Origin of the sequence: Phormidesmis priestleyi ULC007 (genome assembly GCF_003003695.1) — a bacterium.
Classification (GTDB): domain Bacteria; phylum Cyanobacteriota; class Cyanobacteriia; order Leptolyngbyales; family Leptolyngbyaceae; genus Phormidesmis_A; species Phormidesmis_A priestleyi_A.
Genome location: NZ_PVWG01000009.1, coordinates 57429 through 112416, shown reverse-complemented (window position 1 = coordinate 112416; position 54988 = coordinate 57429). Strand labels below are relative to the sequence as shown.

General features: G+C 49.8%; 59 protein-coding genes (2 of these 59 only partly in view). 30 read left to right on the top strand and 29 right to left on the bottom strand.

Annotation, left to right across the window (positions count from 1 at the left end; all coding sequences use genetic code 11):
• The 4 genes in view from C7B65_RS10600 to C7B65_RS10585 are tightly spaced (at most 37 nt apart) and all read left to right on the top strand, a layout consistent with a single transcriptional unit that may run on beyond the window.
• Positions 1-122: the final stretch of a hypothetical protein gene (locus tag C7B65_RS10600; protein ID WP_073071626.1), read on the top strand. Its footprint begins 445 nt before the window's first position; only the last 122 of its 567 coding nucleotides appear in the window; the start codon falls outside the window, past its left edge; its stop codon occupies positions 120-122.
• Between the two features lie 37 nt (positions 123-159).
• Positions 160-375 carry a DUF6888 family protein gene (locus tag C7B65_RS29590; RefSeq protein WP_073071628.1) on the top strand — a complete coding sequence of 72 codons (216 nt, stop codon included), beginning with the start codon at positions 160-162 and terminating at the stop codon, positions 373-375.
• Entirely contained in the window at positions 372-596 is a 225-nt protein-coding gene (locus tag C7B65_RS10590) for a DUF6887 family protein (RefSeq protein WP_073071630.1), read from the top strand. Before C7B65_RS29590 ends, C7B65_RS10590 begins: the two co-directional genes overlap by 4 nt.
• 14 nt (positions 597-610) lie before the next feature.
• The gene (locus C7B65_RS10585; protein WP_073071632.1) at positions 611-820 is read left to right on the top strand and encodes a DUF6887 family protein; all 210 of its coding nucleotides are present in this window, start codon (positions 611-613) and stop codon (positions 818-820) included.
• Here the strand turns inward: C7B65_RS10585 and thiL are convergent.
• Positions 817-1812 carry a thiamine-phosphate kinase gene (gene thiL, locus C7B65_RS10580; RefSeq protein WP_073071634.1) on the bottom strand — a complete coding sequence of 332 codons (996 nt, stop codon included), beginning with the start codon at positions 1810-1812 and terminating at the stop codon, positions 817-819. The genes C7B65_RS10585 and thiL overlap by 4 nt on opposite strands.
• Entirely contained in the window at positions 1813-2937 is a 1125-nt protein-coding gene (locus C7B65_RS10575) for a peptidylprolyl isomerase (protein WP_073071804.1), read from the bottom strand. It lies immediately after the preceding gene.
• A gap of 163 nt (positions 2938-3100) precedes the next feature.
• On the opposite strand from C7B65_RS10575, the gene efp reads away from it, so the two are divergent.
• From efp to C7B65_RS10560, 3 genes are all read left to right on the top strand, one after another.
• Positions 3101-3661, top strand: a complete 561-nt coding sequence (gene efp, locus C7B65_RS10570) for an elongation factor P (protein WP_073071636.1) — start codon at positions 3101-3103, stop codon at positions 3659-3661.
• Between the two features lie 100 nt (positions 3662-3761).
• A complete protein-coding gene (gene accB, locus C7B65_RS10565) occupies positions 3762-4277 on the top strand; it encodes an acetyl-CoA carboxylase biotin carboxyl carrier protein (RefSeq protein WP_073071638.1) in 516 nt (171 codons plus the stop codon).
• 72 nt (positions 4278-4349) lie between these two features.
• Positions 4350-5345 (top strand): Ycf66 family protein, encoded by a 996-nt coding sequence (locus C7B65_RS10560; protein ID WP_073071639.1) that lies wholly within the window; start codon positions 4350-4352, stop codon positions 5343-5345.
• Positions 5346-5419: 74 nt separating this feature from the next.
• On the opposite strand, the gene C7B65_RS10555 is transcribed toward C7B65_RS10560, so the two are convergent.
• The gene (locus tag C7B65_RS10555; protein ID WP_073071641.1) at positions 5420-6196 is read right to left on the bottom strand and encodes a PEP-CTERM sorting domain-containing protein; all 777 of its coding nucleotides are present in this window, start codon (positions 6194-6196) and stop codon (positions 5420-5422) included.
• Positions 6197-6724: 528 nt separating this feature from the next.
• Between C7B65_RS10555 and ileS the strand changes: the two genes are divergently transcribed.
• On the top strand, positions 6725-9610 hold the full coding sequence (gene ileS, locus C7B65_RS10550) for an isoleucine--tRNA ligase (RefSeq protein ID WP_073071643.1): 2886 nt from the start codon (positions 6725-6727) through the stop codon (positions 9608-9610).
• 140 nt (positions 9611-9750) lie between these two features.
• Here ileS and C7B65_RS10545 read toward each other — a convergent pair whose 3' ends face one another.
• The 8 genes from C7B65_RS10545 to fabI form a co-directional block, all read right to left on the bottom strand.
• The gene (locus C7B65_RS10545; protein ID WP_073071645.1) at positions 9751-10779 is read right to left on the bottom strand and encodes an SH3 domain-containing protein; all 1029 of its coding nucleotides are present in this window, start codon (positions 10777-10779) and stop codon (positions 9751-9753) included.
• 255 nt (positions 10780-11034) lie between these two features.
• Complete coding sequence (locus C7B65_RS10540) at positions 11035-11385, bottom strand: Spx/MgsR family RNA polymerase-binding regulatory protein (protein ID WP_073071647.1); 351 nt, start codon at positions 11383-11385, stop codon at positions 11035-11037.
• An 84-nt stretch (positions 11386-11469) separates the two neighbouring features.
• Complete coding sequence (locus tag C7B65_RS10535; RefSeq protein ID WP_073071648.1) at positions 11470-12315, bottom strand: hypothetical protein; 846 nt, start codon at positions 12313-12315, stop codon at positions 11470-11472.
• Positions 12316-12342: 27 nt separating this feature from the next.
• Positions 12343-12774 carry a hypothetical protein gene (locus C7B65_RS10530; RefSeq protein ID WP_143162050.1) on the bottom strand — a complete coding sequence of 144 codons (432 nt, stop codon included), beginning with the start codon at positions 12772-12774 and terminating at the stop codon, positions 12343-12345.
• A gap of 166 nt (positions 12775-12940) precedes the next feature.
• Positions 12941-13660: an aquaporin Z gene (gene aqpZ / locus C7B65_RS10525; protein WP_073071652.1), complete on the bottom strand. Its 720-nt coding sequence runs from the start codon at positions 13658-13660 to the stop codon at positions 12941-12943.
• Between the two features lie 468 nt (positions 13661-14128).
• The gene (locus C7B65_RS10520) at positions 14129-15454 is read right to left on the bottom strand and encodes a hybrid sensor histidine kinase/response regulator (protein ID WP_073071654.1); all 1326 of its coding nucleotides are present in this window, start codon (positions 15452-15454) and stop codon (positions 14129-14131) included.
• Between the two features lie 134 nt (positions 15455-15588).
• The gene (gene hisB, locus C7B65_RS10515) at positions 15589-16236 is read right to left on the bottom strand and encodes an imidazoleglycerol-phosphate dehydratase HisB (RefSeq protein WP_317615816.1); all 648 of its coding nucleotides are present in this window, start codon (positions 16234-16236) and stop codon (positions 15589-15591) included.
• 98 nt (positions 16237-16334) lie between these two features.
• Positions 16335-17135: an enoyl-ACP reductase FabI gene (gene fabI / locus C7B65_RS10510; RefSeq protein ID WP_073071658.1), complete on the bottom strand. Its 801-nt coding sequence runs from the start codon at positions 17133-17135 to the stop codon at positions 16335-16337.
• A 314-nt stretch (positions 17136-17449) separates the two neighbouring features.
• Here fabI and ntcA point away from each other — a divergent pair, with 314 nt between their 5' ends.
• Together ntcA and C7B65_RS10500 are read left to right on the top strand one after the other, a co-directional pair.
• The gene (ntcA, locus tag C7B65_RS10505; protein WP_073071660.1) at positions 17450-18121 is read left to right on the top strand and encodes a global nitrogen regulator NtcA; all 672 of its coding nucleotides are present in this window, start codon (positions 17450-17452) and stop codon (positions 18119-18121) included.
• An 84-nt stretch (positions 18122-18205) separates the two neighbouring features.
• Positions 18206-18643: a hypothetical protein gene (locus C7B65_RS10500; protein ID WP_083582897.1), complete on the top strand. Its 438-nt coding sequence runs from the start codon at positions 18206-18208 to the stop codon at positions 18641-18643.
• A gap of 10 nt (positions 18644-18653) precedes the next feature.
• Here the strand turns inward: C7B65_RS10500 and pgeF are convergent, their stop codons facing one another.
• Positions 18654-19430, bottom strand: a complete 777-nt coding sequence (gene pgeF, locus C7B65_RS10495; protein WP_073071662.1) for a peptidoglycan editing factor PgeF — start codon at positions 19428-19430, stop codon at positions 18654-18656.
• Positions 19431-19746: 316 nt separating this feature from the next.
• On the opposite strand from pgeF, the gene C7B65_RS10490 reads away from it, so the two are divergent.
• Together C7B65_RS10490 and C7B65_RS10485 are read left to right on the top strand one after the other, a co-directional pair.
• Positions 19747-20871 (top strand): M23 family metallopeptidase, encoded by a 1125-nt coding sequence (locus C7B65_RS10490; protein ID WP_083582898.1) that lies wholly within the window; start codon positions 19747-19749, stop codon positions 20869-20871.
• Between the two features lie 47 nt (positions 20872-20918).
• Entirely contained in the window at positions 20919-21203 is a 285-nt protein-coding gene (locus tag C7B65_RS10485; protein WP_073071664.1) for a hypothetical protein, read from the top strand.
• Positions 21204-21208: 5 nt separating this feature from the next.
• On the opposite strand, the gene ribE is transcribed toward C7B65_RS10485, so the two are convergent.
• Positions 21209-21889, bottom strand: a complete 681-nt coding sequence (ribE, locus tag C7B65_RS10480) for a riboflavin synthase (protein WP_073071666.1) — start codon at positions 21887-21889, stop codon at positions 21209-21211.
• A gap of 318 nt (positions 21890-22207) precedes the next feature.
• Here ribE and C7B65_RS10475 point away from each other — a divergent pair, with 318 nt between their 5' ends.
• Positions 22208-22714, top strand: coding sequence for a bifunctional nuclease family protein (locus C7B65_RS10475; protein WP_073071668.1), 507 nt, complete (start codon positions 22208-22210; stop codon positions 22712-22714).
• An 83-nt stretch (positions 22715-22797) separates the two neighbouring features.
• Complete coding sequence (locus tag C7B65_RS10470; RefSeq protein WP_073071670.1) at positions 22798-23919, top strand: aldo/keto reductase; 1122 nt, start codon at positions 22798-22800, stop codon at positions 23917-23919.
• A gap of 1 nt (position 23920) precedes the next feature.
• On the opposite strand, the gene C7B65_RS10465 is transcribed toward C7B65_RS10470, so the two are convergent.
• Complete coding sequence (locus C7B65_RS10465) at positions 23921-24337, bottom strand: peptide chain release factor 1 (RefSeq protein WP_073071671.1); 417 nt, start codon at positions 24335-24337, stop codon at positions 23921-23923.
• Between the two features lie 187 nt (positions 24338-24524).
• On the opposite strand from C7B65_RS10465, the gene C7B65_RS10460 reads away from it, so the two are divergent.
• Complete coding sequence (locus C7B65_RS10460) at positions 24525-25280, top strand: hypothetical protein (protein ID WP_073071673.1); 756 nt, start codon at positions 24525-24527, stop codon at positions 25278-25280.
• Here the strand turns inward: C7B65_RS10460 and C7B65_RS10455 are convergent.
• Positions 25228-26409, bottom strand: a complete 1182-nt coding sequence (locus C7B65_RS10455; protein WP_073071675.1) for a substrate-binding domain-containing protein — start codon at positions 26407-26409, stop codon at positions 25228-25230. The two genes, C7B65_RS10460 and C7B65_RS10455, sit on opposite strands and share 53 nt — an antisense overlap.
• Before the next feature lie 15 nt (positions 26410-26424).
• Positions 26425-27054 (bottom strand): phycobiliprotein lyase, encoded by a 630-nt coding sequence (locus C7B65_RS10450; RefSeq protein ID WP_073071677.1) that lies wholly within the window; start codon positions 27052-27054, stop codon positions 26425-26427.
• Positions 27055-27509: 455 nt separating this feature from the next.
• On the opposite strand from C7B65_RS10450, the gene C7B65_RS10445 reads away from it, so the two are divergent.
• Positions 27510-27881 carry a hypothetical protein gene (locus tag C7B65_RS10445; RefSeq protein WP_073071678.1) on the top strand — a complete coding sequence of 124 codons (372 nt, stop codon included), beginning with the start codon at positions 27510-27512 and terminating at the stop codon, positions 27879-27881.
• A gap of 37 nt (positions 27882-27918) precedes the next feature.
• Here C7B65_RS10445 and cobT read toward each other — a convergent pair whose 3' ends face one another.
• The 5 genes from cobT to C7B65_RS28335 all read right to left on the bottom strand — a co-directional run bounded on the left by cobT (position 27919) and on the right by C7B65_RS28335 (position 32263).
• The gene (gene cobT / locus C7B65_RS10440; protein WP_073071680.1) at positions 27919-29031 is read right to left on the bottom strand and encodes a nicotinate mononucleotide-dependent phosphoribosyltransferase CobT; all 1113 of its coding nucleotides are present in this window, start codon (positions 29029-29031) and stop codon (positions 27919-27921) included.
• The gene (locus C7B65_RS10435; protein ID WP_073071682.1) at positions 29028-29798 is read right to left on the bottom strand and encodes a DUF2232 domain-containing protein; all 771 of its coding nucleotides are present in this window, start codon (positions 29796-29798) and stop codon (positions 29028-29030) included. The genes cobT and C7B65_RS10435 overlap by 4 nt, the downstream gene beginning before the upstream one ends.
• The gene (locus C7B65_RS10430; protein ID WP_073071683.1) at positions 29791-30168 is read right to left on the bottom strand and encodes a hypothetical protein; all 378 of its coding nucleotides are present in this window, start codon (positions 30166-30168) and stop codon (positions 29791-29793) included. The genes C7B65_RS10435 and C7B65_RS10430 overlap by 8 nt, the downstream gene beginning before the upstream one ends.
• 177 nt (positions 30169-30345) lie before the next feature.
• Positions 30346-31785, bottom strand: a complete 1440-nt coding sequence (locus C7B65_RS10425) for a glycosyl hydrolase family 57 (protein ID WP_073071685.1) — start codon at positions 31783-31785, stop codon at positions 30346-30348.
• 97 nt (positions 31786-31882) lie between these two features.
• The gene (locus C7B65_RS28335) at positions 31883-32263 is read right to left on the bottom strand and encodes a hypothetical protein (protein WP_219898473.1); all 381 of its coding nucleotides are present in this window, start codon (positions 32261-32263) and stop codon (positions 31883-31885) included.
• 230 nt (positions 32264-32493) lie between these two features.
• Between C7B65_RS28335 and C7B65_RS10415 the strand changes: the two genes are divergently transcribed.
• The 3 genes from C7B65_RS10415 (at position 32494) to C7B65_RS10405 (ending at position 33836) form a co-directional block, all read left to right on the top strand.
• A complete protein-coding gene (locus C7B65_RS10415; RefSeq protein ID WP_073071687.1) occupies positions 32494-32691 on the top strand; it encodes an RNA-binding S4 domain-containing protein in 198 nt (65 codons plus the stop codon).
• Positions 32692-32767: 76 nt separating this feature from the next.
• On the top strand, positions 32768-33544 hold the full coding sequence (locus C7B65_RS10410; protein WP_073071688.1) for an MBL fold metallo-hydrolase: 777 nt from the start codon (positions 32768-32770) through the stop codon (positions 33542-33544).
• 7 nt (positions 33545-33551) lie between these two features.
• Positions 33552-33836 (top strand): 4a-hydroxytetrahydrobiopterin dehydratase, encoded by a 285-nt coding sequence (locus tag C7B65_RS10405; protein ID WP_073071690.1) that lies wholly within the window; start codon positions 33552-33554, stop codon positions 33834-33836.
• Here the strand turns inward: C7B65_RS10405 and C7B65_RS10400 are convergent, their stop codons facing one another.
• Positions 33837-34655 carry an Rpn family recombination-promoting nuclease/putative transposase gene (locus C7B65_RS10400; protein WP_073071692.1) on the bottom strand — a complete coding sequence of 273 codons (819 nt, stop codon included), beginning with the start codon at positions 34653-34655 and terminating at the stop codon, positions 33837-33839.
• The gene (locus C7B65_RS10395; protein ID WP_073071694.1) at positions 34652-35965 is read right to left on the bottom strand and encodes a glycosyltransferase family 4 protein; all 1314 of its coding nucleotides are present in this window, start codon (positions 35963-35965) and stop codon (positions 34652-34654) included. The genes C7B65_RS10400 and C7B65_RS10395 overlap by 4 nt, the downstream gene beginning before the upstream one ends.
• A gap of 513 nt (positions 35966-36478) precedes the next feature.
• On the opposite strand from C7B65_RS10395, the gene C7B65_RS10390 reads away from it, so the two are divergent.
• A complete protein-coding gene (locus tag C7B65_RS10390) occupies positions 36479-37519 on the top strand; it encodes a helix-turn-helix domain-containing protein (RefSeq protein ID WP_073071696.1) in 1041 nt (346 codons plus the stop codon).
• Between the two features lie 137 nt (positions 37520-37656).
• On the opposite strand, the gene C7B65_RS10380 is transcribed toward C7B65_RS10390, so the two are convergent.
• Entirely contained in the window at positions 37657-39009 is a 1353-nt protein-coding gene (locus C7B65_RS10380; protein ID WP_223257371.1) for a PQQ-dependent sugar dehydrogenase, read from the bottom strand.
• 77 nt (positions 39010-39086) lie between these two features.
• Here C7B65_RS10380 and cobU point away from each other — a divergent pair, with 77 nt between their 5' ends.
• Entirely contained in the window at positions 39087-39641 is a 555-nt protein-coding gene (gene cobU / locus C7B65_RS10375) for a bifunctional adenosylcobinamide kinase/adenosylcobinamide-phosphate guanylyltransferase (protein ID WP_073071698.1), read from the top strand.
• Positions 39642-39649: 8 nt separating this feature from the next.
• Here cobU and C7B65_RS10370 read toward each other — a convergent pair whose 3' ends face one another.
• Positions 39650-40606, bottom strand: a complete 957-nt coding sequence (locus tag C7B65_RS10370) for a ribonuclease Z (protein WP_073071700.1) — start codon at positions 40604-40606, stop codon at positions 39650-39652.
• A 412-nt stretch (positions 40607-41018) separates the two neighbouring features.
• On the opposite strand from C7B65_RS10370, the gene C7B65_RS10365 reads away from it, so the two are divergent.
• Positions 41019-42206, top strand: a complete 1188-nt coding sequence (locus tag C7B65_RS10365) for a SpoIID/LytB domain-containing protein (protein ID WP_073071702.1) — start codon at positions 41019-41021, stop codon at positions 42204-42206.
• Between the two features lie 213 nt (positions 42207-42419).
• On the opposite strand, the gene C7B65_RS10360 is transcribed toward C7B65_RS10365, so the two are convergent.
• Both C7B65_RS10360 and C7B65_RS10355 read right to left on the bottom strand, forming a co-directional pair.
• Positions 42420-42743, bottom strand: coding sequence for an MGMT family protein (locus C7B65_RS10360; RefSeq protein ID WP_073071703.1), 324 nt, complete (start codon positions 42741-42743; stop codon positions 42420-42422).
• Between the two features lie 6 nt (positions 42744-42749).
• A complete protein-coding gene (locus C7B65_RS10355) occupies positions 42750-43514 on the bottom strand; it encodes an HAD family hydrolase (protein WP_073071705.1) in 765 nt (254 codons plus the stop codon).
• Positions 43515-43604: 90 nt separating this feature from the next.
• Between C7B65_RS10355 and C7B65_RS10350 the strand changes: the two genes are divergently transcribed.
• From C7B65_RS10350 to C7B65_RS10335, 4 genes are all read left to right on the top strand, one after another.
• Positions 43605-46082 (top strand): tetratricopeptide repeat protein, encoded by a 2478-nt coding sequence (locus C7B65_RS10350; RefSeq protein WP_083582900.1) that lies wholly within the window; start codon positions 43605-43607, stop codon positions 46080-46082.
• A 243-nt stretch (positions 46083-46325) separates the two neighbouring features.
• Positions 46326-47936, top strand: coding sequence for a D-alanyl-D-alanine carboxypeptidase/D-alanyl-D-alanine endopeptidase (dacB, locus tag C7B65_RS10345; RefSeq protein WP_106253986.1), 1611 nt, complete (start codon positions 46326-46328; stop codon positions 47934-47936).
• 26 nt (positions 47937-47962) lie between these two features.
• Positions 47963-48808 carry a Uma2 family endonuclease gene (locus C7B65_RS10340; RefSeq protein ID WP_073071709.1) on the top strand — a complete coding sequence of 282 codons (846 nt, stop codon included), beginning with the start codon at positions 47963-47965 and terminating at the stop codon, positions 48806-48808.
• A gap of 121 nt (positions 48809-48929) precedes the next feature.
• Positions 48930-49706, top strand: coding sequence for a Uma2 family endonuclease (locus C7B65_RS10335; RefSeq protein ID WP_073071711.1), 777 nt, complete (start codon positions 48930-48932; stop codon positions 49704-49706).
• Between the two features lie 21 nt (positions 49707-49727).
• Here the strand turns inward: C7B65_RS10335 and trmB are convergent, their stop codons facing one another.
• Entirely contained in the window at positions 49728-50360 is a 633-nt protein-coding gene (gene trmB / locus C7B65_RS10330; RefSeq protein ID WP_073071713.1) for a tRNA (guanosine(46)-N7)-methyltransferase TrmB, read from the bottom strand.
• A gap of 20 nt (positions 50361-50380) precedes the next feature.
• Complete coding sequence (locus C7B65_RS10325) at positions 50381-51661, bottom strand: FIST signal transduction protein (protein WP_073071714.1); 1281 nt, start codon at positions 51659-51661, stop codon at positions 50381-50383.
• Positions 51662-52133: 472 nt separating this feature from the next.
• Here C7B65_RS10325 and C7B65_RS10320 point away from each other — a divergent pair, with 472 nt between their 5' ends.
• The 4 genes from C7B65_RS10320 to glmM form a co-directional block, all read left to right on the top strand.
• Entirely contained in the window at positions 52134-52352 is a 219-nt protein-coding gene (locus C7B65_RS10320; RefSeq protein ID WP_073071716.1) for a Calvin cycle protein CP12, read from the top strand.
• A gap of 334 nt (positions 52353-52686) precedes the next feature.
• Positions 52687-53292, top strand: coding sequence for a DUF3177 family protein (locus C7B65_RS10315; RefSeq protein ID WP_073071718.1), 606 nt, complete (start codon positions 52687-52689; stop codon positions 53290-53292).
• Positions 53293-53305: 13 nt separating this feature from the next.
• Entirely contained in the window at positions 53306-53614 is a 309-nt protein-coding gene (locus C7B65_RS10310) for a DUF7734 family protein (protein WP_073071720.1), read from the top strand.
• 63 nt (positions 53615-53677) lie between these two features.
• A protein-coding gene (glmM, locus tag C7B65_RS10305) for a phosphoglucosamine mutase (protein ID WP_073071722.1) crosses the window boundary here: on the top strand, positions 53678-54988 show its 5' portion. 132 nt of this gene lie beyond the right edge of the window; the window shows 1311 of its 1443 coding nt (coding positions 1-1311); the start codon lies at positions 53678-53680; its stop codon lies beyond the right edge, outside the window.

The following is a 54988-nucleotide window of genomic DNA, read 5'->3' as shown; positions in this document are numbered from 1 at the left end:
AGATCGGTCATCTAGCTCCTAAAGCGGGTTACCCGGCACTTGTGCCGTCGAACTGGCAAGAGGCTTCAGATTTAACCGTTGCTAATCTCTACTGGTATTTCAAAAATCTTAAAAGTGCCTAACTCGATCGGAGTTGAGGGCTTTTTTGTAGGTTGAATTATGTTAGCTTCGAGAAGCAAGGTTGAGGGGTTGATTAGTATTCCTACATCAGAGCAGAAAACGCAGTGCTACTTGTTGTGCTGCCGATTCACCAAATTCTACCTGCCTGTGAATATAGTCCGATTTGATGAACGTACAGGGAACATATTCTTTCTAGCCGGTGAAGAGAACGATATCGAAATCTACCCCAACGGCAAATGGAGGTACATCAGATGAGCCAGCCAAACTTTCAAGCGATGAGTCAGAAAGATTTACGTGATTATGTTCTCGCTCATCGAGACGATCAAGATGCATTCTACGCTTATGTAGACAGGCTTCATGCTGAGGGTAATTGGGTTGAGATGCCTGCCCTTCAGTCAGAGCAAGATCTAGAGAATTATCCTGAGTTCACAGAGCATATTCGTAAGAGTTCTGAAAGACGAAACAATCCAGCTTAAAAGCTTCTTTAAAGATGAAATTTGACTTCACCAAGATGACGAAAGTTGAGCTACGGGCTTACGTTGTTGCACATCCTAATGATCAGGCAGCCTTTTATGCGTTTGTTGATCGCTTCACATCCGATGCATCTCCGGCAATGTCCACCCCGATCGCATCTCAGGCAGATGTTGAGGCGATCGCAAAGCTAGTTGAACAAAAAGTAGAACAAACGAAGATGAGCTAGTCGCTACTAAAGTGCTGGAAGCCTTGCTCTAGGGTCAAAATCTCATCGGGTGTTTCTTGAGTGAAATCGATGACGCGAATATCGGAATCAGACGTAATGGTGCCGACGATCGCCGCTGCTCCTCCCAATCGCTCCACTAACTTTTGAGCCGCTGACCTCTGCAAACACAGAACTAACTCAAAATCTTCTCCACCGTAAAGCGCCCACTTCATCGCCTTTTCTGAAGAAGCCCATCGTTTCAAAGCGGGATGAATCGGGATTTTTTGACGATCGAGCCGCGCCCCAACTCCACTCGCTCGACAAATTTGCACGATCGCGTCTGCCAGTCCATCGCTGCTATCCATTCCAGAAATCCGTGTTTCAGGAAGACTCGGAAGGATATCTAATCGAGGGTTAGGATATTGATGCGCCTGGATTAATGAGATGCGATCGTCCTGACTCAATTCCTGACCCAATTCAGGATGCAGCAAGAGTTCTAATCCTGCGCGGGAAGAACCGTGAAAACCCGTGACTAAGATTGCGTCTCCGGGTTGGGCGGTGGCACGGCGAATCACTCTCGTAGGATCGACTTGTCCAAAGGCGGTGATGGCAACGGTGATTACGGGCGATCGACAAAGATCACCTCCCACAATTACGGTTCCATACTTCTGCAAACAGCCCGTAATGCCGCGATACAAATCTTCCACCCAACTCACTAAAACTTCACCTGGCAGTCCCAACCCAACAGTGATTCCTAACGGTGAAGCCCCCATTGCGGCGAGATCGGAGAGATTTGCCGCCGCCGATCGCCACCCAACTGATTCAGGTGGGGTAGTCTGATTGCTGAAGTGAACGCGATCGACCAACACATCGGAGGTGACAACGAGCAGCATTCCGGATTCGGTAGGCAACACAGCCGCATCGTCACCTACTACAGTTGACGGACAAAAGGACTGCACTCGCTTTAGCAGTCCCTGTTCTCCAAGGTTTTGAACCGTCAGAGAATCGCTCATCTAAGCGGCTTTGGGTTCAACTAGGTTGTCTAAGCCATCTACAACTTTCATGGACTCGATCGTGTCTCCGGCTTTCAATTTTTCCAGCACTTCTCGCCCTTCTGTCACAAATCCAAAGATCGCATAGCGACCGTCGAGTAAGTTTAAGCCTGCGGGGGTAAGTTCTGGCTCAAATAAGAAGAAGAAAAACTGAGAAGAACCGCCGTTGGGGTCTTCACCCGGACGAGCCATCGCCAAAGCGCCATACGCTGAGAAGGGTAGAACAGGCTGATCTAAATAGCGTCCTGCATCTTCTAAGGTGATGCCATAAAGTGGCTCCTTGTCGCCTTTCACCAAAATCTCTAGGGGAACAGAACGATATTTTTTAGTTGCGGGATCGATAAAGCCAACCTCAGATCCTGGCGGGTCGCCGATTTGCAGCACATAAGAATCTTCGGCTCTCGTAAATTTCAAGCCATCGTAAAAGCCACGCTGCACGAGATCCACAAAATTTCCAGCCGTGACTGGGGCGCTATAGCCATCGAGAACGATCGTCAAATCACCGTGATCTGTTTTGGCGACAACGGTAGCACGTCCCTTAAGTTGAGGCAGATTGCTATATGCTTCGGGCACCTCATAAGGAAACTTTTGCACCATCAATTCTTCGAGACGTGAAACTAGAGTTAGCAAATCCGAACGCTGCGATCGTGTCTGCTCTTTATCTTTCGCTTCTGCACTGGTTTGAAGTTGCTCAACGCCCGTCTTTAATTTTTCAATAATTGCCTCTGCTTGAGGTTTTTTGTCATCAGGAATGGATGCCAATAGTTGAGCGGGACGATCGTTCAAAATGCTATACGCCTGTTTGATATCGCTAACCACAGATCCCCAACGACGATTGGCCCGCAGTTGGGTGGTGATATCTTCTAGGCTAGATTGCAGCTTGCGAACCTCAGAATTATCGATCGGCAATGAGTAGCGAAGCAGCGCTTCTGGGTTGACGATCGGATTTCCAGGCGGCAATGCCTGAGCCGGGAGACTCCATCCCCACAGGCTTAGACAAACCATCGCGATCGCCATCCCTTTGAGCAAGCCACCTTTCAGCCAACCCAGACCTTGAGTGAGTGTCAAACGATTCCAAAAAGACATAATCTCTTTCCCCGCGTGCTTTAAAACCCCTTTTCGATTGTGCCATGTTAGGGGTCGGTGCTTTGTGGTGAATCGTGACGAACAACCCCAATCAAAAGCGATTAAAAACGATCGCTGGGCGGTAAAATAAAGTGCCGAACATTCTCCCCCACTGTCATCACTCATGATTTCTAGTAATGATTTTCGACCTGGCGTAAGTATTGAGTTAGACGGAGCCGTCTGGCGAGTGATCAGCTTTTTGCACGTAAAGCCAGGCAAAGGATCGGCATTCGTCAGAACTGAGCTAAAGAATGTCCGCACCGGGAAAACATTAGAACGAACCTTTCGTGCAGGGGAGTCGGTGCCGCAAGCCAATCTTGAAAAAAGCACGATGCAGCATACCTATAAAGACGGCGATCAATATGTCTTTATGGATATGGAAACCTTTGAAGAAGGGCAACTCAGCGTGTCTCAAATCGGTGAGCGCGTCAAATATCTCAAAGAAGGCATGGAAGTCAACGTGATCAAATGGGGCGAACAAGTCTTAGAGGTTGAACTGCCTAACACGGTCGTGCTCGAAGTTACGCAAGCCGATCCGGGCGTTAAAGGCGATACGGCAACAGGCAGCACTAAACCCGCGATCGTCGAAACGGGCGCTCAAGTCATGGTGCCTCTCTTCATCACGGTCGGAGAAAAGATTAAAGTCGATACCCGCGATGATTCTTACCTGGGTCGAGAAAATTAACAGGTGGCTTGTGGCGCTTGGTTAGTCGCGGAGACTGAAGACTACTAACTGCCGACTACTCACTCATCACCCATGCCTACATAAATGGAGCAATCACACTGTGCCACTGGACTTAAGCGAACTTCGCGAACTGCTCACGGCTCTCAATCAAACTGATATTGCGGAGTTGATCTTAAAAAGTGAAGATTTTGAGTTGACCGTTCGTCGAGGGTCGCGATCGGGTTCAGGACAAGCCGATCTGATCGGGTCGAGAGAGACGCTGACCGTCACCCCGATCGTCACGCCTCTCCCCACACCAGATCTGTCGAGAGGCACGGCTGACACTCCCAATGGCGCTCCTTCTAGCCAATCGGCTCCACCCCCTAGTAACGATCGCTTAGTCGAAATTCTTTCCCCGATGGTGGGCACATTCTACCGCTCTCCAGCACCCGACGAGGCACCGTTCGTCAATGTCGGCGATCGCATTCGCTCTGGGCAAACGGTGTGCATTATCGAAGCAATGAAGCTGTTGAATGAGATAGATGCTGAAGTCTCTGGAGAAATCGTTGAGATTCTGGTGCAAAACTTGCAGCCTGTAGAATATGGGCAACCTCTAATGCGGGTTAACCCTGTGTAATTTCCTATCTTTGATCGCTCCCCATGAGCGGTAAAGTTAATATAAATCGCTGATAGTTTGGGAGCAGCAAATATGCTGACATTTATTCTTGCTTTAGGGGTCGGCTTAGGCAGTTTTGCCCTTTACCTAGCTGCGTTCTTTTATCCAGAACTTCATCGTAAAGGAGATCTGGTGTGGAGTGGAGTGGGCTTATTTTACGCCCTTGTGCTGTGGGTTTGTGCAGAACGAATTACGGGTGGCGTTTTGCTGGGGCAAATGGCGAGTGTCTCGCTGATTGGCTGGCTCGGTTGGCAAACTCTGGTGGCTCGATCGGCGCAAACTCCCGCAGAGCAGCGATCGACGACTGGAGATCTATCCACCGATCTGCAAGCCGGGCTAAACCGAGTGCTTTCGCCTGAAAACACCGCTAAGGTTAAGCAGCAATTTACAAATTTGCGCGATCGGGCACAGTCGCTGATCAACAAAACCCCTCAACCGCAGAATTCTGCCGAGACTCAAACCCCTCAAGTCTATGAGCCTCTGAAGCCAGAAGATTTTGGCACTCCCCCGACAACCGTAGACGCGACGACATCCTCTGCAACACCCGCTCCACAGGTTCCGTCTTCCACACCTGTGGCACCTCAACCTGCATCCTCGCCCCAACAAAACCCATTAGCTGCTCTCACTGAGGCTGCTAAATCGGTGCTTGCCAGCTTTAACAAGCCCAAGAAAAATACGGCGACCTACGTGAGAAAGGATTTTCGTGACGCAACGCCTTCTGTGCAAGAAGATGCCGATGATTTTGAGGAAGACGACCAGACCGCTACATCTGAAGCGCCTCCCCAGCCTCCTGTTTTGAGTGATGAAAATGCCACTTCTGATTCGACCATTCCTTCTGATGAGATCATGTTAGAAGAGATGGAGTTTGAAGCGAAGCGAGCAGCAGAAACCGCGCAGTCAGAAGCAGAAGGGCTTCAGCCGATTCCTCCTAAACCGCCCACGCCTGATTTAGTCGAAGCGGCGATCGCCGATGCCGAAGAAAAGCACCTCCCTGCCGACCCGCCTGAAACCGCTCAATCTGACGAGTAGACTTAAAAAGAAGGCAATAAAAAAGGCTTGGAAAATTCCAAGCCTCATCCTCTCTCATTGATTGTTAAGCGAGTTTAACTGACCTTATTGAGCCGACTTTTGCGCTTGCGAAGCGACGCTGCTCCTAGCGTGCCGACTGCCAGCAGACCCAACATTGATGCAGGCTCTGGTACAGACTTGATGCCAATGGTGTCTGCAACTGACCCTTTGGTTCGGAAAATGGTATACAAACTGTTATCTGCCTTTCTGCCAGTGCCATTGGTCGTAGTGTTTAGAAACTCAGCAGTCTTTGTCACTTCTGAAATTTGTCCCCACGGCGCTGTGGTGCCGTCATTGAGACCTCGGCTCTTAGAAGATAGCCAATTTGCGTTTTGAATTTCCCAGTTCAGTTCAGAGTTGGAGGGAGTATTTCCAAAGTCCCCTGGATTGGCTGCTTTTTGAGTGATCACATACTCCCAAGCGTCAGGTTTTGACAGCAGCTCATAGCCTTTGTCTCCACCCCCAAGATTGAATTGACCAACCCAAGATTCATCTACACTCTGATCGTCCCATACGACCACATAGAGATACTCTTGCTTGCTCATCTTAAAGTCCCAAGATTCTGCATGAGACCAGTTGTATCCACCTGTGCTACCGTTTGGGCCTTTTTCGTTTCTACCCACAAAGTTCAAAACGCTACCATTTTTGTCTCCGTGAAACAAACCGTAGTGATTATCGGCAGTGAGGGTGGCTTTGACCGAAAGATCAGCAGCAGACGAAAGGGCAGCCGCAGAGGCTTGACTAACCGAAAGAGTGGCGATGCCGACTGACGCGATGGCTCCGGCAAGTAAACATTTCATTGAGGTCAACATAGACTAGCTTCTCTAAGCTTGTGTTTCACTGCCATGTTGCCATTGAGAGAGCAAGCTGTATAAATTCTTACCAAGAATTTACCCGTAACCTCATGCGATCGACCTCTGGCTAAACTTGGCGAAAAGACCTGCGTATAAAAAACTCTAAAAGAGTCTTTTCATCAGGGCAGGTCAAGTATATACACGACTTAATCACTGACCTCATCGCTGGAAAATGTTCCAAAATTGGCTGCCTATTGATGAAGGTACTGGGCAATCGTTCTGGAACAGTGCTCAAAAATAATCCCCTTGTGTAAAAGCGCTGACTCATTCAAGGCATACCCATCCGTATAGTCATAAAATTGCAGCGCTTTTTGAACTAGCTTGAGAAAGACCTGGGATTTTGAAAAGGGGTGATCGAGCGATCGGTCAGCAATTTATTCTCCACGCTAGACTTGAAGCTAGTGAAGTTCTCACTGATAATGACTCAATGCAGAGTGGGCGATGTTGCCTCTTTGCTAATTTTCTATATTCTGACACTTGTGTATCATGGCGCTAACAGATCCCGGAGCTTATAAAGACACCGTTCATTTGCCTAAAACCGATTTTGATATGCGGGCAAACGCAGTCAAGCGGGAACCCGAATTGCAGAAATTTTGGGCAGAACAGCAAATTTACGAGCAACTGTCACAGAACAACCCTGGTGATCTGTTCATTTTGCATGACGGGCCTCCTTATGCAAACGGCGCATTGCACATTGGTCATGCGCTCAACAAAATTCTCAAAGACACGATCAATAAATATCAACTGTTGCAAGGGCGAAAGGTGCGCTTTGTGGCAGGTTGGGATTGTCATGGGTTGCCGATCGAGCTTAAAGTCTTGCAAACCCTCAAACCCGAAGAACGCAGGCAGTTGACACCCTTATCGCTGCGGCACAAAGCCAAAGACTATGCTCTCAAAGCCGTAGAAGAGCAACTTCAAAGCTTTAAGCGCTACGGGGTTTGGGGCGATTGGAAGCATCCTTATCTGACGTTAACGCCAGACTATGAAGCGGCTCAAATCGGTGTGTTTGGGCAAATGGTGTTAAAAGGCTATATCTATCGGGGTTTAAAGCCTGTTCACTGGAGTCCGAGTTCTAAAACGGCACTCGCAGAAGCCGAGTTGGAATATCCCGAAGGTCACACCTCGCGGAGTGTTTATGCTGCTTTTGAAGTCAGGAATTTGTCAAAAGAGTTGCAGATGCCCCTCGACCCATTTTTAGGCGAGTTGGGCGTTGCCATCTGGACAACAACTCCTTGGACGATCCCGGCAAATTTGGCGGTGAGCGTCAATCCAGACTTGGTTTACTCTGTGGTAGAAGTCGGGGCAGATTTTCCTTCTAAGTTTAAGTATCTGATTGTCGCGAAAGACTTGATCGATCGCCTCTCCGAGACTTTGGGAACAACTCTGACCGAGAAAGCCACGATGATGGGTCGGTTGCTGGAACACTGCACTTATCGGCATCCGTTGTGCGATCGTCAAAGCGAAATTGTGATCGGCGGTGATTACGTCACTACTGATTCAGGTACGGGGTTAGTCCACACGGCTCCGGGTCACGGTCAAGAAGACTATCAGGTCGGACTGCGCTATGGGCTACCGCTGCTTTCACCCGTGGATGATAACGGCAACTTTACCGAAGAAGCCGGACAGTTTGCGGGGCTAAACGTGTTAGGAGATGGCAACGGTGCTGTAATTCAAGCATTAGCCGACGCTGGATCATTGCTCAAAGAAGAACCTTATGTTCACAAATATCCTTACGATTGGCGAACCAAAAAGCCGACGATCTTTAGAGCGACTGAGCAGTGGTTTGCGTCGGTTGAAGGGTTTCGAGACGAGGCACTAGCGGCGATCGCCCAAGTCACCTGGATTCCTGCACAGGGCGAAAACCGGATCACGTCGATGGTAACAGAGCGATCGGACTGGTGCATTTCTCGTCAGCGCAGTTGGGGCGTACCGATCCCGGTGTTTTATGACGAAGAAACGGGCGAACCGTTGCTAAATGAAGAGACGATCGCTTATGTGCAAGCGATCGTGGCAGAAAAAGGCTCTGATGCCTGGTGGGAAATGTCTGTAGAAGAACTTCTGCCAGAACACTATCATGGGCGCACCTATCGCAAGGGCACCGACACGATGGATGTTTGGTTTGACTCTGGTTCTTCGTGGGCAGCCGTTCTCAAGCAGCGAGAGGATCTCCGATATCCTGCCGATCTGTATCTAGAAGGATCGGATCAACATCGTGGCTGGTTCCAGTCCAGTTTGTTGACGAGTGTGGCGGTGAATGGTCATGCGCCTTACAAAACTGTTTTGACGCATGGTTTTACGCTGGATGAGCAGGGACGTAAGCAAAGTAAATCGCTTGGAAATGTCGTCGATCCGATGGTCGTGATCGAAGGTGGCAAAAACCAGAAAGAAGAGCCGCCTTACGGAGCCGATATTCTGCGGCTGTGGGTTTCGTCGGTGGATTACACAAACGATGTGCCGATCGGAAAAACCATCCTCAAGCAAATGTCCGATGTGTATCGCAAGATTCGCAACACCGCCCGGTTTTTGTTAGGTAACCTGCACGACTTTGATCCGGCTAAAAATGCGGTTGCTTATGAGCAATTGCCAGAACTCGATCGCTATATGCTGCATCGAATGACTGAAGTCTTCAACGACGTTCAAGATGCGTTTGAGAGTTTTCAGTTTTTCCGCTTCTTCCAAACCGTGCAAAACTTCTGTGCGGTTGATTTGTCTAACTTCTATCTGGATGTTGCGAAAGATCGGCTGTATATCAGTGGCACCGATGATCTGCGTCGTCGGAGTTGTCAAACCGTGTTGGCGATCGCCGTTGAAAATTTGGCACGGGCGATCGCACCTGTTTTATGTCACATGGCAGAAGACATCTGGCAAGCCATCCCTTACCCAACGCCTTATAAATCAGTGTTTCAAGCGGGTTGGGTGAAGCTAGAACCTGAGTGGAACGCACCCGAACTGGCAGAGAAATGGGAGATTTTGCGCCAGGTGAGAGCAGAGGTGAATAAAGTTCTAGAAAAAGCCCGTGCCGAAAAGGAAATCGGCTCTTCGCTAGAAGCCAAAGTTTTGCTGTATGTGCCGGATGCTCAATTGCGACAAACTCTGATGGCTCTCAATCCTGCTGACGGTTTGAGTGGCGATGGGGTGGATGAGTTGCGCTATCTATTTTTAACGTCGCAAGTTGAGTTGTTAGACTCACTCGATCGCCTATCAGGACTCAACTACACCAGTTCATCAGAAATGCTGAGTGTCGGAGTCACCCATGCTGACGGCAAGAAGTGCGATCGCTGTTGGAATTACTCAATTCACGTTGGCGAATTTAAGGAGCATCCGCTACTCTGTGAGCGCTGCACTTCGATCGTCAGTCACTTAGGATCGTGAATTGAATCGTGTCTGTTACTTATAGAGCTAATGGGCACGGCAGTGCCATGCCCGTACGTGGATTTGTAGATTTTATGCAAAAAGGGACGTATTTGAAGTACGTCCCTTTTTTGGTTTTGTCAGTCTAAGCGATCGGCGATTTAACGAATAAAACTAGACGAAACCCAACCACCGTTTGTTCGATACCAGCCGTTTGAGGAGCTATAGATAGGAACGCTTGCGCCATAGCCAACGCTGCCCACAACGCCATAGCCAGTGCCCGGGCCACTGCGAATAAACAAGCCACTACCCGCAGTGACTGTGCCATAACCACTTCCACTGTTGCCGCCACCACTGCCACCACTGCCACCTGCGCTCGTGAAGGATGACGCGATCCAACCGCCGTTGACGCGATACCAGCCCCCCGAAGAGCCATAGGTGTTGACGCGTGTGCCATAGCCTAAACCCCCAACAATGCCATAGCCCGTGCTCGGACCACTGCGGATATTGACTCCACTTGAAGCCGTAATCGTCACAGCTCCAGTAGAGGAACCGCCACCAGGATTACTGCCACCACTGCCGCCACTACCACCCGCGCTCGTGAGAGACGACGCGATCCAACCGCCGTTGACGCGATACCAGCCACCCGAAGAGCCATAGGTGTTGACGCGTGTGCCATAGCCTAAACCCCCAACAATGCTATAGCCCGTGCTCGGACCACTGCGGATATTGACTCCACTTGCAGCCGTAATCGTCACAGCTCCAGTAGAGGAACCGCCACCATTGTTGCCGCCGCCACCACCGCCGCTATAAGCAGAACCCGATAGCCCTAACACAGAAGCGGTCTGCGGCCCAACCACGCCGTCTACAGAAATTTTTTCATAGCCTTGGAGCAGAGAGACAATATAGGCGGTTCTTTGCCCATAAACTCCATCGACTGCGATGTCATAACCACGATTGCGAAGGGCGCTCTGAACGGCAGTCACCGCCGAACCTGTGCTGCCAGTTCCGACTGCTGCCATCGCATTGTGAGCACCTGCCAAGATTGAAACCGCGATCGCCAGACTAGCAACGCCGATCCAAGCAGAATTAGGAATGCTCAAGCCGAGTTCTTTGAGCGATCGAAGTTTTAGTTCTGGATTAGGGTTTTCAAAGTCAACCGCTAAATGAAGATAAGCTAAATTTTCCATTAGGTTCTCCCTGTAAGTAGTGTAGATTTGCTAAGGAGTGCGGAGTATCGATAAGAATTTTGAACTGTAAAACTCTTGATGTAAATCAAGGTGAGCCAGCAGTGAGAGAGGGACGCACTGAGGGTTTCAGTAATTTCTCATATGCTTACACTTAGTATATTCGCGCTTTTCCTTCTGACAGTAAAGTAAAATCAGCAATTTCACGCAGTCAGAGAAAGGACTCAGTGAGTGAGCCTGTTATATCCGCCATTTAGCTTAGGCTAAAGCTGTGAGCAGGTCTTCTGATGGAGTGAACCCGACCGCGATCGCCACATCATCGCAGACAAAAAGAGGGCGCTTAAGCAGCATGGCATCCTGAGTAAACGCCTCAACCCACTGAGCATCTGTCCAGGTTTTCTTCTCATCTCCCAAAGAGCGGTAAGAGTGCCCAGAGGTGTTTCGCATCGGCTTACTTCCGAGTGTGCTTACCCAGGCATCAATCATTGATTGAGTCGGTGGATGGTCTTTGGTGTTGATGAATTCGTAGTCAATGCCGTTAGCTTTAAGCCATTGAAACGCTTTTTTGCAGGTGCCACAGGTCGGGATTCCATACACTTGAATTGCCATAACATTTCAATAAATAGTAGAGACGAGTGTCTCATAGTTCAGACGCTCGATAAACTACAACCGATGTTGAACTCGATCGCATCGCTAACCCAATTGCCGACAGGTGCCCCGACCCCATTGTCCATCAATGCTGAACGACATTTCACTGAAAGGCTTTTGATAGTGAGGCGCAAATCCGACAACGACCACATCGGCATTTTTTGCTGCCCCTCGATAAATCGTTTGTCCCTGGTTGTTCCTGCCACTAAACGCAACCCTGCCTTGAGAGATTAAACGATCGCTGCCCTTTTGCCGCAGCTCAAAAGTTGTGAAGCCGCTCTCTTGGGTGTAAATGACGGTGAAATACAGATTGCGATCGTTGATGTCGCCCCTACAGGTTAGCCGAAAGCCAGCTCCTGGACGGTTTTCTTTAGACGGTTCAGGTTTGCTGGCAGTGATCACGGTTCCGATCGCGGGTTCTTGAAATAATTTCTGCCCGTTTTGCAGCACGATCAGTTTTCCGCCTGACTGAGTTTCTACCACATAAGTAGTGTTGCCGTCGATCGCACGATAGCCCCGCTGGGTCGAAGTAGCCGTTACCTGCACCCTGCTATTTGGCTTGCCTTTTTGCCGCCCTAGATAGAAGATTCGTCCCTGAGTGCCCTTTTGACAGACGTTGACTAAGTAGTTTGCGGTCTCGAAGGCGACCAGGCGGCGGTTTTCTGGACTCAGCGTAGTGCAGACTCTTAAATCTGCTTCGGTTGCAGTGGGTGAAGTTGTAACCGCAGGGCGAACAGGTTTTTGAGGCGTGACGATCGGCGATTTCTGCACCGTTGGAGCAGGTCGACTAGACGAACCGGGAAATGCGATCGGGGTTTGATAGCGTCCACTACAGGCTTGCAGCGCCAGGGTTGTCAAAAAGATAGCGCCAGAGAGATGCAAGGTACGCATGATCTATTGTGGGTGTAACTTTGAGTGTCAGTAAGCGAAGATTGCGCCTTTCTTATCAATTTCAAAAGCCCGATCGCCCTGAGTGGTTGCTGGTTGAATCCGAATTTTCACCCGGTTTTCTTTTGCGTCAACCGCAATGTCATATCGCACATAGACGCGATCGCGCACCGGATTGATTGCTAGATAGACGGGAAGCGGCACATTGCTGACTTCATCGGTCTTGCCAGCCGCAATTTTTCTGCCCTTTGTGTGTCCGACTAGCGTATATTCAACGACTTGGCTCGATTCATTAACAAACTGCACCCGCACTGGCTTTTTAGGATTTACATGACCCAGAGGCTGCCAATCGGCGCGAAACGGGCTAGCGGTTTGGGCTGTCGTCCAGACTGGAGCCGCAACACTCGCGCTGACCAATAGTCCGATCGTCAACAGCGCGTTGCTGCAAATGTTCCGTATCATAGATTTTTCTTTAGTTAAGTTAGTAAATTTATCGAGATTCCACAGGACAGGAGCTTGATCGCTGCAAAACACTCACAAAAATTACATCACATTTCCGTGATCTTAGGGAATCTCTTTAGAATTTGGGAATTTGCCCCCGTGAGAAGGGGGCACGATCGTAGAAAATCTAAATAATTTCTCTCGCCCGCTCTTCTGCCACCGTTGTTTCGCTAAACAGAGCAGAATAAACAACTCCTGCAATCACAGCACCCAAAATCGGTGCAACCCAGAATAGCCAAACCTGTCCGAGCAGTTCGCCGCCCACAATCAGCGCAGGGCCGAGACTCCGAGCCGGGTTGACTGAGGTGTTGGTGACCGGAATGCTGATCAGGTGAATCAGCGTTAAAGCGAAACCAATGCCGATCGGAGCAATGCCTTGAGGGGCACGAACATCAGTCGCACCCAAAATAATCATCAAGAAGAAGAACGTCAGCACGACTTCAATCACCAGACAAGCCAGTAAGGAGTAACCACCGGGAGAGTGCGCCCCAAACCCGTTGGTCGCTAGTGGGTTTGAGCCAGATAGCGTGAAGCCTGGTTTACCGCTGGCGATCAGATAAAGCAGACCCGCGGCAGCAATTCCTCCTAGCACTTGCGCCACGATATAGCCCAGCAAGTCTGCGCCACCTCGAAATCGCTTGGCGACAAACAGACCAAATGAGACAGCAGGGTTAAGGTGAGCGCCAGAAATGTGCCCAAGCCCAATTCCTAGCGGAAAGAGTGTTGTTTCACCAATCTTTGCGGCATCAGCAGTGTAAGCAGCCGCTAAAACAGCGCTACCACATCCGCCAAAAACGAGCCAGAATGTGCCGAAAAACTCTGCAATGCAGCGTGTCATCAGTGACATTTTTTTATCCACTCCGTGATTTCAAGTGTGCGATTTGCCTTGTTAAAAGAAACATCAAACGATCGCTTTATAAATCGCGTTATAAATTGTTTGAAGCGATCGTCAAAATCTGCCAACGGGCAAAAATTGCAGAAGCAAATGTCTTTAAACTAGGCGGATGTTTCTATATGCAGAACAGGAATCTAGATACCCTCTTTTAATTCAGGCCAACAGAAGAAAATTAGAGTTTTCCTACGGTTGGATGTAAAAAGGGATAGTGTCGTGATTACGTACTAGATTTTAAGTAGAGGAAGTTAATTCTACATCAGCCATCATCCTGAGCTTAGGCAAGGCTTACGCCCCTGAGTCTAGATTTGCCCTGAGCCAAATTGCTGAAAAAATAGAGTTAATAGGATGTAGTGTGAGGTGCTGTCAGACTTAAGTCAGCTAAATGACTGAAAAAAAGAGGTTTTGTGGTGAGATGCCCGTCTACTCATCGATCGCCAAGGCAGTCGTTTTGTTAGCGATCGGCAAAGAAACCGTGATCAGGGTGCCCTGACCTGCCGCGTTGGCAATTTTTACCGCTCCGCCGTGTAATTCTGCAATCCATTTCACAACCGCTAACCCCAACCCCGCACCAGGGTTACCCGGAATCGAACTCGCATTGCTGGCACGATAAAATCGCTCAAACACTCTCTCACGATCCGCCACAGGAATGCCAATTCCTTGATCTTGAACGCAAAACACAATTCCATTTTGCTGATCGCACAACTCTATCTGCACCGTTCCCCCATCGGGCGAATATCGCAAGGCATTGGCGATCAGTTGCGTCACCATCTGTTTGAGCAACGCCGTATCGGCATAAATGACGATCGATTGCTCCTTGTGCTTTGTAAACACCAGACGATGAAGGCTATCGGGCGAAAGATGCCATTCCGCTACTAGTGTTTGACAAAACTCGGTCAGCTTCAGAGGTTGAGGATTAAATGGCAAAGAGCGAGCTTCTGCTTGCGCCAAGAAAAGCGTATTCTCTAGCATTTGCTGAAGGCGGCTGACACTCTCAGTAATGCGCTGAAAGTGACGATTGTTCAGCAAATTTTCTGGAGAGCCACCTTCTTTATGGGGCGATCGTGCCAACAATTCTGCTGAGAGGGTAATCACAGACAAAGGCGCGTAGAATTCACGAGAAATCCGACTCATTAGCTCTGATTGGAGATCATTTGGGTGTTGCGCTTGAGCCAGAGCAGTTTGTAGGTGAGTTTGCAGATTGAGAAGTTGTTCGTTGCGATCGATGAGTTCTGATGTGCGTGTCTGCACTTTGATTTCTAGCTCTCGGTTCAACCTTTTTAGAACCGTTTCGGCAGCGCGACGATCGGTGAGTTCTTGCTGAAGCTGCACGTTTTGCGCTTGAAGCTGCTGTTGCAACTGACTGAGTTTCAACTGAGTCTCGATTCGTACTAACACTTCGGCAGGTTCAAAAGGCTTGGTGATGTAGTCAGATCCCCCAAAGCGAAACGCCATCACTTTATCGAGCGCTTCATCATTGGCGCTGAGAAAAATAATCGGGATATCGCGAGTGCGATCGCTAGATTTAAGAAAGCTGCACGCCTGATAGCCACTCAACGATGGCATCACAATGTCAAGCAAAATCAGATCGGGAGGATTCAAAATTGCCGCTTGCAGTGCCAACATTCCATCAGTCACTTTGCGAACTTTGTGCCCCTGTTGCGTCAACAACCCTGACAGCGATCGCAAATTGTCTATGTCATCTACGAGTAGGATATCGCCAACAGGTTTTTCAGGTTCGCTAGTCATGAGCTTGGAAAACTAGTAAAAAAAGTCACCTGCTGAGGGTCAGGCTTAAAGCAGAGTATAGCCACTAAACCCTTTTCTGAGAGGTTTACAGAGTGACTAGTCTTTTTCATCACCTTTGAGATAGATTGTCAAGCTTATAGTACGCCTTTAGAGCTAGGAATCGTATGGGCACGACGCGGATCGATCTCGGCTGCCATGCGGAGCGATCGCGCAAACGCTTTAAACGTCGCCTCGATAATGTGATGGGAGTTAATGCCGTCTAGCTGACGAATGTGCAGCGTCATCTGAGAGTGATTGACGATCGCCACAAAAAATTCTCGCACCAGTTGCGTATCATACGTTCCCACTCGCTGAGTCGGAATCTCTAACCCATAACTCAAGTGGGGGCGACCCGAAAAATCAAGCGCAATTTGAACGAGGGCTTCATCGAGCGGCGCAACAAAATGACCAAACCGCACGATGCCTTTGCGATCGCCCAGTGCTTTGGCAAACGCCATTCCCAGCGTAATTCCGACATCTTCGTTGGTGTGGTGATCATCAATCTCGATATCGCCTATTGCTTGCACCTCTAAATCAATCAGCCCGTGTGATGAAATCTGGTGCAGCATATGATCGAGAAAAGGAATTCCCGTTTTGGCAACGCACTGACCTGTGCCATCTAAGTTGAGGCTGATATGCACATCGGTTTCACCTGTTTTGCGGCTGACCGAGGCAGTCCGATTCCCTTCAGGAATGTAGGAAGGCGCAACTTGAAGACGATCGCTGGTCTGCATAGGAGTCATTTTGAAGATTATTTTCCATTATCTCTGCAATCCAAAAAATCCAGCAGCATTTTATTTTAGTCAACACTGCTGGATTTGCTGGTGGGGCGATCGCGTCCCTACTCTGCCGCGCTTTTTGATCCCGTCATCCCCATGATTTCGTATCCAGCATCAACGTAGATCGTTTGTCCCGTAATGCCGCTAGACAAATCACTACACAAAAACGCTGCCGTATTGCCGACTTCTGTTTGAGTCACCGTCCGACCCAGAGGAGCCACCGCTTCAACGTGGTGAATCATATCTAAAATTCCGCCCACCGCCGACGAAGCCAACGTCCGAATCGGGCCGGCTGAGATCGCGTTAACTCGAATATTTTGTGCCCCCATCTCAGAGGCGAGATATCGCACATTCATTTCTAATGCCGCTTTTGCAATCCCCATGACATTGTAATTGGGGATCACTTTCACACCGCCAAAATAGGTCATCGTGACAATGCTGCCGCCGTTGGTCATCAAAGGTTTTGCAACGCCAGCCAGCTTGATTAACGAATAAGCACTGATGTCAAGAGCCGTGGTGAACCCAGCGCGACTCGTTTTGCTAAAGTCGCCAGACAGATCGTCTTTACTGGCAAAGGCTAGACAGTGAATGAGAATATCTAGCTGATTCCATTGGTCGCGCACCGTGTCAAACGTCGCCTGAATCTGGTCATCGTCCTGAACATTTAACGGCAAAAATAAGCTGGGCTGCAATGGCTCTACGAGTTCGGCAACCTTTTTCTCCATCCTTCCCCGTTCATCGGGCAGGTAGGTGATGCCAAGATTTGCGCCCGCTTTGTGGAGTTGTTGAGCAATGCCCCACGCGATCGACTTGTTATTGGCAATTCCAGTCACCAGAGCGTTTTTTCCAGTCAGGTTCAACATAGACATTCATTTCAATAGCATCTACAAGACTACAGTGCGACGGGTAACGGTTGAAGTGCAAATCGCTTTACTTAGCGCTAGGATGTGGGCAAATCTTAATTGAGTTATTGAAAAACTTGAAGTAATAACAGAGTCCCTACCCGGTTTTCAGAAAACTTCCGGCTGCTAGAAGAAATAAGGTAGTATTAGGCACAAAAAGTACCGCGAGAGTGAGTTTAAGTGTTCTAAAGTCATCAATCTCTCACAGAAAAGTCTTAGATTAAGGCTCCGTCGATGACAGGGAGAAAATTGGAGTAGGAGTTACGACAAAGGAAATGGTAGTGACCAAAGAGCGACCCTTAGCAACGATGTTTCGTCAGATTGGTGGAGGAGCCTTCCCGCCAGTCGTAGAGACGTTTGAGCGCGGCAAGACGATTTTCTTTCCAGGCGACCCGGCAGAGCGGGTTTATTTCTTATTAAAAGGGGCAGTGAAGCTCTCTAGAGTTTATGAAGCAGGTGAAGAAATCACCGTTGCCCTACTGCGCGAGAATAGTGTCTTTGGCGTGTTATCGCTGATTACGGGGCAGCGTTCCGATCGCTTCTATCACGCGGTTGCGTTTACCCCGGCTGAGTTGTTGTCGGTGCCGATCGAGCAAGTCGAAAAAGCGCTCAAAGACAACCCCGAATTGTCAATGCTGATGCTGCGGGGTTTGTCGTCTCGAATTCTGCAAACTGAGATGATGATCGAAACTCTGGCCCATCGAGATATGGGTTCTCGCCTAGTTAGCTTCTTGCTGATTCTCTGCCGCGATTTTGGGGTTCCTGGTCAAGATGGGATCACGATCGATCTGAAGCTCTCACACCAGGCCATTGCTGAAGCGATCGGCTCAACTCGCGTCACAGTGACTCGGCTGTTAGGCGATTTACGTCAAGACAAAATGATCTCAATTCACAAGAAAAAAATCACGGTGCATAACCCAGTCACCTTGAGTCAGCAGTTCACTTAGTGATCAGGTAATTCCTGTAACTAATTGATCCTTGTTTCTGTAAATACGATATTCTGTAAAAGCACTAAATCGTAAATACAGAACATGGTTAATAAGAAAACTAAAACTGTCTCAAAATCTAATGGAACGTCAGCACCCACCAATCTGAATGAGTGGGCTGGTGGAAAAAGTGCTGAAGAAAGCCCTGCTCCTGAGGCCTCGGTGTCTGTCGCAGAAACTGTTGCAGCAGCAGTAAAACCTGTTGCCGAAAAAGCAGCTCACGTTGCTAAAAAGATCACAAAAACAAAAGCTGTCGCACCGATCGAAGGGGTGCCTGACGAAAAAGCAGTCGAAATCACCTCCAAAAAGTCCGCTAAAGATACTAAAGATCAGTCTTCTGAGAAATCAGTGAAAATGAAACGGCTGACTTTAGATATCTCTAAGCCGTTGCACAAAGCTATCAAAGCTAAAGCGGTCGAAGAAGGCATTCCGATGGTTGATATGCTGCGATCGCTGCTAGAAAAATATTATGGCAAAAACTAGAAGGCGGTGATTAGGTGCTGACGATGCCTGACCACTGAGCTTTCTTTAATTTTTCACGTCGGTATGAAAAGAAATTCAGAGAGTCTTGATAGGTGCAGTGAGGCGCGATCGCGATCTGTTCTTCGCCAAGTCCCAATCGCTCTAGTTGCAGAGCATTAACTCGTCGCACATCTAATCGCACTCGCCCCGATGTCGAGTCAGACAGCACTGGAGAATTGGGCATTTCTAGTAATCGTTCTACGTTCGCGTCTAAAGAACTTTCTAAATCGAGGTTGATGACAGTCGCTCCGACCTCGACTGCCACATGAGTAGAAACCTGATAGACTTCCCCTGCGATCGCTGGGCCCATCGCTACCCGCAAATCTTGAATTTGGCTCCCTTGCTGGCAGAGACGCGCGATCGTGCCGGGCACAATCTTTTGAGCCGTTCCCCGCCATCCCGCATGGACAGCAGCCACTTGACCTGTCTTGACATCCGCAATCAGCACTGGGGTACAGTCAGCGCTGCAAACCCACATCGCTTGACTGGCTTGCTCCGAAATTACTCCATCGGCATCGGGTAGATTCTCATTCGTTAACGGAGTTGGCATTTCTGACGGTGCCAACACGACGTTGCCATGCACTTGTTTAGCGCGATATGCCTGAGCAAATGGATACAACGCCTCCGTGATCTCAAAGGGCGATCGCGGTGCAAACTGTTGCGTAAAAAAGCCGTGTTTCCAGGGCGCTAGCAGACTAGACGTTAAATAGGGTAGATGATTCCAAGTTTGCCAGTGCCAAGTGTGCATGACTAATCGAGACTGCGGGGTGATAGGGTCACGTTCACTTTAGCAATCGATCGTTGTTTTTAGCCTTCTAGAAGCGCGTTAGCTTCGCTCCACGTAGTATTTGCCGCTTTGCGAGAAAGTCCGGGTGCGCTCAGAAGAACCTTGAAGAATATCTCTGGAGTAGACTGCGTGTTAAGTTTCGACAAAGGTAATGGTTGAAATATTATGATCTAAGCGATCGTTCTCGCAGGGCAGGTAAACTGGAACCTGGCAACGAGCATTCTCGACAAGTGTCACATTACACCAGCGCAGCAAGCAATTCGTGAGGAGATTGATCATGACTCAGCAACCCAACGTGACCCGCCAGAAAACTTTTTGGGGGCAACGTTTTTTAATCAGGCGGTTGAGTTACTTGAGCGGAGTTGGCATTTTGGGCAGTGGGGCAGCGATCGCTCAAGCTCCGTCTAATGTGCCCCCGGTGATCATTTCGGCTCCGTCAAGCTCTCAGTCTGCGTCGCCAGCAAGTGCCCTATCAAACGAGAGATTGTCATCTACGACCCTCGGTGCTGCTGCCCTAGCCCTGCCCGAACGTTCAGCCCCTGCCGATCAAGTGCAAATCGACGTGCAGCCTACCCAAACTTCTCCTGCTGTGACCCCGCCTTCAGAATCGTATGAGGCACCTAGCACGATCGTGATTACAAATCGCTCGTCGGGCTGTGAGATCACGCTCAATCAAGGACAGGCGATCGCAGATGGATCATGTGGCAGTCAACGCCCAGTTGCAAGCGCATCGGTTCGGAGGAACATCGGAGCGATCGGGGGCGAGGTCGAGTCTGTGCAAGTGAGCGCGACTCCAACTATTAGAAGTTTCTCTAGCAGCCCAGAGGCGAGTGTAACGACTGCCGCCGCACCTGCCTACAGCTTTGTGAAAGACTACTATAACCGCACAATTCGCCCCTTAGGTCGCCCAGGGAATGGAAATCTACGGCTGATGTTCCCGCTCTCGATCCCGGTTGAGATCACGTCAATTTTTGGCTGGCGAATTCACCCAATCAGTGGCGATGCTCGCTTTCACGCTGGCACAGATTTGGGCGCGCCGATGGGGACTCCCGTTTTAGCAGCGCTGGCAGGTCGAGTGGTTTTAGCAGACTTTTTTGGCGGCTATGGGTTAGCGATCGCCCTCGAACACGACAACGGCAAGCAGCAAACGCTTTATGGGCACCTCTCAGAGATCTTTGTCAAACCGGGCGAAGCCGTCAAACAAGGCACCGTGATCGCACGGAGCGGCAGCACTGGCAACTCTACGGGGCCTCACCTGCACTTTGAGTTTAGACAACTGACGACCGAAGGCTGGGTCGCTCAAGATCCAGGGGTGCAGCTAGAGTCTGCGCTGGCTCAGTTGGTGAAGTCGCTCCAAACGGCTCAAAAGGCACCCGTTCAACCAAGCAACGGCAAATCTTAGAGCAGACTTGGCGATCGCGCATTCACCAAACAACTTTCTATCCTGAAATGAAAACTATCGAAACGATCGCGCATGTTGCTCCAGATGGAAAGCTGACGCTCCAGCTACCTGCTGACATTCCCCCAGGCGATCACAAAATTGTCCTTGTGATTGACGAAGTGCCGATGTCTCAAACTGAATCCTCAAAAGAAAGGAGTAATGCTTGGAATGTTCTCAAGAAATATGCAGGAACCGTGAAGGATCTGCCGGAAGATTGGGCGATCGAGCATGATCATTATCTCTATGGCATACCCAGGCGCAACTCTCAAGAACCTTCAATGCAGCATTTTTAATGAATTTACAGATAGCCATGTTCCGCTAAAAAATCGGGACTGAGGACAGCAGGAGAACCGATCGCGATTTCCCCATGACTGGCAGAACCCGATCGTAGAAACTTCTCAACATACTTACCCAAAATATCGCCCTCTAAATTCACCCAACTGCCTGGGCTGAGGTGACAAAGGTTGGTTTCCTCATAGGTGTGCGGGATCACTGCGACCGTGAACCAAGATCCAGCCGGATCACAGTTAGCAACGGTCAAACTAATGCCGTTAATCGCCACACTTCCTTTGGGGAGAATGTAGCGGGCAACTCGCTGACTCGCGGTCGTAAACGTCATTTCCCAAGAGCTTGCGGTCTGCACTGCCGATTTGAGCATTCCTGTACCGTCAATGTGCCCTGTGACAAAGTGACCGCCCAACTTGCTGCCAACACGCAAAGAGGTTTCGAGGTTGACACGCTTATTGCCAGTGTTCTGAGACAACGTGGTGCGCTCCGTCGTTTCAGGAGAGACAACTGCCACAAACCCCGATCCCAAAATCGCAGTCACGGTGAGGCAAACCCCGTCAACGGCAACACTATCGCCGATCGCTAAGTCTTTCAAAACTAGGGGGGCCGTGGAGTTTGAGCAAGCAATCTGAAGATGTTCAGATCCTAAAGTTTGAAGGGTGCCAACGGTTTGAATTAGTCCTGTAAACACGATTCTTAAAGGGGTGTAAAGGATCAGGATTTTAGCAATAATCTACGATGGAGCTTTAGCGGCGAAAGGCTAGAGTCAAGGATTCAGAATTTAGATTAGAATTAATCTTTTTTAGAAACTTGATGAAATGAAGAAGTCTGCTTTATTTTGTCAAATTCTGAGGCGGATCATTTAGGATCAGGGCAGAGATCAGGGCATACTTAGTATTGCATCCCTGTTTGAGTGTTCCCAAAGCGGGTGTGCTAGATAGTTGGCTGACTTTGTATTATTCACGAATCTAACGTTTCTCTCGCTTCAAGTGTTCTAGAGGCTATACCGATGATTGAAATGAAGGTCGCTGGAATCGCATTAGACGCGGCAACCCGCAGCCCGATCGTACTCCTCAAAGATGGGACTGACCGCCGAGCGCTGCCGATCTATATCGGGCAAGACCAGGCAAAAGCCATCATCAGCGCTCTAGAAAACCAGACACCGCCGCGTCCTCTCACCCATGATCTATTTGTCAACTTGATGGAGTCGTGGGAGATGACCCTAGAGCGAATCGTTATTCACTCTTTACAAGATAATACGTTTTATGCGGTGCTGATTGTGAACCAAGGGGAAGCGAAGCGAGAAATTGATGCTCGTCCTAGCGATGCGATCGCGATCGCCATTCGCACCAATAGCCCCATTTGGGTCATGGAAGAAGTCATTGCTGACGCTTCAATTCCAGTCGATCGCGATGCCGATGAAGCCGAGCGCAGAGCTTTCCGCGAGTTTCTCGACCAACTTAGCCCCGAAGACTTTAGCCAACGGGGACGATTTAGCAGTGGCGAGGCGCAGTAGACCAAAACCTCCGAGGTTTAAGCCACTCTGTCGGTCACGATGCTTGATTCTTGGTTAAAACCTCCGAGGTTTGCGTAAGTCCTGTGAGTTATCGTCGCTTTGGTCAAACCAATCTTTCTCTGTCGGTCTTCTCACTGGGAATGATGCGCTGTTTGGCATCTGAAGACGTTGCCGAACAAACGGTTAGACGCGCGATCGCGCTAGGAATTAATCACTTAGAAACCGCTAGAGGCTATGGCAAAAGTGAGCAGTTTTTAGGGGCGGCATTGCAAAATGGGCTGACTCGATCGCAGCTTTACATCACCACAAAAATTGCTCCAACTCCCGATGCAGAGACGATGGAGCGTGCGATCGACGAGTCGTTACAGCGATTAAAGGTTGATTATCTAGACACCCTCGCCATTCACGGCTTAAACACCTGGGAGCATCTGGCCTGGGTAGAAGCTGAAAATGGCTGTATGCAAGCAGTGCGGCAAGCGATGGCAGACGGACGGGTTCGTCATGTCGGGTTTTCAACTCACGGATTTTTAGATGTGATTTTGGCCGCGATCGCCACCAATTTTTTCGAGTTTGTCAACCTGCACTACTCGTTGTTTTTTCAACGTAATCAGGCAGCGATCGAGCTTGCCGCTCAGAAAGACATGGGCGTGTTTATCATCTCTCCTGCCGATAAAGCCGGGTTACTTTACACTCCTCCGCAAACGCTGATTGACCTTTGTGCGCCCTTTTCCCCGTTGGAGTTGAACTATCGATTTCTTCTCAGCAATCCGGCGATCACGACTCTTAGCGTCGGAGCCGCTAACCCAACAGAACTCGATCTACCACTGATGAAGGCAACTCAGTTTCTAGAGGCTGAAGCAGCTAGCGCACTAGCCCGTCTGCAAACCCAGCAAGCCCAGACCCTCAAAACTGATTTGTGCAGCCAGTGTTATGCCTGTTTGCCTTGCCCAGAAGGGATTCATATACCAGAAGTTTTGCGATTGCGAAACTTGACGATCGCCTACGACATGACTCGCTTTGGTGAATATCGCTACCGGATGTTTGAAAATGCAGGGCACTGGTTTCCGGGTAACAAAGCAAATCGGTGTAATGACTGTGGCGACTGTCTGCCGCGCTGTCCAGAAAATTTGGATATTCCGACGCTTTTAAGAGATGCTCATCAGCGATTAAATGGCAAACCAGGACGGCGGTTGTGGCAAGACTGACCTACCGCCAATAGGGTCGTCCTTTCCAAAAGACTCCGACGACAACTCCGATTAGCGAGACCACATTGACCTCAGGAACCATTGCAGTGGGAAACGGCACAAACGATTTAAGAAGCAGCCATAACGCCACACAGGGAATGAGGGCCCATAACGTCGAATTTGTGATCATCACCTGGCGAAACCAGCGTTCTAAAACCGCGACAGCGAGTGCTCCAATCCCAAGGGGAACGGCGAGTTCGATCAGCACCCCGATCGGGGAACTCAGCATCTTAGTCAAAAGATTCGAGATCACAGGCACTGAGGCAGCCGTCTGCGTAAGGAGAACATCAAAGGCGATCGCAATCAAAACCGTAATTAAGGAAATCTGGAGTAAGGAGATCCACGGAAGAAATTTTAAGCGGCGGAGAGGGTCATTCATGGCAATTGATTAAAGAAGTTGACGATTAGCTCATGCACTTTTTATACCAGCGATTTAGAACAGAAATAGGGTGACATTCTAAAATCAGTCTTAAACTAAAGATAGGCACCCATCGATCTCCTGACTATGATGGGGAGGGCAATCGCGAGATCCTTGTCCGCTACAGTTCTACACGAGTTTTGAGCGCATGAATCAAGGTGAGGCAATGCAACAACCGTTCCAAACACCAATAGCCTGGTCACAAACGCTGATCGGAGTCAGTTTGCTCTGGGTCACGATCGGGGCAAGTGAGAAAGCAATTTCCGCAGAAGTTCCTCCTAGTGTCACCGCACATTTATCTACTCAAGCTGCCCTACAGCCCTCTTTAGAACCCCTTAATCTCAGTCAAGCCCAGCAGGGTAGGTGTGGCGCATCATCTACTTTGGGTGTGACAGATCAATCGATTTCTCAATACAATCTCACAGTTCCTAGCTTTTGGTGGACGCGAGATCAAATCTCGGCTCAACCTCAATTTGGCAGCAAATTGCTAGATAGCTGGCTCGCCTGCCCTGGTCAAACTGATGGTGCCAGCAGAGTTGATTTTATCGTCAATCAACAAGTGTGGAGTCTATTAGATTATTTAGACCGCTATGGGGTTGTTCAGCAGCTTGGCAAAGTTGCTAGGGGCTTTAGCTACAATACGCGCATCTTTAACCGCCAAGGAGGGCTGTTAGCCGCCTACACCTGCAATTTTGCATCCAATAACGGGGTTGCGACAAGGGAACTCACTGATAGACAGCGTGGGGTGAAAGTCGCTTCAGCCGACTTATCCAATCCTTCACCTTTGGCTTCTGCGATCGTTTGCAATCTGGCTCTCGACTCTGGTGGCAGAGCGGGGCTTCGAGGTCGCCCTAGCCCGCTTGACGGACTTTCTCCCAGAGGTTCTGGTACGATTCAACCGTAGATCTAGGCAGGGGTCGTAGAAACTCACTGCGATCGAGCAACACCTGCGACGGCAGTAATAAAGAATTTTTTTGTAACTCTTCGGGAAACGTCGCTACATCGAGAGCATTAAGCATCGGAGATGCCGCATCACTCAGTAAAGAAAGCTGAGGCGCAATTTCGGAAGTCCAGCAGAAGTTGATCCACTGTGAGAGCAGCGTTTGTGTCGCTGGTGCTGACTGACTGGCAACTGGATGAACCCATAAATCTGACCACAGTGCCGTCCCCGATTTGGGAAAGACCGCTCCGATCGGTTGATTTCGCTGCATTAACGGCAATGCGTCAGTAGACCACCCCACTGCCACCCAGGTATCTCCTAACAGCAACGGTTGCAGATAATTATCAGAACTGTAGAACTTGACTTGCTGATGCAGCGATCGCAGTTCAGTTTCTAACGAAGGAACGGTTTTAAGGTCGATCGTGTTGTAAGACTTGCCTAACCGCTTTAGGGTCAGACCGATGACTTCTCGTGGCTGGTCGAGCAAAGAAATGTGTCCTCGCAGATCGTCTCGCCACAGATCACTCCAATCAGTCGGGGGCTGAAGATTTTTTTCGCGAAAGAGATCGGTGCGATAGAGAATGACGGTGCTGCCCCAACGGTAGGGAGCCGCCCAAACCGCACCCTTAGGGTCAGGCAAACCTTGCTGATTGCGAGTCACGATCGTTCGCCACTTAGCGGGCATCTGTTGCCACTGCTGCCACAAACTTGGGTCAAGGGGCTGAATTAGCTTTTGCTGAATTGCGGTTGCCAACCAAAAATCGCCTAAAGTGACCAGATCGGCGGGGTTCTCTGCTGAGGGTTGGCTCAAAAAAGGAATCTCGATCGGCGATCGCTGAGGCGGTGGCTGATTTCTAGGTTGCTTCCAAGTTTGCAGGAGCGTAAACAGCGCTTGCAGTTGAGATTCTGGTTTGAAATCTAGGTTGACCGACTGTCCTGGCAAGCTTTTACGAAACGCACCGACTAGCTGCGCGGGCACCGAGTTTTTCAGCAGTCTGATCGTCAGCGCTGCCTGATCTTGACGATTACACCCAGTCAATAGTGTTCCTAGCGCCAGCGCTCCTGCCCCGGTCAAAAACGATCGTCGCTCCATCAATTTCAATTTCCCCTACTTTTTCTTCTCGACCCCAAACCCGACCAGCGTAATCACCGAAGGAACCTTGCCTTCGTCTCGTTGATAGGTGACGATCGTCCGCAGTCGCAAATTGGGAGAGAGTAGTCGCATCTGATCAACCGCCACCGATCGCTTGTAGTGAGTCGTCATTTCTAGCGTCTGGCGCGTGGGTTGATAGGTAAAGCGACCTGCGATCGACCCAGATTCTGAGTAGCCTTCATCTCGCAAATAAAAGCCTTGAATCACTTCACCGTCAGTTACCTCAGCCGCCAGAGGAAGGGGCAGGTTTGGGGTTGACTTGATCGAAGCAACAGAGCGATCAGGCACAAACAAAGCGTTGAGATTCATCGCCACCCGTTCGTCCTTGTCAGACACTGTGTTGAAGGCGATCGCGAATCCAGAAAATGGTTCCTCTGCTTCTGCTGATCGAGAAAAATCAACCTGCAAAGAATCTGAAGATTGACTCACAGAATTTAGAATGCGCTGTTTTTCTTCCTCAGTCAGCGCATTCACTTGAAACTCGGTGTAAGACCGCTCAATCTCGCCAGTTTGAACAAAATGATAGGTTCTTTCTGTAGTCCAAAACCCAGCGCAGACTGAAAAAAACTCTTGAAGGGTTAGCATTCGCTTTATTCAAATTTATCGATCAGTCAGTGTTCTCCACATCTAGCAAAAATAGCTGTCCTGGAGAGCGTTTTAGGGTAATCACTCTTAGAAGCATAACATCTGATCTGAAAGCCTAGTTTCGCAAAACTCAATCATTTTTTTTGAGACTGATAAAAACCCTGAAGTTTCTATTTCAAATCGCCTACTTTTTTATTTTTTAGCTTTGAATAAAACTAAGCCTTAATCGTCATCAGTAATCAAAATATCTCTCTTGAATTTAAAGGTAAACTTAGTTTAATTTTTGTCTTTATAGCTTGGTTTGTAGCCTCTCCCTTAAAGCCACGACTTGATTGTTTCTCTAGTGACATTTTGTCTCCCCATCAAAAGTTAAATGATTCAGGACTATCTAGCCTAAACGAATTTCGTTCGCCTAAAATGAGCGGTATTAAAAGTAGGGGTAATTGGGGCAAAAGATGGACACGCTACAGAAGCAAATTAATTCAATGAATGGCAAGATTGACGGGCTGCACCAAGTCCTTGAACAGTTAACGGGCAATCTCTCCCAGGTTGTCACCGAGATCAAGTCATCTTCGGGCAATGGCAGTAGCTTTTCATCGTTTGGAGGCAGTTCGGGGCGCTATTATCAAAGCCCTCGCAGCACTGACCCATTGATGGAACACAAAGATGTTTTAGCCGATAGCCACGCCTCTGAGTCTTCTATGCAGGGCGGCGAAAAAGCGCTTTCTCCAGAGGTTCAGATTCAGCGACTGACCGCGCAACTAACGGCTGCTTACAATCGCATTGCGGCGCTGGAAGAACAACTTTTAGCACAACGAGTTCACTAAAAAAAGGGTGAAGGGTGAAACCGAAAGATTCGTGTCCCTATCTCCCTTTTTTTAGGTTGTCATTTGCCGTTTGATAGCGATCGACTAATGCTTCGATCGTGGCTAACAGGTCTGCCTGCGTCCAGTGTTGGGAAAGATGGGCGGCGATCGCGCAGCCTCCTGCACCCACACCTTCTTTCACATATCCCTGCTCATAAGACTGCAACTGCGAATGGCGAGAGGTGGCAAAACTGAGTTGAGTGGCGATCAGGGGCACTGAGGAAAGTTCTTGCGCTAATCCAACTGTATCACCCGTCGGATCTTCGGCAACCCAGCGAGTCGTGCCGACGATGACATGTTCTAGATTCCAGAGAAGGGAATGACTTTGAGCTAGTGCCTTTGCTAGTGCATACACGGCTAACATTTGTGTTCCACCTGCTAGCAGAACGCCACATTTGCGACTCGCAGCGATCGTCATTCCAGCAACCACGATTTGCATCGGGTCGCCCACAGCGGCAACCAGCGCGAGGGGATCGCTAGTGGAAGGAAGGGTCGCGAGTCCTTGTTTGACGAGATCCCACTTTTGGGTATGGTTGCAGACCGGATGACTGCTGTTAACTTTGCCTGCTGCATTGATTCCTAAGCCTGTGAGCAGTGCTAAGGCAGTGGTGGTTCCGCCAACCACACACTCACCCAAAATCAAATAACTATCAGTAGCGCGATCGGCTAGTTTGTCTCCCCAAAGAAGTCCTTGCTCAAAAAGATGGTGAACGATCGTCCAATTCATGGCTTGCCCCGTACTCAAACAGCGAGATGGGTGTCCTCCTAAGTCAATTGCTGCAACAGCCGGGGTGTGGGGCAATCCCGCATTAAATAGCTGAACGGGGATGGCTTGCGCTTCGACGATCGCGCGAGAAATTAAGACTGGAGAGGCACCCACATGAAGGGAAGGCAGTGGGTAACGAGGACTAGTTTGCACGCCATTGATCAAAAACTCAGCATCCGCGATCGCCGTATACTGCCGATCGGCAGGAGTTGCCCCAGCCGCAGAAATTCCAGGAATCAGTCCAGTTTCGGTGAACCCCAACACGCAAGCAAAGAGCGGCGATCGTCCCCGATAGCGCTGAAGCCATTCTTCGGCTTGTCGGTGTTGCGTATAAATAGAAATCATTCAGAGTCTAGTAACACCTGTACCCAATTAGGCGGACGGGGGATTGGGGTGTTGAGGCGATCGCACAAAAACCACGAGACGATGTGTACCACAAATAAATACACAGCGTTTTGAACAAAAATCATTCCGATTACAACGGCTTGCACCAGGGGCAATGAGGGCTGCATCAACAGTCCTAGCTTGAGAAACAGCCACTCTAAGAAGTTTGTGATCTGGTTGGTGCCATAGAGCCAGAGATCGTCGCCTGACAAAACAGACAGCAGCCCAATGCGAAAGAAAGTGCCAAATACGCCCAAGAGGGTTGCGATCGCGATCGAGGTGGCCCAATTTGCGCGACGATACCACAGCGTTCCTAACAACACGCCCATCACCCCAAAGGGCATCACAAACTGAATGCTGCGAACTGGCCCAATCAGCACCGACAGCAGTAAGCCCGAAACTAAAGCTGCCATCCAAGCGGCTCGATTGCCCCAGCGCAGATAGACGAGGGCGATCGGCACCGGAAAGAAAACCTGCAAAATCGGCCCCATCGGAAAGTAGGAGTTGACGAGCCAGATTAAACTCGCAGCGCTGGCCAGAAATGCGGTTTCGACGAGCACGATCGGACTGGCTGGGTCAACATTTCTGACATAAGGGCGGCGATCATCAGATTTTTGAGTGTCGGGTACGACATCTTCGGTCCAATTTTCATCTGCCTGAGAAGTTTCTGAGCCAGATTGAGGCGGTGGATTTAATTTGGAGGCTTTGTCACTTTGAGGATCACTCATGCAAATTTAGCAAAGCGGGCAAATCTACTCTAGTGCAAAACTTATAGACTGAGACGAGCAGCCGCGCCAAGCTTTCACGCCCAAAAATTGCCCATAGATTAATGGACAGACAGACACTACCCAGCGTCAGCAAAATAAACGTCGGAGCCATCACCACGCCAACCAGGAACCAGGTAGTCACGTGCAGCACCATTAATCCTGCAAAAAAAGCGGCGATCGAGGTGGCAAACCAAATTCGAGCAGTGGGTTTGCGTTGCCCAGTCAAAATCAGGGTTCGCAGCGTTGCTAACAGATTCGCAGGCACCAAAAAGGCGCAAATTTCAATGCAGTGATTCCGAGAGAATTCAAACAGGGTTGTGAAATCGAACATATCAACATTATTACCGACAATGTATAAGCGTAGGTTACGCCAAACTGAGTAATCTCCTCCCAAATTACAGCAAACCACAACAGTTCTGTCATAAAAAATTCTTTAACTCCGCAAGGTTGATCCCACCCTGAAAAGGATGGTTAAAACGTACCTCTCAGGCAGGATGCTGAGTCGCCTCTAGTCTTTTAGCAACGTTTTGCCGCGACGATAAATTTCTTGGGCGTAATCTGTCCAGGTGCCTTGCCCCCAATAGCGAAAACAACTCGTTTGCAGCAGCAAGTTATAGAGCAGTGCCTGACGATAATGATCAGAGTGGGTGACTTCAGACTGATCAAACGTTTTGTGAAATAAGGCGCTGAGTTCATTCATCGGCGTTAAGACCGCTTCATAGCCTGCCACCCAACTGAGATGATTCGTCCAAGATGCGCCATCCATGTGAAAGTTGGGCTGCGTTTGAGTCAGATGGGCGATCGCCGCCGCCACTTTTTCGGGCGTTGCCTGCTGAGGATCGACTTCTTGCCAAATTAAGTGCTGTCCGATCGCCTGACAGGTAGGAAAATCGTCTTCTCGACACCCAGCAGCCGCGATCAGTTCTAGGTATTCTGTGCCGTTTACCCCGGCTACTGTGGGATCGTTTGCAACTTCATGCCAAGCCCGTTTAAACGCGCCTGGAAACTCATTCATCATTACGCCGCCGTTTTCGCCATCGCCGATTTGAGTCACGATCGCCGGAATGCTTACCCCCGATATCGTTTGTTTTGAAAGCGTTTTAGCTTCATAGTAAGGCTGCATCTGAGCCACCAGTTTTGTATCTGAACCCTGAGTTTTAATCAAAACTGTGATACTCACCGTCTCACCGTGGGAGTTGTGAGACACTAACCGATGAGGTAAATGCTTAAACTCTAAAGACTGTCCTGTTAGGGCCTCAACGGAGTGTTCTTGCACGAGCAACCAGCGATAGCCACACTCTTTAAGCGCATGAATGAAGGTGTAAAGCGTATCGGGATGATTGGGTAAATGCATCTCTGGCGGTGAGAATCCTTTCACTCGTGCTAGGGCCTCCCAGCCAAAGATTGCGGCGAAATGGTGCTGCCACGCCTGAATGTGCAGTTTGAGATCAGCGATCGGGGTCGAAGGCACAACAGCATGACTCCACATCGTCCCTAGCCACTCGACGTAAGGCTGGTAGGTGTCATCGCAGGTGACGCGCTTCAAGTTATCCAAGACATCGCCGCGCCCCATTTGCCGCAGTCCCCAAAGCAGATTGCCCGAATAGTCGAGCATGACGCGTGGATTGCAGCCTTGAGACACCAACTCAGGAATAAACTCACCCATGCGCGAGTAACACCAGGCAAACGGAGCCGCGTTGTGATTGTCTCCGTCGTAGGGATGCTCAAACATCTGTTGCAAATTGCTAATCAGCGACCCATCTGCCCCCGCCGGGATGGTTGGCTGGTGCATGTGCAGCGCGATCGAGAAGGTCGCCGAAAGGGACTCTAATCGCAGGTTGGTTTTGGGCAAAAACACAGGTCGATCGGGCTGGAGCGCAGCTTTTACTTCTGTCTCGTGACCGCAAATATTTGGTAAGCCATCGATGAGTTCGGGCAATGCAGACATAAGAATTTTGACTTGGGAAAGGTCACTGAAGCGCGAGAGCTTTCCCTAATAGTCACACTCAAAAACTTAAAACTCAAAACTCAAAACTCAAAACTTATCAAAGATAGTCTTTTAGAAAACTGAGCGCGTCTTCCCAGCAGGGTTCGGGAAACAGACGTAATAAATGGCGATTCACGTCTTGCTCTAAGTCCAGCAGATCGTCTCGATCGAAGAACTCATCAAGCGCAACCAGATCGCGATCGCGCAAGGGAGACAATGGAGCTGCGTGATCACTATAGGCAGGAGTAGTCCTAGCGCGAGTCACTGTTTTAGCATGTCGCCAAGGGTTGATTAGCACTTCTTCAACCCGAAGCTGACTCCGATAGGCAGAAATCGTTTGATGATCTTCTAAAACCTGTGTTTGACCCACCCTAGAGGAGCCATCCGCTAATTCGACGATCGGTGCCACATTGCCGCCATCAGATAAAGCGTTAAGCATCAGATGCACCTCATGGAGATCACCTTAAGGACTGTAGAACGTGCCGTCAGTAAAAAGTTTGACACAATCTCTGGCTAGAGGATTCAGTCAAAGGGCCTTTTTATTGATCCTAACGAAGCAAATGGCAGATTGTTGAGGGCGGCTACAAACTCTGTCAGTTGAAAGAGAATCAGACTAGAGTAAAAGTAGATTTGGGCCAACTCCAAATCTTTAATTATTGAGCAGTGATCATGGCAAGTGACGAACCGATTAAGCTTGACCAATTCCTTAAAATGAAAGGAATTGTGGAAAGCGGGGGGCAAGCAAAAATGCTCATTCAAGCAGGAGAAGTCAAAGTGAATGGGCAGATCGAGACGAGACGGGGACGGAAACTGATTAAAGGCGATCGCGTCGTCACGATGGGCGAAATGCTCAAAGTCGATGTGTGAACCGCTAAACCACAATCAGGCACAGCTTATAGTAATCCCCTAAGATTAGAAGATATTGCCGTTCTTGATTCTGACAATGTATTTAACCTGGTTAGACAGCAATTCTTGGCTAATTGAACTTGCTGGAAAGCGCATTTTGCTTGACCCTTGGCTGGTCGGAAATTTGACCTTTGGAAATCTCACTTGGTTATTCAAAGGCTATCGTCATCAAGAGCGGGCATTTCCTGAGTCTCTAGACTTGATTTTGCTATCCCAAGGGTTAGAAGACCACGCTCACCCAGAGACGTTGAAGCGATTGGGTAAAGCGATTCCGATCGTGGGTTCGCCAAGTGCCGCAAAGGTCGCGCAACAGTTGGGGTTTTCTCAAGTGACTGCCCTTAAGCACGGTGAGACATTCACGTTAGATCACCTGACCATTCAAGCAACTCCGGGTTCTCCATTAGGCCCGATGGTGCAAGAAAATGGCTATCTGCTCAAAGATTTGGCAAGCGGAGTCAAGCTCTATTATGAGCCGCACGGGTTTCACGCTTCGACTCTTAAAGAAAATGCTCCGATCGAGGTCGTGATCACTCCGTTGATCGATCTGGCACTTCCCCTAGTTGGTTCGATCATCAAAGGCACCGAAAGCGCGTTAGAACTGGCAAAAGACGTTCAGCCCCAGGTAATGCTTCCGACGGCGGCGGGGGGCGATATTATGTTTGAGGGTTTGTTGCTCTCAGTGCTGAAAGCGATCGGAAGTCCCGATGAGTTTCGCGCCAAGTTAGCTGAAAACAATCTCGATACTAAAGTGTTAGAACCTAGACCCGGCGATCGAGTTGAAATTTCTCTACGACCTGCGGCGATCGTTCCTTAAATAAACTATGTCTGAACCTAAACTGTCATCCCAAGATCTTGAAGCCCAACTCGTTGATCTCGACGGCTGGACGATCGAAGCCGACAAACTGCACAAACAGTTTAAGTTCCCGTCGTTTGTAGAAGCATTTGGATTTATGTCGAGTCTGGCTCTGGTGTCGGAAGCGATCGGGCACCACCCCGAATGGTTTAATGTCTATAACCGAGTGACGATCGACCTGACGACTCACGATTCTGGCGGCATCACGCTTAAAGATATCGAGTGGGCACGCAAAGCGAACGAGTTAGCTTAGTCACGACTGTGGTTGGGCTGCTTGCCTCACGTCTTCAACAGGCATTTCTAATAGTTCAGCCACTTCTTCTAGACTCAAACCCTTGGCAACTAATCGAGGAATCATCTTTAGCTTGACGTTGCGCTCTCCGCGTTGTTCTCCGCGTTGTTCTCCGATTTGTTCTCCTTCAGCTTTCGCGTCTTGGTAAACTCTAGTCTCTTCTAACCTTAGTCCTAGCATTGCTTCTACCTCAGCACGGGTTAATCTTGAGAATTTGTAAACAGCGATTGTAGTAATCACGTCTATTATCTCGCTTTTGGCAAGAGAAGCAGTTTGTTCTTGCTGAACCCGCACAATTAGCTGTCTAGCTTGATCTGCCATACGCGTCTCAGAAGCAAGCGGCAACTGCATCAAGCTAATTCCTAAAGACTGCTGAGAATCTTCTAACTCATTGAGATAAATTCGCTGTACCTGATCACTGTTGAGGAGCGATCGGTGAATCGTGGTTTTTGATGGCTCCAAATTGCGGGATGGGAAAATCACGACTCCGCGCCAGTCATCATAGAGGGATTGATTTCGATAGAGATATGCCAACGATTCGGTAAAGAACCGATGGTAGAGAGACTCATCTTTTTGAAACTGAACTTCTGCAAAAAAGACCGTTTTGGGAATGGCTCCTGGGGGCGGTAGGAAAACGCCATCGATCCGAAATGAAGTTTCTTTAACCTCCACAGAGTCAAAACGGTAGGTTCGAGCTTGCGGCGGCGGATTGTTGACTAGCTCAAACAGCAGGCTAGGAAACCGCTTGAAAACCTGATAGTAGATAGAGTCTCTTTTCACGATGCCAGGGTTCGGTGACTATTTGCCAGCAGTTTGTAGCGATCGAGCATTTTTTCAGCCACTCGCTCCCAAGTAAAAAATTCCATTGCTCGTTGCCGTCCAGCTTTGCCCATTGTTTCTCGCAGATCATCATCTTCGAGTAGGCGGACAATGGCATCAGCGATCGCCTGCACGTCTTCTTTTTCGACCAAAAATCCAGTTTTGCCATCTTGAACCGTTTCGACAACGGCACCCGATCGCGTTGCGACGACTGGAACGCCTGCCGCCATCGCTTCGACGGGAGGAATGCCATATCCTTCATCCCAAATCGAGGGAAACACAAAAATATCGGCATTGTAAAAGCGATCGACGAGTTCAACCCGCGGCACGGCTCCCGGAAAGGACACTTTGTCGATCGTGGCAGGCGTGAGCTTGCGTCTCAGTTGCGCCATATAATCTTCAGCATAGAGAGGCTTGAGATGATTGATCAGCGCAGTGTCGTTCATTGGAAAGCTTTCTTCCATGCTGCAAGACCACTGCATCCCCACGATGTCAAGCTTCACAGAGGGATAGTGCTTCACCACCCGGTCAAAAGCTTCTAGAAGCGTGTGTATGCCCTTTTCAGGAGACACTCTGCCCGCAAACATGATCCGCTTAATGGGTCGATTTCGGGCGGCGAGGTAGTTCTTTTCGCGGTTAAATTCTTCACTGTGAATGCCGTTGTACATCGTTTCGCAGCGATCGGCAATTTGAGGAAAGTCTCGGCGCGTTTTCTCGGTGATGTAATCGCTCACAGTCGTCAATAGGTCAACGTGCTGAAGCCTTTTTGCCAGCATTTCTAAATTTGCTTGAGGAAACCACTCGGCATGTAGGTGCAAAACCAGTTTGGCTTTAGGGTTGAGCGCCCGAATCGCGGGAAGAAACTGAGAACTGTGCTGAATATGAATGATGTCACAGTGCTGTTGAGCTAAATCTTTTGCCACAATGCGGCTATAAAGCAGGTAATGCCAACTGGCAACCGACGGAGACGGCTTCATGCCTCGATTCAAAATTTTTAGAAGCGAGGTGTGTTTGATCAGCTTAAAGAAGATTTTGAGTAAGAGATGATCTACCTTTGGCGATCTTAAAAAACGATAGTGAACGCCCTTTTCAACATAGTCTGTTTCAATCTCAGGATGAGTTTGGCGATCGACGGTCTGCTTTCTGCCATATACCATCACTTCGCAAGAGCGAGCCAGTGGGTTAACCACTCCATAAGTACAGGCTCCGACCGAGGTTTGAATGGGGGGCAAGATGTAATCGATCGGTTGGTTGACAAAGGCGATTTTCATGGCTTTACAACACCCTTGGTAGCATATTTTACAAAGTTAGCAGCTCTAAAATTTTCGTACACAAGTTATAAACTTTTTATAAGTTGGATCGATTAGCCTATATGTTTACGTGATATCTCGTAGAAAAGTTTAGATTAAGGTAGAAATTTAAACTTTAGTCGTAATGAGCCAATCTGCTCTCTCAGCAAAAATTGATACCAAATTGTCCAGATCTTCTGATTTGTTCCTGAATAGCTATCAATTACAGGAAGAAAGGACTAAGTAGCCTAATTAACGTGAGTTCGACGAGTTTTTTCGCTTCGTTGTCAGCGGCTTCTGCCCCTAAATTCCCCAATTTGGGGGACTTCAAGCCAAAATTTCCGGTTCAAAGTCCCCCATTTTCGGGGGATTTAGGTAGCTCTCCCGAATTCATCATCGGAGTGAACCAGTTCTATCGAACTCACGTTAATCCAACTGCAATAGTCAGTGATTCAAAGGTTATCGCTAGTTTTATGCAAAGGCGAGGATGGGGAGATGTTGGCACAAGATACCAGATTTTGTTTTGGGTTACCGGGTCACAAAACTACGATCGAGGTTTCTGTAGAAAATCTGCGATCGGTGCTTGGTCAAATCGAGGCAGAGCTATATCGTAGCGAGGTCTATCGTCGCGCGATCGACAATTCACAGCAGCCCTCAGCAGAGGGAACGACGAGCGCTCAGTTTTTAATGAAAGCGATCGGAAGAGAAGCGATTCGCTTAACGCTACGGCACTTTGTGCAGCGTGAGGAGATTGAGACTCAGGGAATCAGAGAACCCGAAGAGGCAGATCTCGATGAGTTTCCGGTAGCAGCTTTTTCGCGTGCCCTGGGTTCTCACTCGTCTAACGTGGCATTTCCGAGAAAATCAGTGATTAAGCCTTTTCAAGACCGTTTTCAGAAACTAGTTCCCCTAAACAAGCCGCAAATTAGCGAGATTGCAAAACAACCGTCTTCTGCCATTCAGAAGGCAAATAAAAAGGCTTCGGTCGCAGATTTAGCAGAACAAGTTGCTCAAGAACGAGCAGACCATTTGCAACGATTGGGTGAGCAAATTCGACAAGCGCGGCTGGCTCGATCGATGTCTCTGTCAGAGCTGCACAGCAAAACTCTGGTGCCGATGCATCAAATTCAAGCCTTAGAAGCTGGACATGGCGCTCACCTCCCAGAAGACATTTACCTACGCGGATTTATTCAACGCATCGGCAACGCTTTAGGAATGGACAGCCCTAGTTTATTAGCATCGCTGCCAAAACCCGACCCTGAAAAAGCGATTTTGCCTACCTGGTATCATCCGCCAACGAAGGCGACCGGAATTCGAGGACTAGCCGTTCAGCCTGTGCATTTATATGTAGGCTACGCCGCATTGATGGCAGGCGGACTTTTTTGGCTGTCTCGGCAAGCGACCCCGCCTGCAAATCCTGGTGCGATCGATCCCGACTCTTCTCAAGTCAACCCGTCACCCAAAACGCAGTCTCAACACTCAGAGTCATCGGGTGCCAAAGTCAGCATCGCACCGCCCGAAACCGTTGGTTTCTAGGCAGTGTTTTAAAACTTCTGATCGCTTCGTTGCCCAGCGCTTCTGTCCCCTAAATCCCCCATTCTGGGGGACTTTGAAGGGTCGGAAGTCCCCCAGAATGGGGGATTTAGGGGGCTTTCAAGGGTTGAAAACACTCCCTAGCCACCCGTATATTGGACTCGATAAATCCGATTGTTGGCTTCTTCGGTGACGAGCAAACTGCCGTCAGGAAGGGTCAACAGTCCGACGGGTCTGCCCCAAGTGGTGGGCACCGATGGGTCGAGAAGAAATCCGGTTAGGAAGTCTTCGTAATAACCCTGCGATCGTCCTTCAGCGTCAAAAGGGACGAAGACAATCTTGTAGCCTGTGCCCTGACTGCGGTTCCAGGAGCCTCTAAAAGCGACAAAAGCGCCGTTGCGATACTTCTCTGGAAAGGTGTTGCCGTTATAAAATCGCAGCCCTAACGCCGCAGAATGCGCTTCAAACAACACATCTGGGGTGCGAGTTTTGGCAACCAGATCGGGGCGCAGACTTTTGCCATTTTGGACGAGGCGAGGGTCAAGGCGATCGCGACTCAAATAGGCATAAGGCCAGCCATAAAACTCGCCTGCTTGGAGCCGCGTTAGATAGTCTGGCACTAAATTATCGCCTAACCCATCTCGCTCGTTGACGGTGGTGTAAAGCTCTCCGGTGCGAGGATGAAAGTCAAGCCCGACTGGGTTGCGAACTCCAGAGGCAAAGGTTTGACGATCGGAGCCATCCAAGTTCATCACTTGTACCGAAGCGCGAGGCGCAGGTTCTTCGCTGACGTTGGTGCCAGACCCGATCGAGACATAGAGCTTTTGCCCATCAGGTGCGGTGACAACGTTACGCGTCCAGTGGTTGTTGTAGCCTTCTGCCGGAAGCTTGGCGATCTGCTGACCCGTGCCTGTAATTTGCGCTTGCCCCTTTTGATAAGGGAAACGTAGCACTGCGTCGGTATTGCCCAGAAAAAAAGAATTTCCTGCAAACGCCATGCCGAACGGCTGATTGAGTCCGTTATCGGGTGTGGCGAAGGTTTCTTTGACATCCGCAACGCCATCGCCGTTTGTGTCGCGCAATCGTCGAATTCTATTTTGGCGCGTCTCGGTCACAAGCACATCTCCATCAGGAGTCAAAGCCAACCAGCGAGGGCGATCTAACCCTTCTGCAAAAACGTTGACGACAAACCCCGACGGCACTCGCAGCACGGGATCTTGAGGAATCGGCACCACATTAGGAGATTTAGAAGCGCTCTCACTGGCGTACGGCTGTGGCAGTTGATTGAGGGCAATCCGAATCGGTTGAGGTGAGAGTGCTTCGGTTTTGATAACCTGGTCGGGGAGAGACGTTGATTGCTGCGGAGAAGCGGATTGTGAAGAGGCCGTTTGTCCACGAATTGCAGAGTCACAAGCGGCGAGAGTGACCCATAAAGGCAATAGCAATAAAGGTAAATAGCGCATCAGAGTTTTTGTGAAGACATTCCAGGGCATGATGTTGACTCAACCCTAAGCTAGTCAACCTAGTACGATCGCGCACCTCTCTCAAGTCATAATCCCTCACTTGATTCATGTCACGCCAAATTATTTTAGTCACCGGGCCGGCTCGATCGGGCAAAAGCGAATGGGCAGAACACTTAGCCGCTCTGTCTGGCAAATCAGTCATTTATGTCGCAACTGCTCAAACAAATCCCAACGATTTAGAGTGGCAAGCCCGAATTGAAAAGCACATTCTACGCCGCCCGTCTGATTGGACAACGCTGCACGTTCCGATCAAGCTTTCTGCAACCTTAGACGCGGCAACGGCTGCTGATTGTTTGCTGATCGATTCGCTCGGAACCTGGCTGGCAAATTTATTAGAGCAAGAAGATTCAACCTGGCAAGAAACCCTGCAAGCCGTGCTGCACAGCCTTAGACAAGCTTCGTCAGATGTGATTTTAGTGGCAGAAGAAGCGGGTTGGGGCGTTGTGCCTGCCTATCCGATCGGGCGAACTTTCCGCGATCGTTTAGGAATGCTTGTGCGGCAGATCGGGGCGATCGCCGATCCGGTTTATCTGGTGACAGGCGGATATGTACTGAATTTGAGTCAGCTAGGAACGCCTCTAACGATCGCTCAACAGAGCTAAAAGTGTCCTTAAACTTTTGCTACGACACTTTTTGCAATCCGACGCGGAACTTCATAAGTCCAGAAGTCAGATGCGAGTTGGGTGTTTGGGAAGATAGAACGGGCTTCTTCTAGCAAGTCTCTTAGCTCGATCGAGTTTCCGGGCGCATAGCGAGGGCTGAAGTGCGTCATAATCAATTGTTTAGCGTGCGCTCCCAGTGCCACTTGCGCCGCCATCGTCGAAGTTGAGTGCAGTCGCTGATAGGCTAACTCGGCATCCTGATGAGCAAAGGTGGCTTCGTGAATCAGCACATCGGCATCGTGTGCCAATTCGACAGCACTCTCGCAATAGACCGTATCGGTGCAGTAAACGACTTTTCGACCGACTTCTGTCTGACCGCACAATTCTGCGCCGTTGATCTTGCGTCCGTCAGGCAGAACGACCACTTCCCCTCGCTTCAACTTTCCATAAAGTGGGCCCGATGGAATCTCCAAGACTTTGGCTTTCTCGACATCAAAATGCCCCGGACGGTCTTTCTCAGTAATGCGATAGCCAAAAGCTGGCACTCGATGCTTGAGTGGCGCACAACTGACCGAAAACTCTTCATCTTCAAACACTACACCAGGCTTGACGGTATGCACCTTGACCGGGTAAGAAAAGTGAGTTTGAGAATAGCGTCGGCACGCCTTTAAATATTCATCCAAATCAGGCGGGCCATAGATATCAATCCGCTCTGGGTTTCCGGCTAAGCCGCAGCTTGCCAACAGCCCCATCAAGCCGAACGTGTGGTCGCCGTGCATGTGAGTGACAAAAATGCGGCGAATCTGGCTCACCCGCAAATCACTGCGAAGTATCTGGTGTTGGGTGCCCTCGCCACAGTCAAACAGCCAAACTTCTGCCCGCTGGGGTAAGCGGAGGGCAATTCCAGAGACATTGCGCGATCGTGTGGGAACGCCAGAGCTAGTGCCTAAAAACGTAATCTGCAAGGCTCAATTAACCTAATTTTGGTCGGTGCATTACTCATCTCATGGTACTTCGTCTCTCGATCGTTGCGGGGCAGCGACGGGAACTTAGAACTAGAATTCAGGTCAATCACCTCTGTGGTGAGAATGATTAACAATTTCTACTAGTTTGAGCACTCCACTTTATAAATCATTATGACGCTATCTGTAGCGCGGAGTAGCCGAAACTACCGACTTTCCTACTCTAATTACGGAATTTTTGGCGAAAGCGCTCGGATTGGTTAAGAAACCTTAATCGTGCGACCCCTAGAGAATTCGCCTATATTAAGCAACGTTAGCAGTCTGATCTCATCGCAAATTGATCGAGATTGATCCAGATTTAGCTGTGTCAGTGCTGTGATCTGTAATGGTTGACCCTACAAGGAACTTTCAGAAGATGCTATCCCCCTCGCTGCTCTCACTCTTGTTGTCTAAATTGAACTTCACAGCAGGACGGGGCTGGTGGCTCACCGCTCTGATTTGGGTGGTGACGATCGCGCCTGCATCTGCGGCCCTTGATCTCAGAGTTTTGATCAAACAAGGAGTCGGACAGGTCAATGTTGGCAGTTCGACCAATGCTGTGGTCAAAGACTCATCTGGGCGTTCTTTGGGTCAAATTCAGGGCATGAATGGCTTTGCGGCTCAAGCAACGGGCGGCGGCGTAGCTATCAACAATTGGAAAGCAGGCGGACTTTGGATCGAGCCAACGGGCGGCGGCGTGGTGTGGATCGGCGATCGCTGGTATCGCGGTCGCGCCTATCTCGCCCCTGCCGGACAAGGACTCACAGCAGTTAACTATGTTGACTTAGAGCAATATCTCTACAGCGTTCTTGGCGGTGAGATGAATGGCAACTGGCCCCAAGAAGCGCTCAAAGCTCAGGCAGTGGTTGCCCGGTCTTATGCGTTGCACAAGCGCCAATATTCAGCCAATGCCGTCTATGACCTGGGTGACACCACAAAATGGCAAGTTTATCGCGGGGTGCAAGATGAGTCAGGGGGCACCCAAATGGCGGTGAATGCCACGGCAGGGCAAGTACTCACCTATAAACAACAGATTATCGAAGCCGTGTTTCACTCATCTTCGGGTGGCTGCACCGAAAATGTCGAAGATGTCTGGACGCAGCCGTTACCGTATCTACGATCGGTTAAAGACAAATACGATCAAGGCGCTCCGGTTTATCAGTGGAGCAAACCAGTCACTCAAAGTACATTAAACAGTCTTGCTCCAGGGGTGGGTCGAGTGCGTGAAGTGAAGCTCGTTCAAGGAACGCCCTCGTGTAAGCGGGTCGTCACGATGAAGATGATTGGTGATAAAGGAAGCGCGACCATTAGCGGCGAGAAATTACAGTCGGCTCTCGGCTTAAGAAGCACCTTCTTCTCAATTTCTCCTCAAGCTAACCAGGTGGCTTCTAAAAGCACTAATCAACCCGAACCTGGCTTTGTCGTCAATGGGTTTGGATTCGGTCACGGGTTGGGCATGAGTCAATGGGGAGCCTATAATATGGCGCAGCAAGGCTTAACCTATCAGCAAATCATGGGTCACTATTACACAGGTGTGGTGCTTGCCAAGATTGAGGTGAAGTAAATTAACGTGAATTCGATGAAGCTTTTCGCTGCGGTTGCAAATCCGGGCTGCCCCCTAAATCCCCCAAAATTGGGGGACTTTGAACCTACATTCTGGGCTTAAAGTCCCCCAGAATGGGGGATTTAGGGGGCAGAAGCCGCTAACAACGCAGCGAAAAAACTCGTCGAACTGACGTTAAATTATTAGTGGCTGCGATCGCAAGATCCCTTAACCTCAAGCTGTCTCATCCGGTTGCCAACGATACTCGGTTAGATTGATCTTTCCCTTTGGGCTAAATTGCACGCCTTCAGCTTCTAAGAGCGATCGCTGCAAATAATCGTCGCCATTGCGAAAGGGCGATTCAGAAATCTCGCCTCTGGCATTAATCACGCGATGCCAGGGCACATCCTCGTGAAGTGGGCTGACCCGAAATAGGGCATAGCCCACTAGACGCGCTCGACCTGCGAGATCTGCTAATTCTGCAACTTGCCCATAAGTCGCAACCTGCCCGTAAGGAATCTGGCGCACAATGGCGTAGATGCGATCGTAGCTAGACATGAAACTTCAAGACGATCGGTGCAGAGTTTGGGCAAGCGCTAGATCAAAATAGTGAGCTTCTCCTGCACTGCCCGACAACACCTGAAAAGGAGCATCGGCTTCGCCCAATTGATCCACTACCAAGCTGGCGTTAGAAAAGTCATGATCGCGAGTGTAGCCGTTGAGCGTGATCACAGTCTTCAAGCCTGCCCCCAACGATGACTTTAAACCTTGCGGGGAATCTTCAAACGCAAGACATTCTTCAGGTTTCAAATTCAGCTTTTCTAAAGCATAGAGATAAATGTCAGGTGCGGGCTTTTTCTGCGGCACGATATCCCCAGCGGCAATGACTTCAAACCAGTCGCAACCATCAGGCGCAAGTGCCGTTTCGAGCAAAGTAGAGACATTTTCGGGAGTCGTTGTGGTGGCGATCGCCAGTCGCATCCCCGCCGATCGTGCTTCTTCAATCAGCCGCTTTACACCGGGACGCAGAGGAATAATTCCTTCATTCAATAGCTGTTTGTAGTGACGAGTTTTAGCGGCGTGGAGACTCGCAATCCAGGGTTTGAGATCCGCAGGTGGATCGAAAGGAGGCTGATAAGTGTCGATGTAAAAGAGAATGCGCTCTTTGCCACCCGTCACTTCTAATAACTTGCCATAGAGGTCGATCGACCACTCCCAATCTAGCCCCGCCTCTGCAAAAGCGCGATTAAATGCCACGCGATGTCCGTCTCGCTCGGTGTCGGCGAGGGTGCCATCGACATCAAAGATCAGCGCACGAAGTTGAGCCATAAGAATTAATGAATTAAGAGGACAGTTGAAAGAATGGACGATCGTCGCCCTCAATTTCCTGATTTAGACACGCTGCTTCTGTAGAAAGGAATGGTGCCTTCCAGTAATCACTGTGTAAACGGCAACTCAGCAAGCATCTCACTACCACTCTATAGTTTACGGAATCAGGGGCGCGAGGCAGCGATGAATAATGGAAAATGGCTAGACATTACTGAATATGCGCTTTGGGCAGGCTCAGGCGTGGGGTCAGTCGCCTCGATCGCGTCCCAGCAGATTGCCTTCACAGCCGCCCCGCTCTCCTTTCTATTGTTGCTGAATTTGGTCAATCGTCGTCGCCTCGATCAACAAGTTCAGCAAGCTGCCAAAGCCAGCCTTGAGCAGCTTGATCAGCGCCTTTCTAAAAACCTCACCGCTCTCGATCGACAAGTTCAGACGCTGCCGAACTTTTTAGATCTCGCCAGGCTTAAAAAGACCGTTTTGCAGCGCAATGAGAAAGCGATCGCTCAGGTTCAGCAAAACCTCTCTCAACGCCTTGCCCCGTTAGAGGCTCACGATCTGGGTCAGATGCAGCAAGCCCTAAGTCAGCTTCGCAGCAAATCGTTACAGCTTACTGAGTCGGTGGCATCGGTGACTAACCATCTCAACCGAGCCGCCAACGCCCATCGAGTTGAGAGTGCTGAAGTAGCGATCGCGCAATTGCAAGATGAGATCGCGCAACTGCAAACACAGCTAACTGAGTTGCCCAAAACGCCGACACAGAGCCTTCCACGAGGGCTGCAAGACCAAATCAATCACCTCAATCGTCGTCTGAGTGCGTTACCTCAGCCCTTTGATGCCACCAGTCTGAGACAAGATGTAGACGGATTGATCAAAGTCATGGGCGATCTGGTTTCTCGTCGAGAGATGGCGCGTCTGATGGCAGAAGTCGAGAAGATTCGTCAGCAAAGCCAGACGCTAGAGCAAGCCGTCGTCCCGATGAGAACGATGAACGCGATCGTGCGAAAGCAGATGGACACGCTATCGTCCTGGTTAAGCTTGAAAAATGAGCAGGGGAAACCACTCCCCAACTTAAGAGCGCCCGAACGAGCGGTTTTGGAGGAGCTAAGAGGCACGATCGCGACGCTAGAACATCGGCTCAATGGTTTACCCAGTGGCGAAGATTTAACTAAACTGCACGCTGAAATGCAGACGACGGTGAATCACCGTTTGGGAAAGCTTCAGCAGCAGTTTTCGACCGTGCAGCAGTTTACGCAGAGTCTCGATCGTCAACAAAAAAACTTAGGCGACTGGATCAATCGGTTGCCTCAAATTCTAGACACGAGTGCCTTACAGAGTCAGATGAAATATTTGACCACCCGATTAGAATGGAGCGAAACCACGCTAGACAGTCTTCGCACTCAGGTTGAGGCAGTGGTTGAAGGTCAACAGCCGCCCGTTCAAGCAAACGCTGAATATGAATGGGTGTTTAACCATAAAACCGAGTCGTCTGGCAGTCGTACGCTTTTAGACGATGCCTTAGAGAACGCCCAATCGCGGCTGATTGTGGTCTTTCCTTACCCAGATCACGCGACTTTAGATGCGTCTTTGATCGATAAATTTAAGGCGTTTCTCGATCGTGACGGTCATTTAGATATTGGTTGGGGACATCTGGGCAACTTGCACGACAGCCATCTCCCTCACTACATTCACGATAAACCTTCTGCAAAGTCAGCCGAGAAGCATTTTTTACATACGATTCTCAGTCAGTTAACGCAACTCAAACACCAATATCCTCATCAGTTTCGGTTTAAAGTGTTGGGCACCGACGAAAATTTTCTGATCTGTGATCGCGCTTACGGAATTCTGGGCGTTCATCCCGTCGTGACTACCAGCGCGGTGTTTCCTGAAGTCGCGGTGGGACTTCGCACGACAAATGCAGATGTTATTAAAGGACTGACCGATCGCTTTGACAATCCTGTTTTGGATACTCATGATGCGGGAGCTTACTATAATCGTGCCATCACCCGCCATGCGTTGGGCGATAAATCGGGCGCGATCGCTGACTATAGCGAAGTGGTAAAAATCGATCCCACCCATGCGATTGCCTACAACAATCGGGCACTGGTGCGCTATGAGTTGGGCAACAAAGAAGGCGCGATTTCTGACTCTAATCGATCGCTGCTGCTCAATCCTCGAAGTTGTGTGACTTACTGCAATCGTGGTGTAGTGCGGTTAGAACTGGGGGACAAAGTGGGAGCGATCGAAGACTTTACCTACGCGATTCAGCTTGAGGTGGGCTGCACGATTGCCTACCTACAGCGCGGGCTGGCTCGACTCAAGTTAGGCAACAAAACGGGAGCAGTCGAAGACTTTAGCGCCCTGATTAATCTCGATGCTCAAGACGCGATCGCTTATTTTCATCGCGGCACTGCTCGTAGCACCTTGGGCGATAAAACAGGAGCAATTCGAGATTTTAAGGAGGCAGCGCGGTTATTTTCTGCCCAAGGTAATCAAGATCGCTATCAACGATCGATCGAGGCAGTCAACAAGCTCCACAAACGTCTGGTGTTGTCAGGTGGGGTAGCTTAGGTTGCGGAGAGAGTGCGCTTTAGGGTGTGAATGGGTTGCGATCCGCTCAACGGAATTGTAAGTTTAGGCGTGTTTGTTGACCCGGAAGCCCACCCGGAACTTAAGTTCCGGGCTGATAGCGGAAGTCCATTGAAATGGACTAAAACGCTTTTCCAGTGCTCTTTAGAGCACTTGTGCTGTGAGCCAGGAAATTAATTTCCTGGTGGACTCGACCGCAGCGAGTCGCTTAACTGATACAAGATTTTGAACATACTCGGCAAATGGGGTCACGATCGGGCGCTAACCTGCAACAATTTTGACGAGCGCTCAGTCAAAGTGGATGAGCTTCCCTTTAGAATTGCCGCTCCCATGAAATCAGCCCGTTCTGCTCGATGTTCTCACACTGCGCTGGCAGTTTTTCTTACCGCAACGACTGTCTTTTTTTCTCTAACCCCGTCTGGCAGTGCTAAAGCGCCAGTGAAACAGCCTGTTAAGGTGGCACAAGCACCTGGAACGCTCTGCCCTGCTCAGTTGGCGGCACCTATTAATCGCTCGCTCGATCGCGTCTCTGGTGGTCGTTGGAGCGTGTTAGTGCAAACGCAAGGGGCAGCCCGTCAAACTCTATTCGCTCGAAACCCAAATACTCTGCTGATTCCAGCGTCTAATAATAAAATTTTTACCACTGCCGCCGCTTTAAAGAAATTGGGTGCCCAATATCGCATTCGCACAACGGTTTACGGCAGTGGCAGCAGCCCTAATCTGGCGACGTTGAGAATTGTGGGTCATGGCGATCCAAGTTTGACGACGACGCAGTTAGGGGCGATCGCACAGCAGCTCAGTCAACGGGGCATCCGGCAGGTGACTCAACTGATCGGCGACGATACCTACTTTCGAGGAGCGTTGACCAATCCTTTTTGGGATGCAGAAGATGCTGGACAAGCTTACGCCGCACCGATTAATGGTTTGATTCTCAATCAAAATATCATTGGACTGACGGCAGTTCCTCGCCAAGTCGGACAATCGCTACAGGTGAAGTGGGATGATCCCACCGATGCCAATGATTGGCGGCTCAATAACCAGGGAGTCACCGTTTCAGCGAGTGGCGGCGAATTTTTGGATGCCGATCGCGTTGGCTCTACGATTCGCGTTACGGGGCAACTCCGGGCTGGCTCTGCATCAGAACTAATCGGCGTTGCCATTCCTAACCCTGGTAACTATTTGGTCAAAAAATTTCGTGATATGTTGACCAGTAACAAGATTGGAGTCACCAACTCGACGTTAGTAAAATTCACGCCCGCTCGTGCTGATGAAGTCGAGTTAGCTGCCGTAGAGTCTCCGCCGCTGTCGAGTTTGCTGTTTGAAACCAATCAAGAAAGCAACAACACCTACGCAGAAGTTTTGCTCAAAACATTGGGACAGAAGCAAAATCCGGCTAGTCAAAACACGACTGAGAGCGGCACGATCGCCGTCAAATCCATCCTGTCAGATTTGGGAGTCAAAGCCGATCGTTACTCTATGGTTGATGGATCGGGACTCGCCGATCGCAATCGCGCTAGTGCACAGGCGTTTGTAGAAACGCTGCAAGCCATGACCCAAATTCCTGAAGCCAGTGTGTTTCGGCGATCACTGGCAGTTTCGGGCGTAAGTGGCACCCTAAAAAATCGCTTTCGCAATACGCCTGCTCAAGGGATTGTGGCTGCAAAAACAGGAACGATTACAGGTGTGGTGGCGCTTTCGGGTTATGTGACCCCGCCTAACTATCCGCCTCTCGTGTTTAGCGTGATTGCCAATTCTGGTGCCTCAGCCGGAACAGTACGATCGTCCGTCGATGACTTAGTAATCCTACTGACTCGACTGCGAAGTTGTGGAGGATAATAAGCTATCGGGTTTGGTTACTGCCCATGACTCAACAGCTTCTCAACGATGGAGAAATCGTCACTGAGCTTGACATCAGCCATCTGGTCATCGAGGACGATACCCCTGTGGACAATCTGCAATCTGAGAAGCAGCAACGGCTGCTAGTGGAACCCCTCTACAGTTCCAAGGCGCTGCCGTCACCGTTTCTCGCGGCTGCCAACGTGGGACTGTTTTACAAACTTAAGGGAGATCCGGTTGTCCCTGATGTCATGCTCAGTCTAGGAGTACAGTGCGCTGACGACTTCTCGAAGAAACAGAATCGATCGTATTTTGTGTGGGAGTTTGGCAAGCTGCCAGAGGTCTGCGTTGAGATCGTCTCTAACCAAGAAGGCGACGAACTGACATTAAGTCGGAAGTCACAGCAGAAGGGAAAGACGATCGTCAAGAAAGATTTGTACGCGCAAATTCGCATTCCCTACTACGTGGTGTTTGACCCTCTAAAGCAGATTCAGGGTGAACCTGAGATGAATGGGGCGCTGCTGCGGGTCTGGGCAAATTCGGTAGGGCGCTACCTAGAATTAACCCCGCCGCAAGGAGTCAGTGAGGTGGGGCAGTCGATCTGGTTAGAAGAAGTCGGTTTGGGACTCACGCTCTGGTCAGGAGAGTTCGAGGAAGAAGTGGCGCGGACATGGTTGCGCTGGTGCGTTTACCCCGAAGGGGGAACTGCTTCGCAACGTGATGGGCAAATCATTCCCACCGGGGCGGAGCGGGCAGAAATTGAGCGACAACGGGCAGAAATTGAGCGACAGCGGGCAGAAGCCGAGCGACAACGGGCAGAACGGTTAGCCGATCGTCTACGAACACTAGGTGTAGACCCGGACGAAATCTGATCAGAACTCATTCGAGTGCGTGAGCCGCAAAGGTGCGATCGTCCGTTGATGACTTGGTAATCCTACTGGCTCGGCTGCGGAGTTGTGAAGGATAATAAGCTATCGAGTTTGGTTACTGCCCATGACTCAACAGCTTCTCAACGATGAAGAAATCGTCACTGAGCTTGATATCAGCCATCTGGTCATCGAGGACAATACTCCTGTGGACAATTTTCAATCTGAGGAGCAGCAACGGCTGCTGGTCGAACCGCTCTACAGTTCTAAAGCTCTGCCATCGCCATTTCTTGCCGCCGCAAATGTAGGGTTATTCTACAAACTCAAGGGTGATCCGATCGTGCCCGACGTGCTGCTAAGTCTGGGCGTGCAGCGAGCGAATGACTTCTCCCAACGGCAAAACCGCTCTTATTTTGTGTGGGAATTTGGCAAAGTGCCAGAAGTCTGTATCGAAATCGTCTCCAACCAGGAAGGCGATGAATTGACGTTGAGCAAAAAATCGCGGCAGAAAGGCAAGACCACGATTAAAAAAGAGATCTACGCTCAGATTGGTGTGCGTTACTACGTCGTGTTTGACCCCTTGAAGCAGATTCAAGGACAAGATGAGATGAATGAGGCACTGCTGCGGGTGTGGTCAATTTCACCGGATGGCTATCCTGAACTGACCCCCCCTGAAGGCATTCACGAGATTGGGCAAGTGATTTGGTTAAACACAGCAGGAATCGGCTTGACGCTGTGGGAAGGGCAGTTTGAAGAAGAGGTGACGCGACTGTGGTTGCGCTGGTGCGATCGCGATGGGCAAATTATTCCTACCGGAGCGGAGCAAGCAGAAGTCGAGCGACAACGGGCAGAACGGTTAGCCGATCGTCTACGAACACTAGGTGTAGACCCAGACGAAATTTGATGAAAACTTAGCCTCAAGGTTTTAAACTTTATTAAACAGCGCTCGATAAACGGCTTCTCCCCGCTCTATCGTTGAGGATTCTCGCTCCGTCGGGACGGGCAGCGGATTGTCGGACAACCAATCGTGCCCCTGACGTTGAAACGCGGCATGGGCAGAAAATCGATCGACCATCTCGATCGCGACTTCTTCGACATCAGATTGCACAAACACCTGACCGCGATCGCTTAAATGAAGCGCTAATTCTTCGACCACCTGCGGCTGCACGACTCGCCGCTTTTGATGTTTGCGCTTAAACCACGGGTCAGGAAACTGAATCGTCACCTGTTGCAGAGTTCCCGGTTCGAGATTGGTAAATAGGGCAGGCAGCGAATTGTTGACGTTGCAGAACAAATAATGCAAGTTTTGCAAACCTAGCTCGTCTCGGAAGGAGAGGGCTTGCTCAACTAGCGGTTCTCGAATTTCTAGCCCTAAAAAATTCCACTCTGGCTGAAGCTGGGCCATTTTGAGCAAAAAGCGCCCCCGTCCGCACCCAATATCGAGATGCAGGGGCTGAGTCAAATCAGCATAAATCTTCTCCCAGTCAGGCGACTGCGCTGGAGTCTGATATTTTCGACTCAAAGGGTTGACGTGCTCACGCACCCGAACAATAGCCAAAAGTGACTCTCCAGAATAATTTAACGCTCATTTTTGCCTTTAACAATGCCAAATACTGACGTGTAGCCATGCAAAAACGTGCTGTTGCCGACCGGACCGATCTCACCACCGCAGAAAAAGCCACTCACTGGAACGCGATCGAGATATTGGGCAAAAAGCTGGGTGTCAAAATTCGGTTCCCCATATAGCCCTTCGCCTCGCCCCATGCAGGAAAACATTAAAGCACCGATCGCCGAGGATTGCGCGTTAGTTTCTATCTGATAGCGTTGCAGCAAGACTTCTAAATCTTCGGCAGAGGTTTGGGCATCTCGCAAATGGAACTGAATGCGCTGCCCCGGACGAATGCGATCGCCGATCGCGATCGCGCCCACCCGCGGGTCAACGCCCAACAGATTGCGAATCAAAAAGTCGCCCTGCTCTAACCCTTGCTTAAACTCGTTTTGCGCCACCCCCACAAAAAGAGAATGCTGGGCTAGATCTCGGTCTTCTTCACTCAGGGTGTCAATCACTTCTCGCAAAATCTCTAGCGGAGTGCGCTGTGTGGCAACCTTGCGGCTAGATGCCGCGCCCTCTTCTAAACTGTCGCGTTCTTGCAAGCCTAGGACGATGTTACGTTCACCTTCAGTCACCCAATAAGGCTGCCCGATCGGACGGCACCCTTGAGCGACGATCGTCTCCATCACGATGTTGCCACTCAGCGCCACCCCAACCGATCCATCGCGATAGAAGCGATCGTTGCAAAACAGCCCGATCGTGCCCCCTGTGTGATCAGAACTCGCTAAACCGCCCACTTTAGACGCGCCTGCATAAGCGTAGTCTAGCCCTTGAAGCAAATCATTCACTTTGGCAGAAAAGGGATCTGCCAGGACGACGAAATGGGGCTGGTCGGTGATCGGTACACCTACCAACTCGATCCAAGCATCAGGCGAACTGTCTAAGTCAGGCAACTGATCACCTGTCAGATGAAAGGTTTTAATCTTTACGCCCGGAAGCGATGCTAGCGTCAAACTCAAGGCGGGTTCTCCTTCGACTTCACGCACCTTACCGCGGCGGGTCACGCCCACTACGCCACCCCCACTACAGCCGATCATCGGCACGTTGGGCAATTTGTCTCTCAGCAGAGGCAGCAGGCGAGAATATTCACTGGCAAACGCCGAGGAGATGAAGACAAACCCCAAATCAGCAGGAGCCTGTAGAGATTCCTGCGCTTGCTCAACCACTTCTGTCACAGCCGCTTCTAGAGAAGGTCGCGTCGAGAGGGCACAAACCCACTTCATTGAGTCAGTGGTCGGTTTTGTCATAAAATTTCCCCTTGTTACCATGAGCCATTAATTGCCAAGGTAGACATTATTGTGACGATCGTACTCTCAGTTTACTAAACCCCTGCATAGACTGGAGCGATCAATTCAAGACCCGTGATCAGACTATTTTGATCGATCAGCCTGCAATTTGGGCAATAATTTTCGCGATCGCGCTTCCCGTAATCATTTGCTGGGTTTCCCGAACGCGACGCTGGTTTCAAAGCAGGTTAAACTATCGATACAAGCGTAATAGTGAGTACTTTCAGGTCTAAATAAAGTGTTGCGTCGGTTGCAGATGCCTAAATCTTAAAAGATTACCCTCGATTGAGAAACGCATTTGCGATCGCTTGTATCACTATATCTGTGACAGTAAGTGAGCGGCACCTCAAACCCTGAATTGTGCCTACTCTCTCAAACTCCTTGAGCGACCCATTTCAGTATCTCCGTTCAACGAAAGGACGAAAGCATAACCATGAGTGACATCGAAAAGCAGATTGAACAAGAACGCGACAACGCCCGCGAAGTTTGCGGAATTGACGGCAAAGATCCTAAGTGCGCTGCCGCATGGGATGCCGTTGAAGAGCTTCAGGCAGAACGCGCTCACCAACTTCAGACCAAGCCCAAAAACTCTTTAGAGCAGTTTTGTGATGACAATCCCGATGCCCTAGAGTGCCGCGTCTACGACACCTAAGGCGACTTTAAGAATCTGGGTTTGTGACTAATCCAAACTCTGAAACGATCGAACAGGCAATTAGATTCCCCGCGTGGTAATCTGGTTGCTTGTTTTTTATGATCTCAGTTCAGACGTGTTGCGCTACGCTTTTAACGTCAGTTCGAGGAGTTTTTTCGCTTCGTTAAGAGCGACTTTTGCCCCCTAAATCCCCCAATTTGGGGGGCAAAAGCCAGAATTTCGGTTCAAAGTCCCCCAGAATGGGGGATTTAGGGGGCTTTCCAAATTCACAATCGAAGCGAACCACTTCTGTCGAACTGACGTGCTTTGAATAAACCGCGCACTAACTTTTATCATGCAAGATGCTCCCTGGTTTGCTCCGCTCGTCTGGACAGATTATCGATTAGCGATCCTCTTTACGGTGATCGCGCCCCTGGCAATTTTGATCTGGGCATTTGTGCAAAAGGCAGAAGCGATGCAGCGACTGCTGACCATTTACTGGCGCGTCGCTAGCCTACTGGCAATTACCGTCTATCTATTGATTGGAGCCTTGCCGATCGCCTTCTTTACAGGTTGGCTCGCTCGCATTCTAGTGCCCATTTCCCTATGGTATTGGGCTGATCTGAATGAAGAAATTCGTGAACAGCGCTCAAGTCCGCTGAAATTGACGATGACTTCTTGGCGTTGGGCAGTTTCAGTCTATTGTGTGCTAGGCGCTTTGGCACAATTGCCGACCTTGGGCTGTGCGCTGCAAACGAGCGTTCAGATGCAAAGCGATGCGGTTTGCCGCGCTTGGTTAGAGCCAGCCTGGTTATATCGAGAATATTTTCATGGCTCAACCCAACCCTGGTTTTTAGGCTTTTTAGGAATCGGCGGACTGATTGCTTACACGCTCTATTTCGGCTATTTTGTGTTCTTTAAAGTCGGCAAGCGCAAGCGATCGGCGATGGGAAACTACTAATTTGACATGACCCATGAGTGATTACCCACCTCCTCTAGGGCGACGGCTAGAGCAATATACGCTCAAGCGTCCTGACGAAGTTTTGCTGGTGTCAATAGAAGTAGACGGACAACCTGATGAGATTGCGGTTTTCAAGGGGTTTTCTAGCTCGTTGATGAACCCGACTGCGTTTGACCCCGATGTGCCTGTAGTGCCCGATCGGGCAGAGATCTTGTCGATCGATCGCTTACAAAGCCCTTATAATCCCAACGATCCCCGCTACCTTCAAAAAGGAATGGCTTGGGGAGAATTTCAGTCTTTGTTGTCGTCGCTGGGGCTGTAGAGTCACTTTTATGAGAGAAGTGGTATTCTCCACAGATAAGAACGTGAGGAGTAAAATTCAGCTATGGTTTCATCGCCCACAAGGACTCAATCACCCAGTCTGTTAGATTCTGGTGTCTCAAGTTGGGGGGCGATCGCGCTTCCTGATACCGCGCTGTTTGGCACCGATGGAATTCGGGGTCACGCAGGCGATTTATTGACGGCTCCTTTAGCGATGCAAATTGGCTATTGGGCAGGGCAAGTCTTGAAAGCAACGGCGGCTGAGATCGCGCCTGTGATTTTGGGTCAAGATTCTCGCAACTCTAGCAATATGTTAGCGATGGCGCTATCGGCGGGGTTAACGGCGGCAGGGGTAGACGTGTGGGATCTGGGCTTGTGTCCGACTCCGGTTGTGGCTTTTTTGACGAGTCACTGCGGCGCGATCGGAGGTGTGATGATTTCTGCCAGTCACAATCCACCCGAAGATAATGGCATCAAGTTTTTTAACCCCGACGGGACGAAACTCGCAACCAAGCTACAGCAGCAAATCGAAGCGGCGTTGCGGGGTCGGGCAGCGGTTGTTTCAGCCTCTTCAAAATGGGGGCAGCACTACTCGCGATCGGAGCTAATCTGTCACTATCTCAAAGCATTACAGGCTCCTTTGACGACTCAAACCGATCAGCCTTTGGCAGGAATGCGAGTAGTGTTGGATTTGGCGTGGGGATCTGCGACTCGGCTGTCTGAGGCTGTCTTCAAGGCGATGGGGGCAGAAACTATTTGTTTGCACGATCGACCCGATGGCGATCTCATCAATGTTAACTGCGGCTCAACTCATCTGGGGTTACTCAAAGCTGCTGTCAAAGAACACACCGCCGATTTAGGATTTGCTTTTGATGGCGATGCCGATCGCGTCCTTGCCGTTGACAGTCAGGGCAGAACCGTCGATGGTGATTATCTGCTTTATTTTTGGGGGCAGCATCTTCTCAAGTCTGGGCAACTGCCGGGGAATACGATCGTGTCTACGGTGATGTCAAATCTCGGCTTCGAGCGTGCCTGGAAAAAACAGGGAGGACAACTGATTCGGGCGGCGGTTGGCGATCAATATGTTCAGGCAGAAATGATTCGGCACGGTGCCAAACTGGGCGGCGAACAGTCAGGACACATTCTCTGTCCGCACTATGGCGTGAGCGGCGACGGCTTGTTGACGGCTTTGCATTTGGCTACACTGGTGAAACAATCAGGCGCTACGCTTTCAGACTTAATGGATCAGAGTTTTCAAACTTATCCGCAAGTTTTAAAGAATGTCCGCGTTGAGAATCGCGATCGACGGCTCAACTGGCAATCGTGTGATGCAGTGCAAACGGCGATCGTGCAGGCAGAAGCAGCAATGGGCGAT

Bases quoted from the DNA above. Each gene is read 5' to 3' on its own strand.
- C7B65_RS29590 (WP_073071628.1), top strand. From the start codon at position 160: ATGTTAGCTTCGAGAAGCAAGGTTGAGGGGTTGATTAGTATTCCTACA.
- C7B65_RS10590 (WP_073071630.1), top strand. From the start codon at position 372: ATGAGCCAGCCAAACTTTCAAGCGATGAGTCAGAAAGATTTACGTGAT.
- C7B65_RS10585 (WP_073071632.1), top strand. From the start codon at position 611: ATGAAATTTGACTTCACCAAGATGACGAAAGTTGAGCTACGGGCTTAC.
- thiL (WP_073071634.1), bottom strand. From the start codon at position 1,812: ATGAGCGATTCTCTGACGGTTCAAAACCTTGGAGAACAGGGACTGCTA.
- C7B65_RS10575 (WP_073071804.1), bottom strand. From the start codon at position 2,937: ATGTCTTTTTGGAATCGTTTGACACTCACTCAAGGTCTGGGTTGGCTG.
- efp (WP_073071636.1), top strand. From the start codon at position 3,101: ATGATTTCTAGTAATGATTTTCGACCTGGCGTAAGTATTGAGTTAGAC.
- C7B65_RS10560 (WP_073071639.1), top strand. From the start codon at position 4,350: ATGCTGACATTTATTCTTGCTTTAGGGGTCGGCTTAGGCAGTTTTGCC.
- C7B65_RS10555 (WP_073071641.1), bottom strand. From the start codon at position 6,196: ATGTTGACCTCAATGAAATGTTTACTTGCCGGAGCCATCGCGTCAGTC.
- ileS (WP_073071643.1), top strand. From the start codon at position 6,725: ATGGCGCTAACAGATCCCGGAGCTTATAAAGACACCGTTCATTTGCCT.
- C7B65_RS10545 (WP_073071645.1), bottom strand. From the start codon at position 10,779: ATGGAAAATTTAGCTTATCTTCATTTAGCGGTTGACTTTGAAAACCCT.
- C7B65_RS10540 (WP_073071647.1), bottom strand. From the start codon at position 11,385: ATGGCAATTCAAGTGTATGGAATCCCGACCTGTGGCACCTGCAAAAAA.
- C7B65_RS10535 (WP_073071648.1), bottom strand. From the start codon at position 12,315: ATGCGTACCTTGCATCTCTCTGGCGCTATCTTTTTGACAACCCTGGCG.
- C7B65_RS10530 (WP_143162050.1), bottom strand. From the start codon at position 12,774: ATGATACGGAACATTTGCAGCAACGCGCTGTTGACGATCGGACTATTG.
- aqpZ (WP_073071652.1), bottom strand. From the start codon at position 13,660: ATGTCACTGATGACACGCTGCATTGCAGAGTTTTTCGGCACATTCTGG.
- C7B65_RS10520 (WP_073071654.1), bottom strand. From the start codon at position 15,454: ATGACTAGCGAACCTGAAAAACCTGTTGGCGATATCCTACTCGTAGAT.
- hisB (WP_317615816.1), bottom strand. From the start codon at position 16,236: ATGACTCCTATGCAGACCAGCGATCGTCTTCAAGTTGCGCCTTCCTAC.
- fabI (WP_073071658.1), bottom strand. From the start codon at position 17,135: ATGTTGAACCTGACTGGAAAAAACGCTCTGGTGACTGGAATTGCCAAT.
- ntcA (WP_073071660.1), top strand. From the start codon at position 17,450: ATGGTAGTGACCAAAGAGCGACCCTTAGCAACGATGTTTCGTCAGATT.
- C7B65_RS10500 (WP_083582897.1), top strand. From the start codon at position 18,206: ATGGTTAATAAGAAAACTAAAACTGTCTCAAAATCTAATGGAACGTCA.
- pgeF (WP_073071662.1), bottom strand. From the start codon at position 19,430: ATGCACACTTGGCACTGGCAAACTTGGAATCATCTACCCTATTTAACG.
- C7B65_RS10490 (WP_083582898.1), top strand. From the start codon at position 19,747: ATGACTCAGCAACCCAACGTGACCCGCCAGAAAACTTTTTGGGGGCAA.
- C7B65_RS10485 (WP_073071664.1), top strand. From the start codon at position 20,919: ATGAAAACTATCGAAACGATCGCGCATGTTGCTCCAGATGGAAAGCTG.
- C7B65_RS10475 (WP_073071668.1), top strand. From the start codon at position 22,208: ATGATTGAAATGAAGGTCGCTGGAATCGCATTAGACGCGGCAACCCGC.
- C7B65_RS10465 (WP_073071671.1), bottom strand. From the start codon at position 24,337: ATGAATGACCCTCTCCGCCGCTTAAAATTTCTTCCGTGGATCTCCTTA.
- C7B65_RS10460 (WP_073071673.1), top strand. From the start codon at position 24,525: ATGAATCAAGGTGAGGCAATGCAACAACCGTTCCAAACACCAATAGCC.
- C7B65_RS10455 (WP_073071675.1), bottom strand. From the start codon at position 26,409: ATGGAGCGACGATCGTTTTTGACCGGGGCAGGAGCGCTGGCGCTAGGA.
- C7B65_RS10450 (WP_073071677.1), bottom strand. From the start codon at position 27,054: ATGCTAACCCTTCAAGAGTTTTTTTCAGTCTGCGCTGGGTTTTGGACT.
- C7B65_RS10445 (WP_073071678.1), top strand. From the start codon at position 27,510: ATGGACACGCTACAGAAGCAAATTAATTCAATGAATGGCAAGATTGAC.
- cobT (WP_073071680.1), bottom strand. From the start codon at position 29,031: ATGATTTCTATTTATACGCAACACCGACAAGCCGAAGAATGGCTTCAG.
- C7B65_RS10435 (WP_073071682.1), bottom strand. From the start codon at position 29,798: ATGAGTGATCCTCAAAGTGACAAAGCCTCCAAATTAAATCCACCGCCT.
- C7B65_RS10430 (WP_073071683.1), bottom strand. From the start codon at position 30,168: ATGTTCGATTTCACAACCCTGTTTGAATTCTCTCGGAATCACTGCATT.
- C7B65_RS10425 (WP_073071685.1), bottom strand. From the start codon at position 31,785: ATGTCTGCATTGCCCGAACTCATCGATGGCTTACCAAATATTTGCGGT.
- C7B65_RS28335 (WP_219898473.1), bottom strand. From the start codon at position 32,263: ATGCTTAACGCTTTATCTGATGGCGGCAATGTGGCACCGATCGTCGAA.
- C7B65_RS10415 (WP_073071687.1), top strand. From the start codon at position 32,494: ATGGCAAGTGACGAACCGATTAAGCTTGACCAATTCCTTAAAATGAAA.
- C7B65_RS10410 (WP_073071688.1), top strand. From the start codon at position 32,768: ATGTATTTAACCTGGTTAGACAGCAATTCTTGGCTAATTGAACTTGCT.
- C7B65_RS10405 (WP_073071690.1), top strand. From the start codon at position 33,552: ATGTCTGAACCTAAACTGTCATCCCAAGATCTTGAAGCCCAACTCGTT.
- C7B65_RS10395 (WP_073071694.1), bottom strand. From the start codon at position 35,965: ATGAAAATCGCCTTTGTCAACCAACCGATCGATTACATCTTGCCCCCC.
- C7B65_RS10390 (WP_073071696.1), top strand. From the start codon at position 36,479: ATGTTGGCACAAGATACCAGATTTTGTTTTGGGTTACCGGGTCACAAA.
- C7B65_RS10380 (WP_223257371.1), bottom strand. From the start codon at position 39,009: ATGCCCTGGAATGTCTTCACAAAAACTCTGATGCGCTATTTACCTTTA.
- cobU (WP_073071698.1), top strand. From the start codon at position 39,087: ATGTCACGCCAAATTATTTTAGTCACCGGGCCGGCTCGATCGGGCAAA.
- C7B65_RS10365 (WP_073071702.1), top strand. From the start codon at position 41,019: ATGCTATCCCCCTCGCTGCTCTCACTCTTGTTGTCTAAATTGAACTTC.
- C7B65_RS10360 (WP_073071703.1), bottom strand. From the start codon at position 42,743: ATGTCTAGCTACGATCGCATCTACGCCATTGTGCGCCAGATTCCTTAC.
- C7B65_RS10355 (WP_073071705.1), bottom strand. From the start codon at position 43,514: ATGGCTCAACTTCGTGCGCTGATCTTTGATGTCGATGGCACCCTCGCC.
- C7B65_RS10350 (WP_083582900.1), top strand. From the start codon at position 43,605: ATGGTGCCTTCCAGTAATCACTGTGTAAACGGCAACTCAGCAAGCATC.
- C7B65_RS10340 (WP_073071709.1), top strand. From the start codon at position 47,963: ATGACTCAACAGCTTCTCAACGATGGAGAAATCGTCACTGAGCTTGAC.
- C7B65_RS10335 (WP_073071711.1), top strand. From the start codon at position 48,930: ATGACTCAACAGCTTCTCAACGATGAAGAAATCGTCACTGAGCTTGAT.
- C7B65_RS10325 (WP_073071714.1), bottom strand. From the start codon at position 51,661: ATGACAAAACCGACCACTGACTCAATGAAGTGGGTTTGTGCCCTCTCG.
- C7B65_RS10320 (WP_073071716.1), top strand. From the start codon at position 52,134: ATGAGTGACATCGAAAAGCAGATTGAACAAGAACGCGACAACGCCCGC.
- C7B65_RS10315 (WP_073071718.1), top strand. From the start codon at position 52,687: ATGCAAGATGCTCCCTGGTTTGCTCCGCTCGTCTGGACAGATTATCGA.
- C7B65_RS10310 (WP_073071720.1), top strand. From the start codon at position 53,306: ATGAGTGATTACCCACCTCCTCTAGGGCGACGGCTAGAGCAATATACG.